The sequence below is a fragment of the Halarsenatibacter silvermanii genome (genome assembly GCF_900103135.1).
Lineage (GTDB): Bacteria > Bacillota > Halanaerobiia > Halanaerobiales > Halarsenatibacteraceae > Halarsenatibacter > Halarsenatibacter silvermanii.
In genome coordinates, this window is the sequence record NZ_FNGO01000009.1 from 57,672 (window position 1) to 104,997 (window position 47,326).

A 47,326-nucleotide genomic window follows, 5' to 3' on the forward strand; every position below is an offset into this window, starting at 1 on the left:
CTGCAGCTGGCTGGATATGCCGGCGGCGATGAAAAGCTTCTGGCGTGGGCGGCAGATATAGAGAAGATCCTGTTATGAGAAAGCAGGACAGAGCTCAAAAAGAAAAAGGAGGAGGGGAGGAAACCATGATCAAAAAGGCAGCGATTTTTATGCTAATTTTTGGTTTTATCTTTGCGATGACAGCCCTGACAGCGGTTGTGGAAGCGGAATCAAATCTTCTGGAGCTGGTTAAGGAAGAAACTCCCGAAAAGATAGAGGAAGCTTTAAAAGATGGGGCTGATGTGAATCAAACCGACGATAGGGGGAAAACTCCCCTGATTGTGGCAGCAGCCCACAACAGCCGGCCGGAAGTTATCGATCTGCTGCTCGATTACGGAGCCCGGATGGAAAGAAGGGACAAAAACGGTCAAACCGCTCTCTACCATGCTGCCCGGCATAATCCTTCTCCTGAGGTTATGAGAAAAATTATCTGGCGGGGAGCTGCCGTCAATGTAACCAGCGATGCCGGCTATACGCCGCTTTTGCGCGCCGCTGAGCTGGGAGCTGAGAATAAAGTGGAAATTCTGATCAGCAGAGGGGCGGAAATCGATCGCCGCGGACCAAAAGGGGAGACAGCCCTTATGCTGCTTATGGAAAATGACCCCTCCCCGGAGATTGTGCAAAGGCTTTTAAACGCGGGCGCTTCCCCCCGGCTCAGCGATGATCAGGGCAGGACTGCCCTGCACAGAGCCGCCGCCCGGGAACAGACAGATAATGCCAGGATGTTGATAGAGGCCGAAGCTTCCCCTGATCCCGGCGATCGGGAAGGGATTACACCCCTGATGCGGGCAGCAGCTAACAATGAGAGGACGGAGATGATCTCTCTTTTGCTGGCAGAAGGAGCAGAGCTGGAAAGCCGCTCTCGGACGGGCAAGACGCCTTTGATGAAAACAGCGGCCGAAAATGAATCGGTGCGGGTGATGGAATATCTGCTGGCGGAGGGAGCTGAAGTTAATACATCCGATGAAGAGGGGCGGTCAGTTTTACATCATCTCATCACCGGCCCGGCCGCCCGGCGAAAGCTGGCGGTGCTCATCGAAAAAAGCGATCCGGAGCTCAATGCGGCTGATAGAGAGGGAAATACTCCTCTGCATCTGGCCGTGGACAGAAAAGCTTCTGATTACGAGCTGATCGAAAAGCTTTTACAGGCGGGAGCCGATCCGAATATTCTGGACGGCAGGGGATACTCTCCTCTGATGATGCTGGCTGAGAGCAGCGACAGACCGGAACTATTTGAGCTTATGCTCAGGGCAGGGGCTGAACCCGACAAAACCGGATATCGCGACAAGACCGCCCTGATGCTGGCCGCTGAAAACACCTCCAGTCAGGAGGTAATATTTGCTCTGCTGGAGGCCGGAGCCGAGGTGCCCCGCCAGGATGCCCGGGGCCGGAAGGTCGTCGATTATTTAGAGGGCAACGAAGCGCTTTTCAACACAGAAGCCTACTGGGAGCTGCAGTATATGGAACCGGAGGAGCGAGAACTCGAACCGATGGAGTTCAAATCGAGAAGCTCGGCAACTTTGCGCGGACTGGCCCTGCCCTCGCTGGGCCATGCCTATGCTGACAGCTGGTGGCCTAAAGGAGCTCTTTTTCTGACCGGAGAGGCAGCAAGTCTGGGAATGGCGCTGACCCGGGATGACAGCAGCGATGCCCTGCCTTTTTATCTGGCTTTTGCGGCCTTAAAAGCCTGGGAAATTTACGATGTCAATCAGGAAGTTGGCGAACACAACCGGGAGGCGGAAGAGTACAACGAGCGGGTGGAGGAGTTTCACCAGCAATTTCAGGAATGAAAGATAGAGAAAACAGTATAAAAATAGGGGTTTCGGGCAGGAAAATGGCATAGAATCTCAAAATTAGATATTGAGAAAGTACTAAAGAAGAGTTAAAAAGCTTAAGACCCAAAAAAATAATATGCAAAAATTAATATGCAAAAGTGCATTCAAAATGCATTCAGGTGCCTCCGGTATAGCCGGAGGAGAATAGGGAATCAGGTTAAAAGCCTGAACGGGCCCGCCACTGTAACCGGTCAGGCCGGATTTTGTTCTGCCACTCGCTTTTAAAAGCGGGGAAGGCAAATCCGGATAAAGGCCGGAAGTCAGGAGACCTGCCTGATTGCTTTGCCTGCAGTTCCCCGATGGCAGGGAATGGTAGGTGAAGCCATTCAGAATTGACCGTGATTATTCGTGGTTATTCGTTGTTAAAAGGCGGGTCTGTCTGGTATTTTCACCTCATCACTCAACCTGTCGGGGTTGGGTTTTTTTATTTGCCCTGAGATTTTTACATAACTGCAGCAGATAAAATATTGCAAAACTTTAAAACCAACTTAAAAATGGGGGATTAAAAATGAAATGCAAAACGAGTATCTTTATGGTCTTTTTGCTGGTGTTTTCTCTGACGATTACGAGCTGTGCGGGCAGGGCAGCGGCTTCAGAAAATCCGCCGGAAAAGCCGGAAAAGCTCACCATCATCGGTGAATCCGGCATCGATGCCGAAGCCTATGAGGGAGTTTTGGCAGATTTTGCCGAGGAATACGGGATAGAAATCGAGTGGAGGGAGTATCCCTACGATGAACTCTGGGATCAGATAACCACCAGCATCATGGCGGGAGATACTGTAGATCTCGTCCGGCTCAGTTCCTCCTGGCATGCTGAGCTGGGCGAGCTGGGAATGCTGATTCCTCTGGAGGAAATTGCCGCCGAAACGGAGCTGGGAAAAGCTGCGGAGATTTATTTTGACAGCTCTCTAGAAGCTCTGCGCTCTCACGATCAATTGTGGGGGCTGCCCATAACGGCCGCCTCTTTGATGTTTATGTACAATGAGGATATGCTGCACGAACTCGGCTATGAATCCCCGCCGGCAACCTGGGAGGAGATGGTAGATATGTCCCAAAAGGCTATCGACGAAGGGCTGGCCGAGTACGGCTTTTTCCCCGGCTGGGTTTCCGCTCATGAAGACGGCATGGTCTGGTTTGATCTCATGCTCAAACTGCACGACGGCAGCTGGATGAACGAGGACAAAACTGAATGGACATTCAACGATGAGGCCGGTGTCAAAGCTTTAACCTTTATGAAGGAGATGCTGGAAAAGGAAATCGTGCCGCAGGCAGCTCTGGAGGTAAGCGACTGGGATAATTATCATCACTTCACCTCCGGAGAACAGCTTTTTGAGATCAACTGGGGATTTGTCTACGGGCCGGCGACCGATCCGGAGGCTTCGGAAATTTCTGACTCGGTGGGTATAGGTCTTATACCCGGCATAGAAAGAGAGAGCTATACTGTTTTAGGAGGAAATGGCTATGCTGTTGCCGGCACTTCCCGCTCACCCGAATGGGCCTTTGAGCTTTTGCAGTACATGGCGGGCAAAGAGGGGGCCGCGGAATATCTGACCCACCACGGCAGCGATGTTCCTGTGAAAAATTTTTACGAAGATCATCCCCAATTTCCCTCCGAAGAGTTTCCGCTGATGGAGCCTTACTCCGAACAGATTGAATATGCCGGGTTTCGTCCCAGCCGTTATCTGACCTGGTATTCCGAATTCAGAGATAATATCTTTACTCCTGTCATGCACGAAGCTCTGCTGGGAGAAAAGGAGATCGAAAAAGCTCTGGATGAGGCGCAAAAAGAAGCGCAAAAAAAGCTGGAAGCAGAAGGCTTATAAAAAAGCTTATAAATCGGATCAGTCCCTGTACTGCAGGAAATAAAGCCGGCGGTAAAAATCATCATAGGTTATATTTGTCCGTCCTTTTCGGGGCTTAAAGTTTTCCCGCTGAATATCGAAGGCGGTGAAATTGTCCCGGTTGAGAAGCTTTTTCCAGTTCTCAATGCTGCCGGCTTTATCTTCCAGCTCCAGCAGGGTGTAATCATCGTTTTTAAAAGCCCTTATCCCTGCGCTGTGCTCATTCAGACTTTTTTGAGAGCCGGTAAGCTCTGTCAGCAGCTTTTGCAATTCAGCGCCGTCTTTAAGGCCGAAGCCTTTATCGATAAAGGCGACGATCTCTGAGGCTTTTTCCTTGAGCTTATCGTCCCCGCCCAGCTGCCAGCTCTGCATTTTTCCGCCCGGACGCCCCAGGGCCAGATAGGTTATATCATCATCGGTCGGCTCGCCCCTGTTAAAATCGTCAAAATCCTGTCTCAGCGCCTCTCTTAAAAAGGGAGCGGGCAGATTCCTGCAGTCGTTTAAAACTTTTTCCAGCCGATCATCATAGTACATCTCTCCCTCCCGGTGCTGTTCCAGCAGACCGTCGGTGGTCAAAAGAAGAGTATCGTTTTTCTCCAGGGTGATCTGCTTTAAGGGCCGGACGTCTTTTTGCAGGCCGAGCCCGGTCGAGATGGGCAGGCCGCCCGTGGGTATCTCTTCTGTATTTTTCTGCGGACTGATACGGAAGACAGGAAAATGCAGGCCGCCTGTGGTGTAAGAAAGGGTATAATTGTTGAGATCCAGCCGACCCAAAAAAAGGCAGACTAGATAATCGTCCGGAAAGCCCTCTTCCTGATACCGATGATCGATGAAATTCATCAGCTCTGCTGTAGATACTTTTTCGCCGGGATTATGCCGCAGCCTGAAATAGCTTTCGATAGCATCGTTGACGAATATGGAAAGCAGGGTGCTGTCTATGCCGTGTCCGGAGACGTCGAAATAATAGATCAGATACTGGTTTAAGAGCGAGCTCATGGCCCCGTGATCGATTTGAAATACATTGTAATAATCGCCGCCGGTGTATTCAGCCGGGCGATAATAGGTATTGATAAATAGATCTTCGGGCTGAGGGATATTATCAGGCAGCAGCCTCTGGTGGATGCGGCGGGCTTTGGTCAGCTTATTGTCCAGCTCTTCTTCAAGCCCGGCTATTTCGTTATTCTGAGATTCAATCTGCTGCTGATGAGTTTTGACCTTCCTGTTTAGTCTATAAAACAATATCGCCAGCAAGATAGCTGCCGCGGTGAGCAGAGAATAAATCGCCACGAACTTCACTCTCTGCTTTCTTTCAGGGCTTCATAGCGGGAGCGGAGTATTTTCTCGTGCTGCTTTTCGTCCGAGATCAGCTGCTCATAAAGCTGTTGGGTTTCTTCGTCATCGGCCAGTTTTTTCAACTTCCTGTATTTCTGCTGGGCATCCCGTTCATCCTGAATGGCTTCCTCGATAGTCTCGAGCAGTTCTGACATGTATATACACCTCCTGCATGCTTTAAAGATGATATATTTTATCACAGCTTTTATAATTATTTTAGCTCAAAATTTGGCGATCAGATCGGCTCGATCATCTCCCCGGCAGCCCGAGAGTTTTCTATCATTGTATTATAAAAATCACTTATAATCAACATCGACGATCTTGCTGCTGCCATTTTTTTGTGCTATTATTAGAAGTGTCCAAAAATACGACCTATCTTATCGGGTTTAAACAGAAAAATTAATTTTTTAATTTTCAGTTTTTTGTTTTCCGCCTGATTCAGGAGATCATCTCATATTTATGGGCAGAGATCGAGGGGGGAGATCGTTGGAATATATCGAGACCGAGGTATTGGTTATAGGAGGCGGTGCTGCCGGAGCCAGAGCTGCTCGAGAGGCTTCCCGGCGCGGACTGGAAACTGCCCTGGTTTTAAAGGGCAAATTCCAGCGCTGCGGTAATACGATAATGGCTCCCGGGGCGATAGCTGCGGCCGGCAGCTGGGGCAGAGAAAATGACAGCAGGAGATTGCATACCGAGGATACTATAGCAGGGGGAGCGGAGCTGAATGACCGCAGGCTGGTAAAGATCATGACCGAAAAAGCTCCGGAGGAGATTCTGGAGATGGAAAGGATAGGGGCATTATGGCAGAGAGAGGATGACGGTGTTTCCTATTCTTTGAAGTCCGGAGGAGGTCACAGCTATCCCCGCAGCCCCTATCTCGAGGATCGCACCGGTCGAGAGCTGATGAGAGCTTTGGCGGGGGAGCTGCAGAAAAGAGATGTTTTAATAGCTGAGGATGTTTTTATCACCCGCCTGATAAAAAAATCCGGCCGCATAGTGGGAGCAGCGGGGCTGGACCGGGAAAGAGGAACTCCCGTCGTGTTCAGCAGCAGATCGGTAATTCTGGCGGCGGGAGGAGCCGGCAATCTCTATAAGAATACGAGCAATACGAATGATATAACCGGTGATAGCTATGCTCTGGCCTTTGAAGCCGGGGCAGAGCTTATAGATATGGAGTTTGTGCAGTTTTTCCCTATGGGCTTTCTTTTTCCCCGCTCGCTGCGGGGGGCTCTGGCGGCTCTCCCCTATTATTCGCACCTTTATAACAGCGAAAAGGAGCGCTTTTTGAAGAATTACGATCCTGAGAGGATGGAGCTTTCAACCCGGGATGTGGTCTCCAGAGCTATGTTCAAAGAGGTCCAGAAAGGACGCGGCACTCCCCGCGGGGGTGTGTGGTGTGATATGAGCCATAAAAAGCCCGGTTTTATCGCAAAAGAGCAGCCGGCCCTTTACAGCACCTATCAGGAGATAGGTTTTGATCCGGAAGAGGATCTTCTGGAGGTGGCCCCGACCTGTCATTTCTTTATGGGTGGGGTTAAGGTGGGAACGGACTGGTCTACCTCCCTTCCCGGTCTCTATGCTGCGGGGGAGGTCGTTGGAGGAATGCACGGAGCCAACCGCTTAAGCCAGAATGCTCTGGCCGAACTGCTGGTCAGCGGCGCTGAAGGAGGGAAGGCAGCCGCCCGCTTTGCCCGCGAAAATCGAAGGGCTGGAATTTCCGGGGAGGAAGAAGCTCAAAAGGTGAGAGATAAAGTCGGACGCCTTCTGGGTCCAGCTGAATCGGAGACATCTGCTGCTCCGCGCCGTCCCCGGGAATTCCGGGCTGAACTCAGGGAGATTATGTGGGAGAAAGCCGGAGTTTTTAGAACCGAATCCTCCCTGGAAAAAGCCCGCAGCAGAGCGGCGAAAATGCTTGCCGGCATCTTCTCCCGGCAGAGAATGGCGGGGGATTTCCCCGGAGAGAACAGGGATTTAATTACAGCCCTGGAGAATGAATTTCTTCTCAAAACCGGATTGTGCGTTGCCGAAGCCGCACTCCATAGAGAGGAGAGCAGGGGTGCTCATTATCGGGACGATTATCCTGAAAGGGATGACCAGAACTGGTTTAAAAATATACTGCTGACCTCTGCTGAAAGAGCAGAGGACGATAAAACGGCGTTGGATCTGGCAGCTATCCCTGTGCCGGGGTCTGATCTGGATGAAAAGAAGGGTGATAAATCATGAATGAAAAAGCTGAGGTTGAGGTTTATCGATATTTTCCTGCCCGCGATAAAATACCGGGTTATGATTTTTTTGAGGTCCCCTTTTCTGAAGGAATTAAAGTGCTCGATGTCGTCCAGCATATTTACAGAAATCTCGACGGTACTCTCGGTTTTGATTTTTGCTGCCGCAACAGCGGCTGCGGGCTCTGCGGGGTGACTGTCAATGGCGATCCTGCTTTGTTGTGCCGCAGGCCGGCCGAGAAGAAGATGACTATAAAGCCGCTGCAGAATTTTCCGGTCAAAAAAGATCTCAAAATCGACAGAGGTCGATTTAAAAACCAGCTCTCCCGGCTGCGGCTTTTTCTGGAGAGGAGAGAGAAGCCAGCCGAGGAACCCGAAAAGATCGATATGGCAGCTTTTGCTGATTTTAAGGAGGCCAGCAGATGTATCGGCTGTCTTAACTGCACGGCCGCCTGTCCGGCCTATGCCGAAAATTCTTCTCATTTTAAGGGGCCGGCAGTTTTTGTTCAGCTGGGCCGGCATTTTTTCGATCCCCGCGATGAAATATCCCGGGACCTTATGGCCCTGAGCGAAGGGGTCGAACACTGCTGGCACTGCGGGGCCTGCATAGAAGCCTGTCCTCATGACCTGCGTCCGCAGAGGATTATAGAGAAAATCGCATCGATAGAATAAAGAGGAGGGTTACTAAATTATGTCCGAAAAACGTTCGTCCGTCTGGTTGAATGAGCTCACCTGGCAGGAAGTGGAAAAATATCTGGAGGAGAAATCGATTATCGTTCTGCCTGTGGGCAGCACAGAACAGCACGGTCCGGCCGGACCGCTCGGGCTTGATACCTATGCCGCGATAGCCCTGGCAGAGGACACGGCCGAGAAAAAAGAGGTTTTGACCGTCCCCCCGCTCTGGTTTGGAGATTCTTCCCATCATCTGGGTTTTCCCGGCAGCATCTCGCTCAAAACTGAAACTCTAAATTCAGTGATTAAGGATGTGGTCAGCTCGCTGGCCCGGGGAGGATTTGACAAATTTCTCGTCATCAACGGCCATAAAGGGGCCAATCTGGCCGCAGTCTCATCCGCGCTGAAAACTCTTCATGAGGAGGAATTCCCCGAAAAAATAATGGCTCTGGCCGATCCTCTGCACCTATCAACCGGTATATCTCCGCAGATAAAGGAGACAAATGAACATCACGCGGGCGAGCTGGAGATCTCCCATATCTGGCACAAATATCCCCGGCTCATAAAGGAGGATAAACTGACCGAGACAGGTGTAGATCTGAAGGAAGTGCTTTCTCCCTTTGCCAGGGAGGATCTGATGGATCCGAGCGGAGACTATATAGAAGTTTTCTGGAACAGTGAAGAACAGAGAGAATTCGCCCCTGAAGGATCTTTTTCTCCGTCCGCAAAAGCCAGCAAAGAAAAAGGTCGGAAATATCATGAATATATGGTGGAGCGTCTGGGCGAATTCATCGACTGGATGCGGCAGGCCTGATTTATTCAATCCACTGGAGGGAGCTGATAACCATGGTGAGCAGCCGCTATCTTTCGCAGGAGCTATTTACAGGCTTCGGTCAGGAAGGTCAGCAGCAGCTGATCGACAGCAGGGTGTTATTGGTGGGTTGTGGAGCTTTGGGCAGCATGACGGCCGAGATGATGGCCCGGGCCGGCGTGGGCTTTCTGCGTCTGGTCGACTATGATCAGGTGGAGCTGGCCAATCTGCATCGGCAGATTTTGTTTGCAGAAGAAGATGCCAGCATGAGCAGATTAAAAGTTTACTGCGCCCGAGAAAGGCTTGAGAAGATAAATTCCGAAATCGAATACGAAATCTACGATCGCAAATTCCGTAAGGATAATGGAGAAAAACTGGCTGAAGATATCGATATAATCATGGATTGCACCGATAATCCGGAAGCACGGCGCGCCATCGATACCACCGCCCGCAGACTGGAAATCCCCTGGGTTTATGGAGGGGTGGCAGCGGCGGTAGGCATGGTCAAATTCACGCATAAAATGAATGGGGAGGAGTTAACTTGCAGCACAAAATAGAAAAGCTGATTGCTGATTATGTAAAAGATTATTCCCGCCGCGAATCGATAGAGACGGAATGGCGAGAGCCAGTAGTGGAGTTCGCTGCGGCAGATGATGAGCTATTTGCCCGGCTTTCCGAAGCTGTCAGTCCCAGTCATGCCCGGCCGGAGGATTTTCTGGAGGAAGCCGGGACCGTCATCGCCTACTTTCTTCCCTTCGCTGATTGGATTATGGAGTCCAATATCGCCGGCCGGGAATGTTCCCGGGAATGGGCGGCTGCCTATCTGGAGACCAATCAGCTGATCGCGGACTTAAATGAGCATCTTAAAAAAGAGCTGGAGAAAAGAGGACAGAGGGCGGCTGCTGTTCCCGCCACCCATAATTTTGACAAGAAGAAGCTGATCAGCGACTGGTCGCACCGTCATGTCGCCTATATTGCCGGCCTGGGTACTTTCGGGCTCAACAACATGCTCATTACCGAGCGGGGCTGCGGCGGCAGGGTGGGAACGCTGGTCGTCGACCTGGAGATGTCCCCCTCTCCCCGACCGGAGGTTGAATACTGCCTGCACAAAGAGAGGGGGCGTGCCAGAAATGCCTCGACCGCTGCGTCGAAGACGCTCTCAAGCTGGATTCTTTCGACCGGAGCAGCTGTTATAAGATGCTGCAGGAAAACGACAGACTGCATGCGGAGTTCGAGCAGATGACGGATGCCTGCGGCAAATGCTGTGTGGATCTGCCCTGTTCGAGGGTGAATCCGGGCACTGCTGATAACCAGAGAATTTTTGTCGAGGATTAAAGTCTCGAGCAGAATAACCTGATTCTTTTTTCGCTTTATATTGTTGAACATATAAAGAGAAATGTCAAGAATTGCGCGCATAGTCACGCGTAACCTGTTAGAATTACTTTACACTACTCCACTCCCAGGCAAACATTAGATTATATTGGAGCTGCTCAGGAAGAGATTGATAAATCTACGCAGGGGATGTACTTATAGCCTGTCTAAAAGATTTTTAGCTTCCTGCTAATTTTCGTGGTGAAAAAAGTGATTAAAATATATCTGCTTTGTTTAAGATGTTTGCTTTCGCAAAAAGAAACATGGTCTTCACCTGACTTCCTCCTGTAATTTATCGATCCGGCCGAGCACCCTGTACATGTCAGCTGCCGCCGCGTTAAGCTTAAGACTTTACAGATCGACTAAAATTGGTTATAATAAAATTGTACAATATGGAAACAGTACAGTCTTTGCGATTTTTTTCAGCCTTTGCTGACCACCTTCCATCTGCCCGTTCTATACGTTCTCACAATACATAGTTTCAGCAGATGGTCAGAGGTGGAAACCAGAGGTTTTATTTATTGACCATGAATTATGGTCAGGGTATTGCAATGACAGAAAATTAAAATATGGAGGAGGTATTAAAAAAAGAAAATCAAATTTTACAGTATGATTTTGCGGTAGAAATCAGCACAGCAAAAATTCTGGCTGCTTTTAGTCCTGAGAGAGAATAGCGAACAGTGAGCAAATATTTACAAAAACTCTATATAGGGGGTCAAATTAAATTATGATGAAGAGAGCAGCAGTAATAACCGCCCTGATTGTAGGTTTTGCCCTGGTATTTGCCGGTCCAGCAGCAGCTCATGATGTCGATTTTATGTCGATAGCTACGGGAGGAACCGGAGGAGTCTATTATCCTGTAGGTGGAGGCATGGCCGAGCTGATCAACGAACATACGGATATCGATGCTACTTCCGAGGTAACCGGTGCCTCAGTTGAAAATGTCCGTTTTATTCAGGACTTAGAGACTGAATGGGGACTGGCCCAGAACGATATTACCTATTATGCCAAGTATGGAGAAGAGATGTTTGAAGAGGATTCCATGGAGGATTTGAGAGGTATAGCCATGATGTATCCGGAGACCATCCAGATACTCACTCTGGAAGGATCAGGCGTCGAGAGCGTATCCGACTTTGAAGGCAAAGATGTGGCGGTGGGTGCTCCCGGCAGCGGCACCGAAGCCAACGCCCGTCAGATAATCGAGGCTCACGATTTGACCTATGATGACATGACTGTTGACTATCTTTCCTTCGTCGAAGCAGTCGACGCTCTGCGTGACGGTCATGTAGATGCCGCTTTCGTCACCGCCGGTACTCCCACGGGTTCGGTAGTGGACCTGGCAGCCACACATGATCCCAAAATAGTAGAAGTTGAAGATGAGGCCATGGAAGTCTTGATGGAGGAGTATCCTTACTACATCGACATCACAGTTCCCGGCGGCACCTATGAAGGCATCGAAGAAGATGCTGATACCGTCGCCGTTCTGGCCATGATCATCACCAATTCTGAACTTCCTGAAGAGTTCATCTATGAAACCACAGCCGCCGTCTTCGATAATTACGAGTATCTGGGCGAAATTCACGAGCGCGGCGCTGAGGTCACGCTGGAAACAGCTTTAGACGGTATGCCTATCGAACTGCATGAAGGTGCCCGCAGTTATTATGAAGATCAGGGTATAGATGTCGACGAATACGTAAACTAAACCAACAGCTGCGGCTTACAATATTAACAGGTCAAAGATAGGGAGCCGGGGCTTTCCGGCTCCTTCTTTTCTATGTATTCAGAGCAGTATTTTTGATGTTTTTATGAGCCTTTTGCTCCTTCACAAAGTTAAATCAGGTTAAGGAGGCAACTCATGGAAAGCGATAATCACGAAGGAACAGATAAAGAGAATCTGGAAGGCATTGAAATCGAGAGGGAAGAAGGAGTAGAAAAAGAAGTCGAGGAGAAAATAGGCAAAAAGAGAATATTGAGAGGAAAATGGGCCGTCATCGCGATGATAGTAGGGATTTTGGCCTCGATTTTTCATTTTTATACAGCCGGTTTCGGCATTCTGCTCACCTTCGAACAGAGGTCGGTGCATCTGGCCTTTTTGATGTTTTTAGCCTTTATAATGTTTCCTCTGACCTCAGGACAAAAGGATAAAGGTAAAGTGCCGTGGTACGATATAGTACTCGCCCTGCTGGCTGTGGCCAGCATGCTCTATATTTATTTCAATCACGAAGCGATAGTGAGAAGGGCCGGCCGACCGACAACAGAGGATCTGGTTATGGGCACTATAGCCATAATAATGGTGCTGGAGGCCACCAGGCGCACAATAAATATAGCTCTTCCCCTGATAGCTGTATTATTTCTTGGCTACGCCTTTTTGGGACCGCATATGCCGGGGCCGCTGGCTCATAGAGGCTATTCTTTGACCAGAGTTGTCGGCCATCAGTTTTTGACCACCGAGGGGATATTCGGAATACCGATCGGAGTCTCGGCTACCTTCGTATACCTTTTTGTGCTCTTTGGAACTGTGCTGGAACAGAGCGGTATCGGCAATTATCTCATCAAGGCTGTTTTTGCGGCTTTAGGACATCAGCGCGGAGGTCCGGCTAAAGCGGCTGTCGTTACAAGCGGCCTTATGGGCATGATATCGGGCAGTTCCATCGCCAATACGGTGACCACCGGCTCTTTCACCATACCTCTCATGAAGAAGATGGGCTTTTCCAGCGAGGTAGCCGGCGGTGTGGAATCGGCCGCCTCGACCAACGGCCAGTTTCTGCCGCCCATCATGGGAGCAGCTGCTTTTATCATGATAGAATTTACCGGCTATTCCTACGTGTATATTATTTCTGCTGCTTTTCTGCCGGCTATCCTGGCCTATGTGGCCATCTTCGGCATGGTCCATATAGAATCGATCAAGCAGGGGATTTCCGGACTTTCCCGCGAGGAAAAAGACCCGCTGATCCCAACGCTTTTGAGAGGGATATATTTTCTCATTCCCATAGCGGTGCTTATTTATCTGCTGGTTATTGTCAGATCAACCCCCTTCCGGGCTGCCTATGAGAGCATCTGGGTGGCGATCTTCGTAAGTCTGCTGGTTAAAATATTCCTCTATTACTGGTGCCGCCGCAAAAATTGGACGCCGGGCAGTGTCAAAGAAGAAGATCTGCCCATAGACCCGACCCGGGAGAGCAAAGGTGGATTATTTTCGATAGGAGAAGTCAATAAAGCCTTCTGGAAAGAGCTGGGAGAAGCCTTCGCCGACGGCGCTCACAAAATGGTCACCGTGGCTATGGCCTGTGCCTGTGCCGGCATAATTATCGGCGTGGTTTCCATGACCGGTCTGGGGCTCAGGATGAGCAGTCTGCTGGTGCGAATAGGGCGCGGAAGCTTATTTTTGACGCTGCTTTTGACTGTTTTTGCTTCCGTTTTGCTCGGCATGGGTATCCCCACCACTGCTAAATACGTCATGCTGGCTACCTTAGTAGCCCCGGCGCTGGTAGAACTGGGAGTTCCGCTTATCGCAGCTCATCTTTTTATCCTTTATTTTGGCGTTAAAGCCGATGTCACTCCACCGGTGGCCTTAGCCGCCTATGCTGCGGCAGGAGTATCGGGGGGAGATCCCTTTATGTCGGGAGTTCAGGGCTTTAAGTTTTCGCTGGCCGCGCTGCTTTTGCCCTTCATATTCGTCTACAATCCCGTTCTTTTGATGATCGATGCCACCATCCCCCAGGTTGTCTGGGCGGCAATTACAGCTTTGATAGGGATGTTCGCCTGGTCGGCCGGCATTGAAAATTTTCTCTTCACCAGAACTTCCTGGCTGGAGAGGATCGCTCTCTTCGGTTTTGGTCTGATAGTCGTCATAACGGGCCTGACAAATGATATCATCGGACTTGTCGGCCTGGCAGCCGTCTATGTCTGGCAGAGACGCAAAGCCGGGCTGCCCCTGCTGCCCAAACTTTTCAGATCGGATGAGGAAAGTTAAGCTGTGTTTTCCGGGCAAATTTTTACGGAGGAGCTGACATGAAGAAAACTGCCGCCGCCGGTGCGCTCCTCGCGGTTTTGATAATAATCGTTCTTATCCTATCCCGGTTATCCTTTTTGACGGTGTGCGCCGGGGAGGAAATCATCTATCTCACCCCCGTCCTGGATGAGAATAAAGAGGTGGTGTATCAGTATACCCATTCAGTTGAGAGAGGGCCCGTCAGAGAATATTTTGAGCTCACCCGCGGAGGCTTTATCCTCTACAAAACTACCTTCACCTCCCAGGGGGCGGGCCTGCCCCTGGACAGGGGAGATTTTGAACGAGAGAACGGCCTTTTTGTCCGCTCGGGTCTGCAGGAGGAAGTCGAAGTTTTGCAGTTTCGTCTGAGCGATCAATATCGGGAACAGTTTATAGAGATAGACGATGAAAGTTTGCAGATGTCTGAATGGGGAGAACCCGGACAGAAGATCAAAATGGGAATGTTTGATGTCAGAGAGCTTCTCACATTTTTCTTTTAGTTCTATTTCTCTTCACATTTGCCAGGAGATCTTTATATCTTTCTCCCGGATTACACCTGCCGAAATATGAATTTTACTCATCCCTCATATTTTCTTTCATCTCCAGCCGGATAAATTTTTTCGTTCCTTTCAATTCCCCGCAGATCAAAATAATCATTTATTATAAAATAATCATGATAAGCATTTTGGTTTGAAGAAGGAAAATATAAAAATATATGCAAAAATAATGTTAGGAGATTATCCAAAATTTTTGTTCGGAATAATCAACGTGAAAAACTACATAATCTCAAAAAGGGCGAGAAACTGAGAGAGCCTGTTAAAGTATAGAGGGGGATCTATGCTTTAACAGGGTTTTTTATTGTTATTTCAGATGTTTATAAATTTAAAAACATAAATAAAATATACAGAGGTGGGAATAACTTTATGAGTTCAATCATAAGTTCTCGCAGCCGAAGGATAGAGAGATCCGAAATATTCGAAATGCTGGCCCGGGCTCAGGATTATGATGATGTGATCAATTTTGGGGTGGGACAGCCGCATTTTAACACTCCGGAAGAGATAACAGATTATGCCTTTGATCAGGCCAAAAAGGGCTATACTCATTACACGGTTAACGCCGGGGATATAAAGGTCCGCAGAGCTATAGCGCAAAAACTTCAGAGTGAGAATGATATCGAGGCAGATCCCGTCTCAGAAATCATCATAACTGTAGGAGCCATCGAAGCTCTTTTTCTGGCACTCATGGTACTGGTAGAATCAGGGGATGAAGTTCTGCTTCAGGACCCTAGTTGGGTGAATTATGAAGCCCAGGTCAAGCTTATGGGGGCCGATCCGGTTCGCGTACCGGTAAAAGAGGAGAATAACTTTGCTCTTCGGGCCGAGGATATAGAGAGGAGAATAAGCGAAAACAGCCGAGTTTTGATGATAAACAGCCCCAACAATCCGACAGGAGGTGCTATCGAAAAGAGCGAACTTTTGAAAATAGCTGAGCTGGCCCATGAAAATGATTTGATGCTTTTGACGGACGAGACCTACGAGAAGTTTTGTTATGATATAGAGCATTTTAGCCCCGGCTCACTCCGGAAATATCGCGATAATATAATCAGCATTTTCAGTTTTTCCAAGGTTTATGCCATGACTGGCTGGCGGGTAGGGTTTGCCGCCGGACCGGCCGAAATAATCAAAGAGATGATAAAGGTTCACGACAGTGTGGGGCTTTGCACTCCCAGCGTTTCTCAGGCGGCTGCCTATAAGGCTTTGCAGGTTGATGATGAGGTCGTGGAAGAGATGGCCTCAACCTACAGAAAAAACAGGGAGCTTCTGGTCGAAGGAATAAATTCGATAGATGGATTTTCCTGTATATATCCGCGGGGAACTTTTTACGCCTTTGTTAATGTCAAAGATGTTTCCCAAAACTCTTTAGAGCTGGCCCGCGATATGCTTGATAGGGAGCAGGTTGTAACGGTGGCGGGCAGCTCATTTGGAGAAGCCGGCGAAGGCTTCCTTCGTTTTTCTTATGCCAATTCCCGGGAGAACATCGAAGAGGGACTGGAAAGAATCAAAAATTATTCCCGGAATTATCTCGATTAAATTATAACTTTGCTGATTTAGTCTGGCCAGAAGAAAAAACAGAAAAAACAGCTTACAGTGTTCAGGAGGAAAATAATCATGGTGAAATATGCTCTCAAAAGATTGTTGTGGTTGGTTCCCACTCTGCTGGGTGTGCTGTTTTTTTTATTCAGTATGACCTATATGCTGCCGGGGGATCCAGCCGACATTATTCTGGGCCCCAGAGCTACCCCGGAGATGGTAGCTCAGATGAATCAGAGACTGGGACTGGACCAGCCCTGGCCTATCAGTCTGGTGAGATATGTGGGGAATATTCTGCAGGGAGATCTGGGTACTTCTATCTTTAGAGACGTTCCAGTGGAACATCTGATAATGAGAGTCCTGCCCTATACAATCATGCTTACCCTGAGTGCCATGTTTTTAGCCGTAATTCTGGGTATAGGGCTGGGAATTATCTCATCGGCCTATGAGAATACCTGGCTCGATAAAATTATAACTTTCATGGTTTTGATATGGGCCTCTGTTCCCAACTTTATCTGGGCTGTATTGTTTGTATTGATCTTCTCTTTGAGATTGGGATGGCTGCCGGTTACCGGGGGAGGAGAACCCGGAAATCTGCTGGATCAGATCTATCATTTGATCGGACCTGCAATAGCTCTGTCTCTGACCTGGGCTGGCTATATAGCCCGTATTGTCAGGAGCTCTATGCTTGAAACTCTGCAGGAAGACTTTATTACCACGGAGAAATCTTTTGGCCTGCCTATGTCTCTAATTTTTTATAAATATGCTTTGAAAAGAGCCATCAAGCCGGCAATAGCAGTAATAGCACTGGGGCTTGGTCGGCTGCTGGGCGGGGCTGTATTTATCGAGGTGATATTTTCTCGTCCCGGTCTGGGCCAGCTGCTTGTCGATGCCATCGAGATGCGCAATTTGCCGGTGATACGAGGAGGCGTACTGGTCGCTGCTCTGCTCTTTGTTCTGGCCAATATGTTGGCAGATATTTCTTATGCCTATTTCGATCCCCGGATTAGATATGAATGAAATATACAATCAACTGTTTGAGGTGAATATTTATGCAGATATCTGCAAGAGGGCTTTCTCGCCTTCGCAGGAAGATAGCGAGATATTTGAGCATAATGAAATCAGATTACCGCACCTACTTCGGCGGTGCCCTGATTTTCATATTTTTGTTCACAGGTATACTTGCTCCTCTGCTTGCCCCTCACAATCCCTATGAACAGGATGTAACAAGAAGACTTCAATCACCCTCGCGACAGCATCTGGCAGGAACAGACGAGCTCGGCCGCGATATCTTCAGCCGGATTATTTATGCCTTTCGTATTTCTATTATGGTCTCTTTTGGAGGGGTTTTAATTTCAGTTACGATGGGAATCATGCTGGGCACGGCCGCAGCTTATTTTGGCGGTTTTATAGACAATGCCCTGCTTCTTTTATTTGACATTATCAGAGCTTTTCCGCCCATAATTCTCATCCTTTCTCTGGTCGCGGTGGTTGGGCCTTCGATTCGCAATATAATAATTATACTGGGAATCACTATTATGCCGCGTTACGGCCGGGTGGTAAGGGCCGAAACCCTTTCTGTCAAAGAAGAAGATTATGTAACCGCGGCGCGAACCATCGGAGCTAACTCCCCCCGCATACTCTTCAAAGAAATACTGCCCAATGTCTTTCCTTCGGTGCTGGTGCTGTCTGGTATGGATATGGCCTCAATGATAATGTGGGAAGCGGGATTATCATTTCTGGGTTTTGGGGTGCAGCCTCCTGCAACCAGCTGGGGACTGATGCTGAGACAGGGATATGACTTCATCCAGATTTTGCCTCACATGATATTGTTTCCTGCTTTCTGTATATCTCTGACCATGCTAGGATTTTCTACCTTCAGCGAATCAATCAGGAGAGCTTTAAATCCCAAAACGAGCTCTCCGGTAGAAGCCGAAACAGATGAGGGGATGTCATAAATGTCTGAAGACAGCACGATACTGCATATAGATGGATTGTCCGTGGAATACCATACCCGTCACGGCAGCGCCCGGGCCCTCAATAATATTACTTTTTCTCTGGCGGAACAGGAAATTTTCGGGCTGGTGGGGGAGAGCGGCAGCGGCAAATCTACCACCGCCAAAACTATTCTCCAGATACTGCCTGAGGCCGCTGAAATAGAGGGCGGCCGCATATTGTTCAAGGAGGAGGATCTGCTCACTCTGGACGAAAAAGAGATCAATCGTGATTATCGCGGCAACGAAATTTCCATGGTTATCCAGAACCCTCAAAACGCCCTCAATCCTGTTTTTACAGTAAAGGAACAGCTGCTGGATGTGATGAAACATAATAAAGGATATCAGGCTATGAATAAAAAGCAGATGACTGAGAGGGCTGTGGAGATGCTGGCCGAGATGGGAATAGCCGAAGCTGAATCGCGGATCGGAGAATATCCTCATCAGTTCAGCGGCGGTATGAAACAGAGAGTGATGCTGGCCATGGCTTTTATCTGTAATCCTTCCCTGCTGCTGGCCGACGAACCCACAACGGCTCTGGATGTAACCATAGAAGCTCAGATTTTGCAGCTTCTTAGGAATAGTGTCGATAAGTTTAATACTTCTGTGCTGTATATAACTCATGATCTAAGCGTCATCAAAGAAGTGACTGATCGAACTGCGGTCATGTACGCCGGTAATATAGTGGAAATCGCTCCCACTGAAGAGATTTTTTCCGAGCCCGGACATCCCTATACCCGGGGGCTTATCAGGTGTATCCCCGGAAGCAGCGAGCGCGATAAAATACTGCCCACCATTCCCGGCAGGGTGGCTTCGCTCACAGATCTTCCTCCCGGATGTAATTTTTACGACAGATGCGAACACGGGCAGAAAGTGTGTCAGAAAAAGCAACCGCAGCTGGAACAGGCCGATGATGGCCATTATGTCGCCTGCTTTCGATATGAATATTTGTCCTCCGAGGTGAAGCAGCAATGAATTTAGTGGAGATAAAAGATCTGCATGTTCATTTCACCAAAGAAGCAGGAGTTCTGGACAGAATACTGGGCAAAAGTTCTCAAAAAATCTATGCCGTTGATGGGGTGACTTTAAAGATACCTGCCAAAACTACATTCGGTCTTGTGGGAGAGAGCGGTTGCGGCAAAAGTACGGTTGCTAATTCTCTGCTGCAGCTGGTGGATCCTGAAGCAGGGGAGATAATCTTTGAGGGAGAGAATATAATTGAAGCTGACCGACAGAAAACAAAACAGCTGCGTCGGCGAATGCAGTTGATCTTTCAGGACCCAATTTCTTCGCTGAATCCCCGCAAGACGGCAGAAGAAATTCTGGAAGCACCTTTTAGAATTCATCCCGATCTAAAAAAATCGGTGGAGAGCCTGGATGAAGAGATCGATCGACTTTTTGAAATGGTAGATCTTTCGCGCCAGGCCAGGCATAAATTCCCCCATGAATTCAGCACAGGTCAGGCCCGGCGTATTGGAATTGCCCGGGCTTTAAGCCTGCGGCCTGATCTGCTGGTTTGCGATGAGCCCACAGCCGGCCTGGATGTTTCGATAAAAGCAGCGGTGATAAACCTTATGATCCGCCTGCAGGAAGAACTTGATTTGACCTACCTGTGGATTTCCCACGATCTGCACGTTGTCAAGCATATTAGTGATAGGCTGGGGGTTATGTATCTGGGTAAAATGATGGAGAAAGGCGATTCCGATGTCATATTCAGAGAACCACTGCATCCCTATACCAGTGCTCTTTTCCGGTCATCCCCCGGGGTCGAGAGCGACGAGAAAGAAAATTTTGTGCTGGAAGGGGAGGTGCCCAGCCCTATAAATCCTCCTCCGGGCTGCAGCTTTCATCCCCGCTGTCAACATGCCATGGATGTCTGCCGGCAGCAGGAACCTGACCTTCAAAAAATAGATGAACGGCTGGTTGCCTGTCACCTCTATGATTAGCCGCAAAATATTTTAGCTCCAGGATGAGCTACTTTAAGTTGATTTTTTGCCTGCTATTTTATTTTAAGATTTTAATATGAGAATTTCAATAATGTAAAAGACATGGGACAGGAGGTGATCAAAACGTTTTAAAGAGGAGATCAGAGATACTAGCCGGGATCAATTTACAGAGCAGTTGTTGAGAAATTTTGCCGGGAAATATATCAACTGGAGGTTTTTAATGATGAAAAATTTACGCTATGTTATTATTGCAATTTTGGTGCTGCTTCTGGCAGCCGGCGCTTTCGGCAGCGATGAAGCTGCAGCCATGGATAATTCCACCCTGCGTATAGCCACACTGGATCATACTCAGACACTCGATCCTCCCTATCTCAATACGCTCTGGAATGACGGCAACATCATGTTTGATATATTTGATGGGCTGGTCCAGTATAAACCGGGAACTTTCGAGATCGAGCCCGGACTGGCCACCGACTGGGAAATATCTGATGATAATCGTGAGATAACTTTCTATCTGCGTGAAGGAGTTCAATTTCACGGAGATTACGGTGAATTTACCGCTGAAGATGTAAAATTCAGCTTCGAAAGGATTGCTGAAGATGATACAGTTCCCGACCACGAACAGTTTCTATATTTAGAGGAAGTAGAGGTTGTCGACGATTACACGGCTGTACTGCATCTGGAAGAACCCATGGCTCAGCTTTTTACTACCAGCCTGCCCTACAATGCCGGGCTTATAGTCTCCTCAAAAGCAGTTGAGGAGATGGGCAGAGAAAACTTCGCTCAAAATCCGATAGGCACCGGCCCTTATAAATTTGAAAGCTGGGAAGAAGATATCGTTCTGAGCCGGAATGAGAATTACTGGGATCAGGAGGCTTTTGTCGAGGGATCGCCTGAAAGAGTCGTATACACTCCCATGAGCGACGCTTTCGCCCGGGGTTCTGCCGTTCAGACAGCCGAGATCGATATAGCAGAAACCAGTCTGGATATGAAAGATTCGCTGGAAGCAGAGACCGGTGTTGATGTCAAAATAACTGAAGGAAGAGGATACTGGTGGATAAACTTCACCGCCGATAAAGAGCCGATGGATGATATAAATCTCAGAAAAGCGCTGCGTTATATCATAAGCCCTGATGATATTATCGCCGGAGCCTTCGCCGGTCTGGCCGAGAGAGTCGACACCATGCTGGCTTCTGAATACGTCGGTTACTGGGAGGATGCGCCCGCTTATGACGTCGAAGATGTGGGGGAAAATCACATCTGGCAGCTTCTGGAAGAGGCCGGGTATCCGGAAGGAGAGGGTCTTGAGCTTTCAATGAGGACAGGAACCTCTGATGAGAGGCGGCTTACTGCCGAGATCGTTCAGGATCAGCTGGCAGACTGGAACATCGAAGCTTCTATAGAAACCATGGAGATGGGAGCGTTGATTGATTCCGCTCAGGAAGGAACTCATCACCTGGGTGTCGATGTATTCACTACCACTCCCGATCCTGTTTATAATACACAGTGGTTTCAAAGCGGTCATCACTGGAACTTTTTCCAGTGGGGAAGCGAAGAATATGACGAACTGTGGCAGGAACTTTCCCGCACCATTGCTGAAGAGAAACAGCAGGAAATAGCCGTCGAGATGCAAAAAATTCTCGACGAAGAGGTTTTGGCCACCTGGCTTACCTATGGAGCAAAAGTATGGGGATTGAGCGAAAATGTTGAAGAAATGACAATTCAGCCGGATAACATCATCATCATACCGCACCGAACCAGCATGACAGAATTTTAATCCGGACCATAACTTTCTAAACTATAAATTCCCGGGCGCCAGGCGGTGTCCGGGAATAATATTGAAGAAACTCATCTATACAAAATATTGAAGGGAGTTCAAGTTTATGATCAGGCCTGAAGATAAATTTGCTATAAATCCTTTGAACTATCTTTCCCGTGAGGATATGCAGACCATTCACTCTGCTGCGATGCAAGTTCTGGAAGAAGAAGGGGTTGAAGTCTATCACGAAAAAGCTGTAAAGATGCTTTCTGAAGCCGGGGCTTTCATTGAAAAAAATGACAGCGAGGAAGGGGCCAGAGTCTATATACCCACCCATCTGGCGGAATGGGCCCTGGATCAACCGCCTACCCGTGTTACCCTTTACGATCGCGAGGGAGAAGCTTCTCTTTATTTGGAAAGAAGAAATGCCTATTATGGAACCGGCTCGGACTGCCCCTATTTGCTGGACGGCTTCACCGGAGAGAGACGGGCCTTTGAATATGAAGATGTTGAAGATGCGGTCAGATTGGTCGACAGCCTGGACAATATTGATTTTGCAATGTCCATGGGGCTCATTTCTGATGTCGATAAACAGCTTTCCTATCAGCATGAGTTCGCTCTGATGCTGAGGCATACTACCAAACCTCATGTGATTACCGCTGGGGATAGAGCTTCTCTCAAAGATCAGGCGGAGATGGCGGCGGCTGTTCGGGGAGGCATGGAGGAGCTGAAAAGAAAGCCTATTTTTGCTCTTTATGATGAGCCGACCTCCCCTCTGATGCATTCCTTTGAAGCTGTAGATAAGCTGCTTTACATGGCCGAAAATAGCCTGCCCACCAATTATTCACCTGGGATGATGGCTGGGTCGACCGGCCCGATCACGATGGCGGGGGCAATGACTCAGGCGAATGCCGAAATTATCTCCGGTCTGGTAATTCATCAGCTGAAAAATCCCGGAGCACCTTTCATTTATGGAGCTGGGACCTCGCCGGTGGATATGAACAGCATGCAGCCTACCTATTCTGCTCCGGAAGCGGTGGTCAGTCAGGCGGGCCTGACCGAAATCGGTCGTGAGCTCTACGAGCTTCCCACCTGGGGTTTTGCAGGCTGCAGCTCTTCAAAACTGGCTGACAGTCAGGCTGTATATGAAGCTTCTAATTACATGATGATGGCTGGAGTTACGGGAACAAACTTAATTCACGATGTGGGTTATCTGGAATCCGGCATGACTTTCTCCTTTGATCTGCTGGTGATGTGTGATGAAATTATAGGTCAGATTAGAAGGATGATGGATGGAATCAGGATCGATGAAGAATATCTGGCCCTCGATGCTATAGGTCGGGTCGGGCCCGGAGGACATTATCTGGGGGATGAACACACATTTAACCACTTTAAAGAAAACTGGCAGCCTGAACTCACTGATAGAGATACCTTTGAAAACTGGCAGGAAAGAGGAAGCACTTCCATGCTGGACAGAACCAGGGGAAAAATCGAGGATATTCTGGAAAACCACGAGACCGAAAAACTCTCAGCAGAGGCGGATAAAAAGATAGATGCCATAATTGCAGAGGCAGCAAAAAGAGAGAAGGTGAGTTCTGATGAAAGAGCCAGAAAATAATGGGGAAGATGGTGATTTTGCTACCAGAGGAATTCACAGCGGGGAAAACACCTGCTCACGAACAGGCGCTTTAAAGGCTCCTGTATATTATGCCTCCAGTTTTGAATTTGAAGGGGTGGAAGATGGAGCCCAAAAATGCGAGGATTTCCATGCTGGTTATTGTTATACCAGGCAGAGCAATCCCAGCCAGACTGTATTTGAAGGCAAAATAGCGGAGCTGGAAGAGGCAGAGGCTGCACTGGCTTTTGCTACCGGGACCGGGGCTGTAAGCGGTCTGCTTTTGCATCATCTAACCCCGGGAGATCATGTCATCGCTGACAAAACAACCTATAGCTCGACGCATTATGTGCTGGAGAATTTGCTCGGAAAATTTGGAGTGAATACTTCTTTTATCGATACTGGTGATCTTGAGAAGGTGGAAGAGGCTATCAGAGAAGAAACAGAGCTTATTTATATAGAATCGCCCGCCAACCCCACCATAAAAATTATCGATATAGAGGGGATAGCAGATCTGGGAAGAAAGCACAGCATATTGACTGCTATAGACAGCACTTTTGCCACGCCCTATCTGCAGAGCCCTCTTAATCTGGGCATGGATGTCGTCATTCACAGCGCTACCAAGTATATAGGAGGGCATTCTGATGCCATGGGTGGTGTTCTGGCGGGAAGTCAAAAAATGATGGACAACATCCGCCATGACACCCTGAAAAACATCGGGGCGGTAATATCTCCCAGAAATGCCTATATATTTTCGCGCGGTCTGGAAACTCTTGAGGTCAGAATGAAAAAACACTGCCGGAGTGCCCGAAAAATAGCCGGATTTTTTAAAGAGCATGAAAAGATAAAAAATGTTAACTATCCCGGCCTGGAATCACATCCGGGGCATGAAAATGCCAGAAAACAGATGACGGATTACGGCGGCATGATAAGTTTTGAAGTAAAAGGTGGGCTGGAAGCCGGCAAAAAAGTTATGGAAAATGTCGAGCTCTGCACACTGGCCGTCGACCTGGGTCATGTAAAAACTTTGATAGAGCACCCCGCTTCGATGACCCACTGGTATGTGGATAGAGAACAGAGATTGGAATCGGGTATCACAGATGGCCTGGTGAGAATTTCGATCGGCCTGGAAGATGCTGAAAATATCCGGGAGGATCTGGAGCAGGCTTTAGCTTCTCTGTGACTTCAAAAACAAATATTATTTATGAGGAGAACTTCCCCTGAATAAGCGCAGCCAGCGCGCCAGCTGCTGCTATATTCAGGGGGGCTTCTAATGCCGAAAGACATTAGCCCCCACCTATATTCACCGGTCGGTTCAGCTTTTCAACCTTTGTATCAGCTCCTCCTCATCTGCGATCGGAGGCCGGCAGGTCCTGCCCTCACAGATATATGCAGTCCATTCTGTTTTTTCTTTCAGCTGACGCGAGGCGGCCTGCTCATTCACCTCTGCCAGCTTTTCCCGGGTGTGATCATTTATCAGCATAGGCGAGGTGAAGGGCAGATATTTGCGGTTTAGCCCCTCGAGCAGCCCTGACATTTTGTCTCCCTCTTTTTCTGTGACCAGATAAAGAAGGCGGCGGTCTGCAGTCAGACCGGCGGCAGCGGTGAGCAGCGCCGTAAAGCTCTGCGGATGTTTTTTCAGCTGACCGTAAACCGCTTCCAGGATTTTGACCGCCTTATCTGTCAGCTCAAAATCTCCTATCAGGCCGGAGAGTTCGATCCAGTTTTCGGCGGCTATAGAATTGGCCGAGGGAAGAGCCCCATCCTGAAAGTTTTTCCTGGTCAGCGGCAGATCATCGCTGTCGGAACGAGTTTGATTCAGGCCACCCTGTTCTTCATCCCAGAATTCCGTCAGAAGCTCGTCGTTCAGTGCGCGGGCCAGCTTGAGATGTTCCGGATTTTGATCTGCCCGATAAAGCTCGATAATCCCTCTGATCAAAAAAGCGTAATCCCGGGCATATCCCTGATAACGACTCTCGCCCCGGCAGTACCGGGCGTAAAGTTTAACTTCGTTTTCGTTCTCTTGCAGATACTCTTTGATAAATCCGAGATTTCTGCGGGCGATTTCCAGATATTTTTCCTCCTGAAGCACCCTGCCAGCCCGGGCGAAGGCGGCCAGAGCCAGACCGTTCCAGCCGGTGAGCACCTTTTCATCCCGGAAGGGCCGCTGACGCTTTTCCCTTTCCTGGAAAAGCCGGGTTAACTCCTCATTCCATTCCTGCCAGATCTTATCCCGGCCCCTGATATTTTCCGGACCCCTGCCCAGCAGATTGGGTATATTCTTGCCCTCAAAATTTCCCGATTTTGTTATAGCGAACTCACTGCAAAATTTCTCACCTTTTTCTTTGCCCAGAATATCGATGATTTCCTCTTTCTCCCATATATAATATTTGCCCTCTTCACCTTCGACATCGGCATCCTCGGCCGTGTAAAAACCGCCTTTTTCTCCCAGCAGATCGCGTTCGAGATAGGTGAGTATCTCGCGGGCGGTGCGGGCGTAACTCCCGGTTCCGGTCAGCTGATAGGCTTCCAGATAGGCCGAAGCGAGCAGGGCGTTATCATATAACATCTTTTCAAAGTGCGGTATAAGCCAGCGCCGATCGGTGGCATAGCGGGAAAAACCGAAGCCGATCTGGTCATATATACCTCCGGCTGCCATCGTGTCCAAAGTTTTTAAAGCCATTTTTTTCAAACTTTCATCGCCGGTGATGTGGTGATAGCGGAGCAAAAACAGCAGAGTATGGGGCTGGGGAAATTTGGGAGCGGAGCCGAAGCCGCCGAATTTTTCATCGAAACTCTCTCGCAGCCCGGAAACGGCGCCGTCGCAAAGCTTTTTCAGCTCTGTCCGTTCAGGGCTATCTTCGCCTCCTTTAAATTCTTCTCCCACAGATATCCGGGCCGGCTGAGTTTTTTTGTGCTTATCCGAGAGTGAATTGATGATTTTTTTGCCCCTTTCGATCAGGGAGTCCGGATTCTGCTGCCACTGCCGGCCGATCTCCTCCAGAATCTGGATGAGCTGAGATTTGGGCAGATAGGTCCGGGCGAAAAAAGGTTTTTTATCCGGGGTCATCACCACCGTCAGCGGCCAGCCGCCCCGGCCGGTGATGGCCTGGCAGACCTCCATATAAAGGCTGTCGACGTCGGGCTGCTCTTCCCGATCGACCTTGATGGGGATGAAGTTTTCGTTTAAAACCTCTCCCACCTCCTGATCCGAAAAGGATTCTTCCTCCATCACATGACACCAGTGACAGGTGGAATAACCGCTGGAAAGAAAGACGGGTCTTTTCTGCTGGCGGGCCAGCTGGAAGGCTTTTTCATCCCAGGGCTGCCAGGCGACAGGATTTTCAGCGTGCTGTCGTAGATAGGGGCTTTTTTCTTCATTCAGCCTGTTCTCGATTGTCATAATATCACCCTTTCAAAATCGAAATTGCTTATCAATTCAGGACAGCCTGCTGATCAGCTTTTCCAGATATCGAGATTTCAGCTGATCGCTGGCCAGAGCCTGAGCGGCAGGCGGCATCTTCAGAATGGCCGAGAGCACCGCGGCCATGGCGCGGTGGCTGGCAAAGGCCTGATTTTCGAAGATCAGATTGGGAAGCTGTCCTTTTTCGATGGCCATCATCACGGTGCGGTGTATTGAGTTGACAGGAGTTATAATTTCCCGCTCCCGCCGCTTTAGCTGCAGGCTGTCGTTCGGGCAGGCCCGCAGGCAGACGCCGCAGCCCAGGCAGATATCCCGATCGATCTCGATCCGCTTTTCGTCCCGGCGGCTTTCTCGGTCCGGGCTTTTGCCGGATTCTTCCTCTGTCTCCGGCGTTTTCATCGTTATAATATCTATATGGCAGGCCTCGATGCATTTGCCGCAGCCGGTGCAGCTTTCCCCGTCGACCTCCGGCAGATATGGGGAGGTTTCCACCGGATTGAGCGAGCCGAACTTGCGAACAGCCACAAGAGCTTCACAGCAGCAGCCGCAGCAGTTGCAGATGAAGGAAGGTTCCTCGCGCACGTTTTCTCCGAACTGTACCAGTCCCTCCTCGCGGGCTCGATTCAACAGCTCCAGCCCTTTTTCGGTGTCGACCCGTCGGGCGTGATCATGACGGATCAAAGAGTCGGCCGCGGTATTGAAGGTAAGACATATCTCCAGAGGATTATCACAGGCCTGATCGAGATGATGCATCTTATGCCGGCAGTAGCAGGTGCTTACCCCGATATGCTTGGCCGTCTCGATAATATGGCTGGCCCGTTCGTAATCCAGGGTGTGGATAAGGTTATCGCGGGAGAGCACCTCCTCCTGCACAAAGACCCGACCCGGGCGGGTCTCGGCGCTGAGAAAAAGCTCTTTGATGAAATCCTCCTCCACGTTTATATATTGATGGAGCAGTTCTGACAGCAGCTCCTGATCTAAATCTTCCCTCGTCCGCATCAGCGAAAATTCGAAGAAGCCAGCCATCGGCGGGGGCAGAATATATCTCTTATTGTCCTCATCATCCCGGGCATCGAGCAGTATCGCCCGGCTGGCCAGCTCATCGAGAATTTTCTCCGTCTCGGTTTCATCCCGGCCGAGAATGCGGCTGGCCTTAGCGACGGTGAAAGGCCGGATGGGAAGCTGGGCTACAATTTCTGCTTCCTCTTCGCTGAAAAGCATCTCCAGAATTTTATAGAGAGTCTCCGAGGGGGGAGCCCCCTGGGGGAATTGATTCAACCGCTCGATCAGATTTTTATAGGCGGAGCGGGCCGTTTTGTGCGCCATTTATTATCACCATCCATTATTTTGAAGTGAGTTTTTTTCGGCCGACTTATTTTAATGGTACTTAAGCTGACAGCACAAATCAAGCGCTGATAGTTATTAATTGCAAAATAGGAGCACTCAATGAAAAAATCTCTCGATTAAAGGCCTAAAAGGATGACATAAACCCCATCCTCATGTATAATGTTCTAGTGATGCGGCGTTTTAAACACATAATACATGATATTAAAAAGCAGGCAGACTGAAAAGAGGAGGAAAGGAAAACATGGGAAGATTGTGGGGGGATTTTGACAGGATCGAATCGGACTTTGAAAAATTGACGGAGGAAGTCAATGACTGTATGAGCTGTTCTTTTCAGGCCATGCTGGCCTATATCGAAGAAGGGGAGACCGACAGGGTGCGGGAGCTGAATAAAAACGTTCACACAAGCGAGAGTCAGGCTGATTCCATCCGCCGTGAAATATTGAATAATATCATAGAGGGGTCATTGATGCCCAGCACCCGGGTCGATATGTTAAATCTTTTGGAGGCCATAGACGATATAGCCGATCACACAGAGGATATGCTCGATGAGATAATCTTTCTCCATCTCGACTTCTGCTGTCTGGACGAGAAGAAGCTGGAGGAGATGACAGACCTCATAGAAGAGCAATACAGCAAAATGGCAAAGGGGATAGAAGTTCTCTTTGAGGACATGAACCAGTCGCTGGTGTATGCAGGCGAGCTCGAAGAGCTGGAGTCAAAAGTCGATGGCATAGAGGAGGAAATCACCCGCTCTGTGGGGCGGCTGGATCATATCTCTCCCGGAAAAAAACTGGCTCACCGCAGCCTGATAAAAAACGTATCGGACACTGCTGATCTAATCGAGGATGTCGGCGATAACATGGAGACCATAGTTTCGGTCAGAAAAGGGTGAATTACGGTTAAAAAAATGAAAAAATATATTCCTGGTCTGCTCCTTTTGCTCGTCATATCGATAATCGCTATCTTCATAGCCGGATTTCTGCCCGAATATGTCGGCAGTGTTTTTATAGCGATTTTAATAGGTATATTGATAAATAACACCGTCAATCTCAATAAAGCAATTTTTGGCCCGGGCATCAGTCTGGGGCTTAAAAAAATATTGAAGATAGCGATTGTGCTGCTGGGGGGCACGATCAGCCTGCAAAAACTGGCCACAGTTGGGGTCAGAGGTCTTTTCGTTATTCTGGTGATTATAGGGCTGGCTTTTATACTCACATTTATTCTGGGCAGGATATTGAATATCTCCCTGAAAAAAAAGATATTAATAGCAGCCGGACTTTCGATCTGTGGAAATACAGCAATAGTCACCACCGCCCCGCTGATCGAGGCTGAGGATAGAGATATTTTCACGGCCGTGAGTATAGTTACCCTGTTCGGTGTCCTGGCAGTCTTTGTATATCCATTTATGGGGATGGCCGCCGGCATATCCGATACTGTTTTCGGCGCCTGGGCCGGAACAGCGATAAATGACACTTCCCAGGTAGTCGCCGCCGGATTTATATTCAGTGAAGAAGCCGGCAGAATTGCCGCCATGATAAAACTGGCCCGCAATGTTCTCATGGCGCCGGTTATTCTAATTGTGGGTTATTTTTACGGCAAAAGACAGAAAGAGAAAAAGGGAAAGATAAATATACTCGAGATCTTTCCCGCCTTTATACTGGGATTTTTGTTTTTAATTATCCTGAACAGTCTGGGAATTATCACGGAAAATATGGAGCCCGTGTTTGATCAAACCTCTCAATTTTTGATCCTGCTCGCTTTAGCTGGAATAGGTCTTGAGGTTAAATTTAAGGATTTAAAAAAGGTCGGGGTTAAGCCCTTCATAGTCGGCTTCAGCGTGGCAATTTCCATGGCGGCGGTCAGTATATTGATCAGCGGTACGATATTTTGAAATTTGGAATCAGACTGCAGATTTTCTGCTGAAAAATGCATATCCTGTTAAAATTAATTATTTTGTTGGATTTGCTTTTTGCACGCTGAGAAAATACTATGAAAACCAGCCATATCGGGACCGGATTCTACATATCGAGGAGGGAAGATAATGCTGGATAATTTTTTCATTCAAAGTGCCCGGGGAAGTTAAATTCGCGAGCATTGAAATATTGCCCCGAATTATAGAGGAGAAGGATCTAAAAAAACCACTGCTGGTTTCGGATGAAGGCTTAAAAGAAGTGGGGCTGGTAAAAAGGGCAGAGGATATTTTAAACGATGAGGATATTGAGTTTAGAACATTTTTAGATGTGCAGCCGAACCCTTCGATCGAAAACGTCGAGGATGGATACAGCCGGTTTGAGGAATATGACTGTGATTCAGTTATCTGTCTGGGAGGAGGAAGTCCGATAGATGCTGCCAAATCAATTGCGATTCTCGCCGCCAATGATGGTGATATAATCGATTATGAAGGCGTGCACGCGGTTGAGAACTCACCGGTTCCGATAATAGCGGCTCCCACAACAGCAGGGACCGGCAGCGAGGTCACCCCGGTTTCTGTTATAACCGATGAGGAGAATAATTTTAAATTCACAATATACAGCCATAAAATAATCCCGGAAGTTTCGCTGCTCGATCCGGATTTAATCACCAGCCTGCCGGCCGATATAGCTGCCTCTACCGGCATGGATGCGCTGACTCATGCCGTCGAGGCCTATCTATCAAAAGTTACAAATCCATTTGCCGACGCTTTAGCGGAAAAAGCGATGGAACTGATAGGAAAAAATGTGAGGAAGTTTGTCGCGGACAGGAAAGATAATGAAGCAGCCTCCAGTATGCTGCTGGGGAGCATGTTCGCAGGTCTGGCCTTTTCCTGGGGCAGGCTGGGTAATGTCCATGCCATGGCTGAACCCCTGGGAGTATATTTTGATATTCCTCACGGAACAGCAAACGCTGTGCTGCTGCCGGTCGTGCTGGATTATAACGCCCTGGCAGATAAGGGAAAATACAGGAGAATATATAATTATATCAGCAGAAAAGAGGCGGAGGGATTTTCACCCGGGCTTTTAGCAGAAAAAGTATATGAGCTAAATGAGAAACTGGGAAATCCCGGCTCTTTATCGGAGCTGGATGTTGACCCTGATTGTATTCCCGAGATGGCAGAAGATGCCATGAAAAGCGGGAACGTGAAGATCAATCCCCGGCAGACAGACTTTGATGATATATGTCGGTTATATCAAAAGGCACTTTGAAAAATTCCTCCCGGGAAGCATCGCAGACAAATAGCTGGAGATTGTGACGGGTCTGTACCTCCTGAGCCGGGGACACTATTTTTTGGCCCTGGACTTAACCTGAATTTCGAAAAATTTCGAGTATCACTTTGCTTTATATCTTCCAGCCATTATTGTCATGATAGTGATCTTTTACGATATCCATCTCCGGCGGCAGACCTGCATAAAAAAAGGGCAGGCTTTAAATATATCCCTTTTTTTCAAGATGGCTGCGAGCTGCCTTTTGGTCCTCCCTGGCTACCATGACCACCGGGCCCGAACAGCCCATGCCGGTCTCGGCATAGATATCCTCCTGCCAGAGAGACTGGCGGGCCTTTTCTATATCGAGAACATCGAGGCCGGCGATCTCGGCATCCGTGTTCTTTTCGGGCGGCGCGGAGATATCTTCATCGCCGGCGGTTTTTTCATCCCTGTCTTCAGCTAAAATATCTTCCAGGCCGGCCGTGCGAGCTTCCTGCAGCACTTTTTCATATTTCTCAAGCAAATTTCCCCGTTTTGCTTCTGCTATATATTTTATGGCGCCGGAGATAACCGCAGCTCCGGAAGCGCGGGAGATGATACCGATTATCCCGTCCTGACCTTCGCCTATGCCCGGACCGTAGCCAAAGCCGACTACTTCGCGGTTTCCTCCGCCCTCCCGCGCGGAGAAAAGCTTCATCAATAGATTGCCGGTCAGAGTATCGCAGACCATGACATCGCAGCTGCCCAGCAGCAGATCGTTGCCCCGCATAACGCGGCCGCCGTCGCCGCGCGCCGATTCTGCAAATTTTATCCCCAGGCCGTTTTCCTGCAACTCGAGCAGTTTCTGCTCGGTCTTCCGGGCTCCTTCCACATTCAAAATACCCAGTTCAGGCTCATCTATGCCTAAAGCCCCGGCGGAGGCCAGCCCTGCCAGAGCATTTTTAACCATGGCTTCAACCCGGTCGGAGGCGCTGGAACCGGTGGTGGTGGCGATGAGCATCTCCTGACCGCTGCAGGGAGCGATCACCCGGCCCACTGTGGCCGTGCCCAGGGGGAAACTGTAATGGAGGGTGACAGCACAGTCTATCTCGCCGGTTTCTAAAAGCTTCTCCATCCTGGTGTGGGCGCTTTCTAAATCCTGACAGCTGTGGTGTTCTATCCCTGCCGGTTTCTCCCGCCCTATTAAAACCGGCTCTATATAATCAACTTTCTGATCGGCCAGTCGGGCCCCTTTGAGCAGTTCTTTTTCCCCGTGTTCGCTGCCGGGGGTTGTCAGCCCGACCCGTATTTTCTCTTTGCAGTCGCCCTTTTCCAGTCCATCAGCTATTTCCAGCAGTGCCTCTGCCACTTTTTCCTTATTTTCCATCATTACCACCTCTTCCCTGAGAAAAATTCATTTTATCACTCGCTCTCCTGGCGGAGCCGCTCGCCTATATCTCTCATAGATTGAGCTATTATATTTTTGATCTCCTCTTTATCGATCTCACCTCCGGCTTCAGGTCCTCCATCATCGTCGATCTCGCCGGAGTTTCTCTCCAGCAGAAAGGAAATCCCGTCGAATTGATTGGTTATTCGGCCCAAAAAGAGGCTGCCCTTGCCGATGATCAGCGCTCTTTCCAGCTCTCCTTTCTCCATCATCTCTGCCGCCGGACCGATAAAGGGAACCCCGGAGGGAATATGACCCTGAGTGGGAGCAAATCCCGGCATTCCGTGTTCATCGACGAAATTCATCATCTCCTGCTTTTCGAGATCGCCGCGCTTTACGCCCAGAGCGGCTATCATTTTGTAGTTCGACTCGGGCACGTTGCCGGCGCCGGCAGGCTCGGTTACCTCAGGGTTTTGCATCTCGACAGAATATTTATCGACGTCGGTAAGGGAGAGGTCGGCCCGATCGAGAGCATCGGTGACCAGCGCGCTGATGACAGCCTGAGGAGAGGAACCTCTGCCGACTGTGTGCCTGCCGGTTATATCGGTACGCAGCACCGGGCTTTCACCGTCATCGCTGCTTACGGAAAAGGCAAAACCGCCCAGAGTATCTTCCAGTACGGGCATATCTTCCTCCAGGTGTGCTTCTCCGTTCATGCCCAGCTTGGCCACAGCTCCTCCTGCCACCACGGCCACCCTATCATAGATATCGGCTTCTACCAGAGCGGCTGCCTGCATCAGAGCATGAGCAGGAGCAGCACAGAAACCGCGCACATCGCTGCCGCTGGCGTTCATGCAGCCGGCTTTTTCGGCTATCGCCTTGGCGAAGTTGCCGCCGCCGCGCTGATTCATGTCTCCGCAGGCTTCCTCCGAACATTCGATGACATAATCTATCCCGTCCAAATCCAGGCCGCCGGCAGCCAGGTGTTTCATGGCCAGAACTCCGCTGGCCTTGGCGGCGATGTTTTCCAGCATGACATGGGCGGAAAGATTTTTATCCTCGCCGTGAGCCTCTTTCACACAGCCGATCAGCTCCCCCTGCCAGCGAAGCGGTTCAGCCCTGCCATCCTCGATAAGCTCTTCGATCTCTGCCAGTCCGGAGCTCTCAGGCTCGAAATCCATATTCTTGAGGACGGGATGGTCCTCGATTTTAGACTCGATTTTGCGGCAGAAATTCTCGGCCAGCAAAACCAGATCAAAAACATCGACCGCCTGCATGAGAGCGTAAAATTCGTCTTCGGGCATTATCTCTCCCCGGGAGCTGAATCGGCCGCCCTGCTCACCGGTAAGCAGATTATCCTGCTCGTACCAGGGAGTCTCGATCTCCTCCAGCTCCTCCGGCAGAATGCCGCCGATATAGGCCTGGTTGGGTGCGTAACGTCTGCACTCCTCAAAATCGCGCAGATAGTTATCGAGCTTATCGAGATAATCCTGTCTGCCGTTCTTGCGGGCTTCAGTCTGAGTTGTTCCGCCTGCCTTAAGAATATTCGGCGTATGGGCCAGCACATAGCTGCTGCCGTCTATCACAGCTTTGCTCATTTACAATCACCTCCCCGATCACAGATATTTCTGCAGCGCATCTTCAACCTCATCTATGGTCAGATCATCTCCGGTCAAATGTTCTTTTTTCTCGCCATCCTCGTAAATTACAATAGAGGGCAGGCCCATGACCTGCTGACCCAGGGCCAGCCTTCTGTTCCCCTGGATATCGAGCGTGGCGAACCTGGCTTCCTCCTCATATTTCTCGGCCAGTTCTTCAAAATCAGGGGCCAGCTCCTTGCAGGGCTCACAGCTTTCGCTCCAAAAATCCACCACGGCCAAACCTTCAGCTTCTAAAATTTCAGTTTCGAAATTGTCTCCATCCAGTTCCAGCATCTTTTTATACCTCCCTATCCTCATAAGATAACAGGAAAAACCTAAAAATTTTACAGTTCCAGTGTTTTCCTTTCACCTTTTGCTTTTTAGCAGATCGCCTCTCAGGCCAGAAGACCTTCCAGATCCTTCGCTGTGGGACGTATAATTCTTTCTTTTTCTTCTCCACCAGCTATGGTTATCACTGTCGGGATCTCTTCCACGCCATAACGGTCGGGGATGAAATCGTTGCCGTAGGCATCTATCCTGACCAGCTCTTTATCTGTTTTTTCCTCGATTTCCAGCTCTTCCAGCAGCCGCATCGCTTCCAGACTGTCGTCATCGGTGGGGCTCCAGAAGAAAACGATCACCTCAGATTCGGTATCCAGCACGTTTTCACGCCAGTGTTCTGTCGCCTCCAGATATTTCTGGCACTCGACTGCGGCTGTGGCCCCGTCTCCGGCAGCGGTGATAACCTGGCGTACGGGCTTCTGGCGGACATCCCCGGCAGCATAGACTCCCGGCACATTTGTCCGCATACCCTCATCGGTGACTATATAACCGGATTGATCGAGTTCTACGCCGGTATCCTCCAGAATTTCGGTGCTCGGTTCCCGGCCTACAAAGATAAAAATACCGTCATAATCGAGTTTTTGCAGCTCTCCGGTTCTGATATTTTCCACCACAGCCTTATCCACCATCTGATCGCCCTCTATGCGTTTGAGGGTGGAATTCCAGACGAAGTCGATTTTATCGTTTTCATAGGCTCTTTCCTGAAACAGACTGTCGGCATCCATTTTTCCTTCCTCGTGGATAACAACAAGAGTCACCCGGCGGGCGAAATTGGTCAGATAAATAGCCTCTTCCACGGCCGAGTTGCCGTTGCCGACAACCATCACATCGAGATCGACAAAAAATTCGGCATCGCAGGTGGCGCAGTAGGAGACACCGCGTCCCTGCAGCTCTTTCTCGCCCGGTATGTCCAGTTTTCTGGGTTCTGCGCCGGTGGCGATTAATATGCTGCGGGTATGATAGGTTTTGCCGTCTTTGGTCATCACTTTTTTAGGAGAACTCTCCAGATCCAGCCTCTGAACTTCACCATCGGCGGTCAAAGCGCCAAATTTTCGGGCGTGTTCTTTGAAATTTTTGGCCAGTTCCGGGGCCGTGATATCCGTAAAACCCGGATAATTTTCCATCTCCTCATAATCGGTCAGCTGTCCGCCGGCGCTGTCGCTTTCTAAAACCAGCGTCTTTAACTTCGAGCGCGCGGCATACACCGCCGCGGAAAGCCCGGCCGGACCGCCGCCTGCTATCACCAGATCATAAATTTTATCCAAGGCAGCCAGCTCCTTTCCTGATCGACCATTATTTTTTTAATTGTATTTAAGAAAGTGATTTAGTGCACAACTTTATCTATATTAAAACAGAATTTTTGACCGCTGTCAAACACTCAATCCCGGCTAAAATGCCCTTTTTTCTCCTTTTCAGCAGCAATATCGCCCAATATCGACTCGAAAGCGGCCTATTTATAGTTTTATCAGGGCAAAAGTTCTACTTGACAGACTTAAATTTTTTATTTATAATTAAACACGAAATGACTTTGTGAGAAATTTATTAAACCGAGGTGGTCCCGAAGTATACTGCGGGAAACAGAAAAATGGATAATGCGGATGGTTGAAGGAGATGGGAGAGTGCCGCCTCTGGCGGCCGCCGAAGGGGTAAGCCGGCTGTTTTTCTCGACGGTCGGTGAAACTCTCAGGCAGCAGGACCATTTCCGGACATCTCTCTGGAGAAGAAAATTTCCGAAGGGGCAGCCCGCCGGACAGCTAATTTTGCCGTATCAAGCCGACCGGCCGGGTAATCTCTCAGGTGATCTGACAGAGCAGCGATGAGGGTGAATTTCTCTCATTGCTGCTTTTTTTATCTCACAGCTTAAGCCATGTCCGAAGCTTTCAATAACGAGGGGGGATTGCAGATATGAAGCTGGAACTGGGAAGAATAAAGATAGAAGAGGTCGAGCTGGGTTCAGAAAACGGAATCGAGGACGGCAAACTTTCTATCGATGAGGATGAGCTGGTTCAGCTCATCTGTGAGGACAGCCGGATAAAATCGGTCGAGCTGACCCTGGCCAGACCGGGAGAGAGCACCAGAATCATTCCGGTCAAAGACGTCATCGAGCCTCGCTGCAAGGTAGAGGGCGGCGAAGTATTTCCCGGCTTTGTCGGTGAAAATCAGGTGATGGGCAGCGGCCGCACGCTGGTTTTGGAAAATACCGCGGTGGTGACGACCGGCGATATCGTCGGCTATCAGGAGGGCACGATCGAGATGAGCGGACCGGGGGCGGAGTACACACCTTTTTCGGAGACGCTCAATATCGTGATCGACTGCGAGGTCGAGGATGATATAGAGGATCATAGACACGAGGAAGTTCTGCGGATCATGGGGCTGAAAGCGGCCCAACATATCGGCAGGATAGCCCGCGGAACCGAGCCTGACACCATCGAAGAGTACGAGCAGCCGGCCCTGAATGAAGCTGCAGGCGGCGGCGATTATCTGCCCCGGGTCGGTTATATTTACATGCTGCAAAGCCAGGGGCTTTTACACGATACCTACGTTTATTCGGTCGATGCCAAGGAAATTTTGCCCACCATCATCTCACCGACCGAGGTTATGGATGGAGCCATAGTCAGCGGCAACTGCGTATCGGCCTGCGATAAAAATACCACCTATTTTCATCAGAACAACCCGGTGATCGAAGAACTCTATCGCGAGGACGGCCGGACTTTGAATTTTGTTGGCACGATCATTACCAACGAAAACGTTACTCTTGATGACAAGGAGAGGTCCTCCGATTTCACCGCCCGGCTGGCCGAACAGCTCGATTTAGATGCGGCCATCGTCAGCGAAGAGGGTTTCGGCAATCCCGACGCCGATCTGATCATGAACTGCCGCAAGCTGGAAGGACGAGATATAAAGACAGTTCTGCTCACCGATGAATTTGCCGGCAGCGATGGAGCCTCCCAATCACTGGCCGATTCGACACCGGAAGGGGATGCAGTCGTCTCCACCGGCAATGCCAATGAGATAATAAGGCTGCCCGCCATGGAAAGGGTGATCGGTCAGGATAAATTTGCCGACAGCATGGCAGGCGGTTTCGAGGGAAGTTTAAAAGAGGACGGCAGCATCGAAGTTGAGATACAGGCTATCATAGGGGCTACCAATGAACTCGGATTCGGTTATCTGACCGCCCGGGAATATTGAGAGCGGGCGGCAGCTAAATTACTCGCTTTGAAATCACGAGGAGGGATGAAAGTGGCTGAAAGAAAAGCGGTTCATTATCTAAATCAGTTTTTTGGCGGCATCGGCGGCGAAGAGGCAGCCGATACGCCTCCGCGCCTAAAATCAGAGCCTGTGGGTCCGGCGGGGGCGCTCAATGCGCAGCTCGATGACTGCTGCGAGGTGGTGAGCACGATTATCTGCGGTGATGATTACTTCAGCGAAAACGAGGGGGAGGCCCTGGCTGCCATAGAGGATATGCTCACCGATATAAATCCCGACATAATAATAGCAGGACCGGCTTTTAATGCCGGCAGATACGGGATGGCCTGCGGGGCTGTGGCTCAAAAAGCAGACGAGCTCGGACTGCCCGTGGTATCGGGCATTTATCCGGAGAATCCCGGTTATGAGATGTACAGAAACCACGCCTATTTCGTGGAGACACCCGACAGCGCGGCCGGCATGAGAGATGCCCTGCCGGATATGGCCAGTCTGGTAAAGCGATATTTCGAAACCGACGGCAATCCGGGCGGTCCGGAAGAGGCCGATTATCTGCCGCGGGGGCTCAGAAAGAATATCTTTGTCGAAACAAGAGGGGCCCGGCGGGCTGTCGATATGCTGCTAAATAAAATAAAAGAAGAGGACTATAAGTCGGAATATCCCATGCCGGCCTTCGATACGGTCAAGCCAGCTGAACCTCTGACCGATCTCAGCCAGGCCAAAATAGCCCTGGTTACTTCAGGCGGCATAGTTCCGGACGGAAACCCGGACAGTATAGAGGCTTCGAGCGCGTCAAAATACGGCAAATACAGCCTGAAAGAATTTGATGATCTCAGCGAAGATAGTCATGATACCGCTCACGGAGGTTATGATCCTGTTTACGCCAGCGAGGATGCCGATCGCGTGCTGCCGCTTGATGTCATGCGGGAGCTGGAAGAGGAAGGCGAGATAGGCGAGCTGCACGACTATTTTTACACTACCGTGGGCAACGGTACCGCCGTGGCCAGCGCCAGAGAATTTGCTCAAGATATAGCCAGCGATCTGGAAGCAGCCGACGTCGAGGGCGTGGTGCTCACCTCCACCTGAGGAACCTGCACTCGTTGCGGTGCAACGATGGTGAAAGAGCTGGAGAAGGCCGGATTTACCGTGGTCCATATAGCTTCTATCGTGCCCATTTCCAAAACGGTGGGAGCCAACCGAATAGTGCCGGCGGTGGCTATTCCTCATCCCCTGGGGGATCCCGATCTCGGCGGCGAGGAGGAAAAAGCCCGGCGGCGTGAGCTGACGGAAAAGGCTTTAAATGCACTCACCATAGATGTGGAAAATCAGGCCGTTTTTGAGTGAGAGCGATCATCAAAAAATTAATTCAGGAGGTGCAAAACATGCTAAAGGACAAAAAAGCAGCCATTCTCGGCGATAGAGATGGAATTCCGGGGCCGGCTATCGAACAAGCCATGGAAACCACCGAAGCGGAGGTGGTCTTCACCACCACAGAATGCTTCGTCTGAACAAGTGCTGGTGCCATGGACCAGGAAAATCAGCAGCGGATCAAGGATCTGGCCGAAGAACACGGCCGGGAAAATCTGCTGGTGATTCTGGGTGGGGCCGAAGCAGAAGCTTCCGGTCTGGCCTGTGAGACAGTTGCCAACGGCGATCCCACCTTTGCTGGTCCACTGGCGGGAGTCCAGCTCGGGCTCGCGTGTTATCATGTGATGGAACCGGAGATCAAAAAATCTATCGATGAGGATGTCTATGAAGAGCAGATCAGCATGATGGAAATGGTGCTCGACAAAGAGGATATCATCGCAGAGGTTAAAAAGTACAGGGAAGAATACAGCGATTACGATCTCATGTCGGTAGGCGGCTGATAGAAGTCGAAAAAATAGACATTTCTCTCATAGGGGTGATCGTCAAAAAGCTGCAGATGGCGATCACCTCAATTTATTTTTTCCTGCATTCTATCTCTGTATATCGCCAGTAATAATGCAGGCTTTTTAATATATTCATTCCATGTTATTATATATATAATAATGTAGAGACTGAAATAATGATATTTCCATCCGCATATCTATCGACAAATTCAGGAGGTAAAATCGATGAGCATATTCGATATCGTGGGACCAGAAATGATAGGTCCGTCGAGTTCGCATACCGCCGGGGCAGTAAATCTGGGCAGATTGGCCAGAGTTATTGCCGGCGGTGAATTAAAAAAAGTCGTGATCAAACCTCACGGTTCCTTCGGCAAAACTCTGCAGGGTCACGGGACCGATAAGGCCCTGGTGGGCGGGCTGCTGGGCTTTGAGCCGAACGATTCCCGGCTGCGCAGTGCTTTTGCGGAGGCTAAAAAGCGCGGCCTCGAGTTTGAATTTCAGAAGGTCGAGGGTAGATCTGTCCATCCCAACACCGTCATCTTCAATTTTTATAATGACGGTGAGGACCGTGAAAAGGATGGGATAAAAATCCAGGGAGCTTCAATCGGCGGTGGTGCTGTCAAAATTACCAGAATAGACGATTTTGAGCTCGAGGTTACGGGCAATAACGACTCTATTTGGTGCGTGCACAAAAATGTGCCCGGAGTCTTCGCACATATAACTTCCATGCTGGGGGAAAATGACATCAACATAATCACTATGAAGGCCGTGCAGCTGCGGGAAAAAGATCTGGGATCCTGCATTCTGGAGCTCAACCAGCCGGTTTCGCAGGAGACCGCAGCCGAGCTGGAGAAGACCGATTTTATAAACTTTGTGCGCAGAATCCCTAAACTTTAGAAATTGATCATATCAGGAGGGATTAGCATGATTTATTCGACCTTTTCTCAGTTCCTGGCTGCAGCCGAAAACGAGAATAAAGAACTCTGGGAAGTGGTACTGGCCAGGGAGATAGAAGAGGAGGATACCGATCGCGAAAAAGTTTTTGAAAAACTCGAGAGCAGGCTGAATGTTATGGAACAGGCCATCGAAACGGGTATTGAAAACACGCTGGATTCACAGGGAGGATTGGTCGATGGAGAGGCGGCCAGACTGGCCGCTTCTGGTGACGAATTGGGCATGGAGCTTTTTAAAAACGTCAATATTTATGCTCTGGCCACTGCCGAGGTAAATGCCAGCATGGGAAAGATAATCGCCGCTCCCACCGCCGGAGCGAGCGGGGTGGTGCCGGCGGTGATATTGGCTCTCGCCGGGGAGAAGGATATCGCCAGAGATCGCCAGCAAAAAGCCCTGCTGACGGCGGCCGGTCTGGGCGAGATAGCAGCGCGTAAGGCCACTGTTTCAGGGGCTGCCGGCGGCTGTCAGGCAGAATGCGGAGTGGCCGCCGGGATGGCAGCCGGGGCCGGGTCAGAGATGCTGGGAGGCAGACCGAAAGTCGCGCTCAATGCCTTCACACTGGCGCTTAAAAATCTTCTGGGGCTGGCCTGCGACCCGGTGGGCGGTCTGGTGGAGGTTCCCTGCGTCAAGAGGAATGCCACCTCGGCCAGCTGTGCTCTTTCGGCTATTTTGCTGGCCATGTCCGGCATAGAGAGCACCATCCCCGCTGACGAGGTCGTAAAAGCCATGCGCGAAATCGGTGATCTGATGCCTTCCTGCCTGAAGGAAACAGCCGAAGGAGGACTGGCCAACACCGAGACCGCCCGTAAGTTCGAAAAATCTCTGGAGTCGAACAAATGAGAGGGAAAAAGGTAAAAATATCAGAATATTGAATTATAAAATAAGGTTCTTCCTGTCCTCAGCCGGTAAATAGGTGTGTAAAAAACCTCATTTAGTTGCACTGGAAGATATAAAGCTTAGTTCACAATGAAATTTTTACCCGGCATAAGTTTGGTCTTCGGCCAAAAAACGCTAATTTTTTGCTGAATAATTTACAGCAAAACCTGAAGCCAGGGAGGTGAAGATGTGAAAACAGTAAAGATCAGAACAGAGAGATGTGTCGGCTGTCGTCACTGTGAGCTGGCCTGTTCGCTCGAGCATTCTCCCCGCGGAAAAATTCACGCACTTTTTCAGGATAGTCCGCCCCTGCCCGCTCGAATCAGCGTTAGAACCGGCATAGACCTCCTCAATTTTCCCCTCCGCTGTCAGCACTGCGAACCCGCACCCTGCCGGGGAGTCTGTCCCAGCGGCGCTATTTTTCGCGACAGAACGACAGAAAAAGTCCAGGTAAATGAAGATGATTGTATCTCCTGTGGGATGTGTGCCATGGTCTGTCCTTACAGCGCTATAACTTTTCCCGTCGCCGGCCGGGAAACCCCGGCTGAAAAAGAAAAGGCCCCTGCCTATAAATGTGATGACTGCCTTGATCGACGTCAGCAGGACGAGATTCCCGCCTGCGCGGAGGCCTGCCGCACCGGAGCATTGGAGTTTGGCGAGATCGATGAGATGGTTTCTGCTGAAAGAGATGAGCTGGCAGTTTTGCTGACCGCTGACGCTTCCGGCAAAAAGAGCGATCGCCGGCCTGAAAACATGGAGAAATATCGCGAGTTAAAGCAAAAGATGGCAGAACTTGGACCCTTTCCTGCCAGCCGAAAGGAGGAATAACAGATGAAAGAAGAGGATAAATATTCCGATCTAACCGAGGACGAACTGGCCCAAAAATCGCTGGCCGAGGCCGAAAAAGCAGGGATGGAGACCGCCTGGGATAGGCTGCAGGATCAAAAGCCGCAGTGCGGTTTCGGCGAGACAGGTGTATGCTGCAATCGCTGTGCTATGGGTCCCTGTCAGGCCGACCCCTTTGAAGAAGGACCGGAGCGGGGAGTTTGTGGAGCCGACGCCGATCTGATAGTCGCCCGCAATCTGCTGGCCGATATAACTGCCGGAGCCGCTGCTCATTCCGATCACGGCCGGGAAGTAGCGGAGATTTTCCAGGCAGCAGCGCAGGACGAGACCGGAGGAAGTTACGGGATCAAAGATGAGGACAGGCTGGCTGAGCTGGCCGATATCTTCGATCTCGGTGGAAAGGACCTCACCCGGGAGGAGACGGCCAAAAAACTGGCCCAGAGAATACTGTCCGAGTTCGGTACCCACCGCGATGGGCTGGCACTGACAGAGAGAGCTCCGGCCGAAACCAGAGAGATATGGGATGAGCTGGGTATTACCCCGGACAGCATCGGGGGCGATCTGGTAGAAGCCATGCACAGAACCCATATGGGTGTGGGAGCAGAACCTGCCAATATGCTCCTGCACGGTCTGAAAATAGCTCTGGGTGATGGCTGGGGAGGCTCGATGATAGCAACCGAGCTGGGAGATGTCATGTTCGGCACCCCGGAGATCAATCAAAGCAGCATGAATCTGGGCGTGATCGACGAGGATAAAGTTAATGTTATCGTACACGGTCATAACTCGGTCCTCTCGGAGATGGTCGTCCAGGCAGCCGAGAGCGAAGGACTGCAAAACATGGCTGAAGAGCGGGGAGCAGAAGGTATAAAGGTGGTCGGTCTTTGCTGTACCGGCAACGAAATTCTGATGCGCAGGGGCATTCCCATGGCTGGCAATATGCTCAATCAGGAGCTGGTGCTGGCCACAGGCGCGGTGGAGGCTGCCGTCATAGATTATCAGTGCATATTTCCCTCGCTGGTCGAGAGCGCCGATTGTTACCATACGGAGATTATAACCACCAGCCATAAATCCAAAATACCGGGAGCGGTTCATCTCGAGTTCGCGCCTGAGAGTGCGGAGAGCACAGCCCGGGAGATAGTAAAAAGAGCTATAGAGAATTTCTCCGAACGCAGCTCAAATCGTGTCAACATACCGGGGGAACCTCAGCCTGTGACGGCCGGCTTTTCGCTGCAGTCGATAACTGAAGCCCTCGGGGGCAGTCTGGATCCTCTGATCGAAGCCATAAAAACCGGCGATATCAGGGGAGCGGTCGGGATAGTGGGCTGCAACAATCCCAAAATCAAGCAGGATAAGGGGCATATCGAGCTGGCCAAAGAGCTTTTGCAGGAGGATATTTTGCTGGTGGAGACCGGCTGCGCTGCCGTGGCCTCCGGCAAAGAAGGGCTTCTCAGTCCAAAAGCCAGCGAGCTGGCAGGTCCGGGACTGCGGCCGGTGCTGGAAAGCCTTGAGATGCCGCCGGTGCTGCACATGGGAGCCTGTGTCGACTGTTCCCGCATCCTCAAGCTGGCTGCGGCCCTGGCCAGAGAGATCGGAGTGGGAATCCATCAGCTGCCGCTGGCAGGGGCTGCTCCTGAATGGTATGCTCAGAAAGCTGTAGCCATAGGCAGCTATTTCGTCGCTTCGGGCGTGTATACCGTTCTCGGTCCTCCGCCCAAAATCTTCGGAAGCAGCGAGGTTGTCGATCTGCTCAGCAGCGGGCTGGAAGAAGCTGTTGGAGCTAATTTTGCCGTCGAGCCCGAACCGAAAGCGGCAGCAAAGCTTATAATCGACCATATAGAAAGTCAGCGGGAAGAGCTGGGAATATGACCGAAAAAATAGCCATTATCGGCGCCGGACCTGCCGGCCTTAGCGCCGCCAGAACGCTCAGGTCCCGGGGGTGCGGCGCCCGGATTCGAATGTTTTCAGCTGAAAAAGCCCCGCCCTATGCCCCCGCTTCTCTGGGCAGATATTTGATAGAGGATAGAGAGGATATCCTCTACTGGCAGGGCCGGGATATCTGCAAGCGGCTGGAAATAGACGAACACCGGGGAGAAAAGGTGGTTAAAGTCGAGTCCGAAGAAAAAGCTCTGACCACTGCGGCCGGCAGAGAGTATGCTTTCGATAAGCTTCTCATAGCCTCCGGGAGTTCCCTTAAGATCTCCGAGGTAATAGAGGGACATGATAAGGAAGGGCTTTTGAACTTCAAAGATCTCTCAGCCACCAGAAAAATAAAGAAGCTGGCAGCTTCCGGCCGCGGCACAGCAGTGATAATCGGGGGAGGATTTATCGGAGTCGAGATCGCCCTCTGCCTGGCCGAGATAGGCATAAAACCCTCTGTCCTCAACCGGCGGTCCTGGATTATGCCCAGGCTTTTGGACAGGGAAACCGCCGGCCGGGTGGTCGCGGATCTCGAAGAAAAAGGAGTAGATGTTCGATTGAATACCGAGGGCAAATATCTGCACGGAGAGGAGAGGGTCGAGGCTGTGGAAACCACCTCCGGAGATATCCTGAAAGCGGATATCTATATAGCAGCCACCGGCGTCTCCCCCAATACCGATTTCCTCCAAAATAGCGGTGTAGAATATGAAGATTGGGGGATTCCTGTCGATGGTAAGCTGCGCACGAATCATCCCCATATATTTGCCTGCGGCGATGCAGCTCTTACCCGCGATTTCTTAAGCGGAGAGCTCACATCTCACGGCCTTCATCCGGTTGCTGTCAGACATGGCAGGACAGCTGCTGTCAATATTATGGGAGCCGAAAAGGAATACGAGCGCATGTTCAGCATGAACTCCCTGAAAGAGCTCAGCTATAAGCTCATAGTGGTGGGAGAGCTAAAAGGAGAGATCATTCGGGACGAGAGCGAAGAATATCTGCGCAAAATATATCTGAAGGATGATAAAATTAACGGATTTGTCCTGCTGGGAAATATCGTCAATGCAGGAATATATAGATCTCTTTTGAAAAATCGCCGTGAGGTCAGCGGATACAGAAACTGGCTTATCTCACCTCAGTTCAATCCGCAGGACCGGATTTACCGGTCAATTTGATCGGCGAGAGATAATTGCTGGCGGTGGAGAAGTCGGTTCTTATCTGCTGGAATCTATTCATTTCTCATTGATATAATGGAGCTGAAAAGGGCAATTCAGATCGATATAAAGAAATTCAGAGAGAAATTTGAAAAAGCCGGACAATCCGATCGGCCGCTTAGATGCTAAAATGAAACAAACGTATTTATCCAGAGGAGGAGTAATTTTTGGCGGCAAAAGGGAGCAATAAAAAAATTGATATCGATAAATTAAAGCCTGGAATGACCATAGCCGAAGATATTGGCAGCGAATTTGGAGCGGTGCTGATCCCTTCGGGAACTGTCCTGACAGAAGAGGTGATCAACCGGCTTGAAGATAGAGGGAGATCTGAAGTTGAGATTTTCACCGAGGCTGAAGAAGAAAGAAAAAGTAATTTAGAAAAGGTCAAAGAAAAAGAACGCGATTACAGAAAAAGCGTGATAAAGTTCGCTGAGAAATTTGAGAAGTTTATGTACAAACGCAGAGTGGAATATGACGATGTTCTGGAGCTCACAGAAAAAACCAGTAAATTATCCGAAGAGATGGACCTTGTCGATGTTCTGACCGCTATTAGAAGAGTTGATGAATACACCTATACTCATTCTCTCAATGTCGGCATTCTGGCGGGCATGTTCGCCGAATGGATCAACCTTTCCTCCGAAAGAAAAAATAATCTCGTTCAGGCCGGTATTTTTCACGATATCGGCAAAGCAAAAATCCCCGAATCAATTCTAAAAAAGCCCGATGCTCTGACAAAAAAAGAATTCGAATTTATGAAGCAGCATTCAGTCTTTGGTTTTAGAATGGTCAAAGAGAGTCAGCAGATAGAGGATGAAGTCGCCGCGGGAATACTGACTCACCATGAAAGATATGATGGATCCGGCTATCCCCGTCAGTATGAGGGGGAAAAGATACCGCTCTTTGGGCGTGTTCTGGCAATAGTCGATGCCTTCGATGCGATGACGGCGGATAGAGTTTACCAGAGAGCCCGCCCGCTTTTTTATGCTATCAAAGTTGTTGAGGAGGAGTCCTTCGGTCATTTTGATTATAAATTGAAAGAAGTCTTTTTAAGGAAGATACCCAACTATTTGGTCGATGAAAGGGTTAAACTGAATAACAAAAAAGAAGCCCGGATAATTTTTATTCCTCCCTCTCATCCCTATCATCCGATAATCAAAGTCGATGACCTGTATCTCGATCTGAAAAAGAACCCCGGCCTGGAAATCGTCGAAATCATCAAAGAATAACGGGCAGCTGTCAGGAATATTCATATTTAACCTCGACATTTATTTCCTGCGATCGCTGAGCTGCTGTTTAAATTATATTTGTTTTCAGCACCCAGCAATATATGCTGGGATATTATTATGGCTTTAAGGCAGCATTTATCCTGTAGGATCTTCTTTTTATCAGCTGATAGATATCGTATAAGATCACTATCATGACAATAATGGCTGGAAGATATAAAGCAAAGTGATACTCGAATTTTTTCGAAACTCAGGTTAAGTCCATGGCCAAAAAATAGCGTCCCCGGCTCAGGATCTGCCGGGCTGAGCGTGAGCTCAGGGATAAGCTTTTGCGAAGGAAGCGCAATTTTTTGGCCGAAAACTAAACTTATGCCGGGGAAAAATTTCATTGTGAACGCAGCTTTAT

At 49.7% G+C, this 47,326-nt stretch carries 39 protein-coding genes and 2 riboswitches (1 of these 41 running past the window's edge); of the genes, 31 read left to right on the forward strand and 8 right to left on the reverse strand.

The window, feature by feature from the left end:
- The 3 genes from BLT15_RS06285 to BLT15_RS06295 all read left to right on the forward strand — a co-directional run.
- Positions 1-78: the 3' portion of an amidase gene (locus BLT15_RS06285; RefSeq protein WP_089759815.1), read on the forward strand. The gene continues 1,248 nt to the left of window position 1, outside the view; only the last 78 of its 1,326 coding nucleotides appear in the window; the start codon falls outside the window, past its left edge; it ends in the stop codon at positions 76-78.
- Positions 45-1,829, forward strand: coding sequence for an ankyrin repeat domain-containing protein (locus BLT15_RS06290; RefSeq protein WP_159429842.1), 1,785 nt, complete (start codon positions 45-47; stop codon positions 1,827-1,829). The genes BLT15_RS06285 and BLT15_RS06290 overlap by 34 nt, the downstream gene beginning before the upstream one ends.
- A 145-nt stretch (positions 1,830-1,974) precedes the next feature.
- Positions 1,975-2,165, forward strand: a riboswitch (cobalamin riboswitch).
- Positions 2,166-2,382: 217 nt separating this feature from the next.
- Entirely contained in the window at positions 2,383-3,696 is a 1,314-nt protein-coding gene (locus BLT15_RS06295; protein ID WP_089759819.1) for an ABC transporter substrate-binding protein, read from the forward strand.
- Positions 3,697-3,714: 18 nt separating this feature from the next.
- Here BLT15_RS06295 and BLT15_RS06300 read toward each other — a convergent pair whose 3' ends face one another.
- Together BLT15_RS06300 and BLT15_RS06305 are read right to left on the reverse strand one after the other, a co-directional pair.
- Positions 3,715-5,001, reverse strand: coding sequence for a PP2C family protein-serine/threonine phosphatase (locus BLT15_RS06300; protein WP_089759821.1), 1,287 nt, complete (start codon positions 4,999-5,001; stop codon positions 3,715-3,717).
- A 5-nt stretch (positions 5,002-5,006) separates the two neighbouring features.
- Positions 5,007-5,201 (reverse strand): ferritin family protein, encoded by a 195-nt coding sequence (locus tag BLT15_RS06305; protein WP_089759823.1) that lies wholly within the window; start codon positions 5,199-5,201, stop codon positions 5,007-5,009.
- A gap of 331 nt (positions 5,202-5,532) precedes the next feature.
- Here BLT15_RS06305 and BLT15_RS06310 point away from each other — a divergent pair, with 331 nt between their 5' ends.
- From BLT15_RS06310 to BLT15_RS06385, 16 genes are all read left to right on the forward strand, one after another.
- On the forward strand, positions 5,533-7,269 hold the full coding sequence (locus BLT15_RS06310) for an FAD-dependent oxidoreductase (protein ID WP_159429843.1): 1,737 nt from the start codon (positions 5,533-5,535) through the stop codon (positions 7,267-7,269).
- Positions 7,266-7,940, forward strand: a complete 675-nt coding sequence (locus BLT15_RS06315; protein WP_089759827.1) for a succinate dehydrogenase/fumarate reductase iron-sulfur subunit — start codon at positions 7,266-7,268, stop codon at positions 7,938-7,940. The genes BLT15_RS06310 and BLT15_RS06315 overlap by 4 nt, the downstream gene beginning before the upstream one ends.
- Positions 7,941-7,959: 19 nt before the next feature.
- A complete protein-coding gene (locus BLT15_RS06320) occupies positions 7,960-8,754 on the forward strand; it encodes a creatininase family protein (RefSeq protein ID WP_089759829.1) in 795 nt (264 codons plus the stop codon).
- A 32-nt stretch (positions 8,755-8,786) separates the two neighbouring features.
- Positions 8,787-9,308, forward strand: coding sequence for a HesA/MoeB/ThiF family protein (locus BLT15_RS06325; protein WP_089759831.1), 522 nt, complete (start codon positions 8,787-8,789; stop codon positions 9,306-9,308).
- Entirely contained in the window at positions 9,293-9,994 is a 702-nt protein-coding gene (locus BLT15_RS06330; protein WP_234985528.1) for an epoxyqueuosine reductase, read from the forward strand. The genes BLT15_RS06325 and BLT15_RS06330 overlap by 16 nt, the downstream gene beginning before the upstream one ends.
- 855 nt (positions 9,995-10,849) lie before the next feature.
- A complete protein-coding gene (locus BLT15_RS06335; protein ID WP_089759833.1) occupies positions 10,850-11,824 on the forward strand; it encodes a TAXI family TRAP transporter solute-binding subunit in 975 nt (324 codons plus the stop codon).
- A gap of 153 nt (positions 11,825-11,977) precedes the next feature.
- Positions 11,978-14,095, forward strand: coding sequence for a TRAP transporter permease (locus tag BLT15_RS06340; RefSeq protein WP_089759835.1), 2,118 nt, complete (start codon positions 11,978-11,980; stop codon positions 14,093-14,095).
- A 38-nt stretch (positions 14,096-14,133) separates the two neighbouring features.
- Complete coding sequence (locus BLT15_RS06345) at positions 14,134-14,613, forward strand: DUF1850 domain-containing protein (protein WP_089759837.1); 480 nt, start codon at positions 14,134-14,136, stop codon at positions 14,611-14,613.
- Between the two features lie 423 nt (positions 14,614-15,036).
- Positions 15,037-16,203 carry a pyridoxal phosphate-dependent aminotransferase gene (locus BLT15_RS06350; RefSeq protein WP_089759839.1) on the forward strand — a complete coding sequence of 389 codons (1,167 nt, stop codon included), beginning with the start codon at positions 15,037-15,039 and terminating at the stop codon, positions 16,201-16,203.
- Between the two features lie 78 nt (positions 16,204-16,281).
- On the forward strand, positions 16,282-17,223 hold the full coding sequence (locus BLT15_RS06355) for an ABC transporter permease (RefSeq protein WP_089759841.1): 942 nt from the start codon (positions 16,282-16,284) through the stop codon (positions 17,221-17,223).
- 95 nt (positions 17,224-17,318) lie between these two features.
- Complete coding sequence (locus BLT15_RS06360) at positions 17,319-18,161, forward strand: ABC transporter permease (RefSeq protein ID WP_159429844.1); 843 nt, start codon at positions 17,319-17,321, stop codon at positions 18,159-18,161.
- Positions 18,162-19,172 (forward strand): ABC transporter ATP-binding protein, encoded by a 1,011-nt coding sequence (locus tag BLT15_RS06365; protein WP_089759846.1) that lies wholly within the window; start codon positions 18,162-18,164, stop codon positions 19,170-19,172.
- Positions 19,169-20,143 carry an ABC transporter ATP-binding protein gene (locus BLT15_RS06370; RefSeq protein WP_089759848.1) on the forward strand — a complete coding sequence of 325 codons (975 nt, stop codon included), beginning with the start codon at positions 19,169-19,171 and terminating at the stop codon, positions 20,141-20,143. Before BLT15_RS06365 ends, BLT15_RS06370 begins: the two co-directional genes overlap by 4 nt.
- 220 nt (positions 20,144-20,363) lie before the next feature.
- A complete protein-coding gene (locus BLT15_RS06375) occupies positions 20,364-21,920 on the forward strand; it encodes an ABC transporter substrate-binding protein (RefSeq protein ID WP_089759850.1) in 1,557 nt (518 codons plus the stop codon).
- Between the two features lie 106 nt (positions 21,921-22,026).
- A complete protein-coding gene (locus BLT15_RS06380; protein WP_089759852.1) occupies positions 22,027-23,520 on the forward strand; it encodes a trimethylamine methyltransferase family protein in 1,494 nt (497 codons plus the stop codon).
- Positions 23,501-24,700 carry a trans-sulfuration enzyme family protein gene (locus BLT15_RS06385; protein WP_089759854.1) on the forward strand — a complete coding sequence of 400 codons (1,200 nt, stop codon included), beginning with the start codon at positions 23,501-23,503 and terminating at the stop codon, positions 24,698-24,700. Before BLT15_RS06380 ends, BLT15_RS06385 begins: the two co-directional genes overlap by 20 nt.
- A gap of 132 nt (positions 24,701-24,832) precedes the next feature.
- On the opposite strand, the gene BLT15_RS06390 is transcribed toward BLT15_RS06385, so the two are convergent.
- Together BLT15_RS06390 and BLT15_RS06395 are read right to left on the reverse strand one after the other, a co-directional pair.
- Positions 24,833-26,920, reverse strand: coding sequence for a thioredoxin domain-containing protein (locus tag BLT15_RS06390; protein WP_089759856.1), 2,088 nt, complete (start codon positions 26,918-26,920; stop codon positions 24,833-24,835).
- 36 nt (positions 26,921-26,956) lie between these two features.
- Positions 26,957-28,267 (reverse strand): 4Fe-4S dicluster domain-containing protein, encoded by a 1,311-nt coding sequence (locus BLT15_RS06395; RefSeq protein ID WP_089759858.1) that lies wholly within the window; start codon positions 28,265-28,267, stop codon positions 26,957-26,959.
- Positions 28,268-28,529: 262 nt separating this feature from the next.
- Between BLT15_RS06395 and BLT15_RS06400 the strand changes: the two genes are divergently transcribed.
- The 3 genes from BLT15_RS06400 (at position 28,530) to BLT15_RS06410 (ending at position 31,470) form a co-directional block, all read left to right on the forward strand.
- Positions 28,530-29,180, forward strand: a complete 651-nt coding sequence (locus BLT15_RS06400) for a DUF47 domain-containing protein (protein ID WP_089759860.1) — start codon at positions 28,530-28,532, stop codon at positions 29,178-29,180.
- Positions 29,181-29,195: 15 nt separating this feature from the next.
- Positions 29,196-30,179, forward strand: a complete 984-nt coding sequence (locus tag BLT15_RS06405; protein ID WP_089759862.1) for a YeiH family protein — start codon at positions 29,196-29,198, stop codon at positions 30,177-30,179.
- 175 nt (positions 30,180-30,354) lie between these two features.
- Positions 30,355-31,470 (forward strand): iron-containing alcohol dehydrogenase, encoded by a 1,116-nt coding sequence (locus tag BLT15_RS06410; protein ID WP_200769711.1) that lies wholly within the window; start codon positions 30,355-30,357, stop codon positions 31,468-31,470.
- A 220-nt stretch (positions 31,471-31,690) separates the two neighbouring features.
- Here BLT15_RS06410 and grdD read toward each other — a convergent pair whose 3' ends face one another.
- From grdD to trxB, 4 genes are all read right to left on the reverse strand, one after another.
- Positions 31,691-32,836, reverse strand: a complete 1,146-nt coding sequence (gene grdD / locus BLT15_RS06415) for a glycine/sarcosine/betaine reductase complex component C subunit alpha (RefSeq protein WP_234985529.1) — start codon at positions 32,834-32,836, stop codon at positions 31,691-31,693.
- 35 nt (positions 32,837-32,871) lie between these two features.
- Positions 32,872-34,434, reverse strand: coding sequence for a glycine/sarcosine/betaine reductase complex component C subunit beta (gene grdC / locus BLT15_RS06420; protein WP_089759868.1), 1,563 nt, complete (start codon positions 34,432-34,434; stop codon positions 32,872-32,874).
- An 18-nt stretch (positions 34,435-34,452) separates the two neighbouring features.
- A complete protein-coding gene (gene trxA, locus BLT15_RS06425; protein WP_089759869.1) occupies positions 34,453-34,770 on the reverse strand; it encodes a thioredoxin TrxA in 318 nt (105 codons plus the stop codon).
- Between the two features lie 101 nt (positions 34,771-34,871).
- Positions 34,872-36,083, reverse strand: coding sequence for a thioredoxin-disulfide reductase (gene trxB / locus BLT15_RS06430; RefSeq protein ID WP_089759871.1), 1,212 nt, complete (start codon positions 36,081-36,083; stop codon positions 34,872-34,874).
- 337 nt (positions 36,084-36,420) lie between these two features.
- Positions 36,421-36,527: riboswitch (glycine riboswitch) on the forward strand.
- A 196-nt stretch (positions 36,528-36,723) separates the two neighbouring features.
- Between trxB and BLT15_RS06435 the strand changes: the two genes are divergently transcribed.
- The 9 genes from BLT15_RS06435 to BLT15_RS06475 all read left to right on the forward strand — a co-directional run bounded on the left by BLT15_RS06435 (position 36,724) and on the right by BLT15_RS06475 (position 46,923).
- Positions 36,724-38,007, forward strand: a complete 1,284-nt coding sequence (locus BLT15_RS06435; RefSeq protein WP_089759872.1) for a glycine/sarcosine/betaine reductase component B subunit — start codon at positions 36,724-36,726, stop codon at positions 38,005-38,007.
- A 45-nt stretch (positions 38,008-38,052) separates the two neighbouring features.
- Positions 38,053-39,366 (forward strand): glycine reductase complex selenoprotein B, encoded by a 1,314-nt coding sequence (grdB, locus tag BLT15_RS06440; protein WP_089759874.1) that lies wholly within the window; start codon positions 38,053-38,055, stop codon positions 39,364-39,366.
- Positions 39,367-39,404: 38 nt separating this feature from the next.
- Positions 39,405-39,890 carry a glycine/sarcosine/betaine reductase complex selenoprotein A gene (gene grdA, locus BLT15_RS06445; RefSeq protein ID WP_089759876.1) on the forward strand — a complete coding sequence of 162 codons (486 nt, stop codon included), beginning with the start codon at positions 39,405-39,407 and terminating at the stop codon, positions 39,888-39,890.
- 228 nt (positions 39,891-40,118) lie between these two features.
- Positions 40,119-40,790, forward strand: coding sequence for an L-serine ammonia-lyase, iron-sulfur-dependent subunit beta (gene sdaAB / locus BLT15_RS06450; protein ID WP_089759878.1), 672 nt, complete (start codon positions 40,119-40,121; stop codon positions 40,788-40,790).
- A gap of 27 nt (positions 40,791-40,817) precedes the next feature.
- A complete protein-coding gene (gene sdaAA / locus BLT15_RS06455; RefSeq protein WP_089759880.1) occupies positions 40,818-41,687 on the forward strand; it encodes an L-serine ammonia-lyase, iron-sulfur-dependent, subunit alpha in 870 nt (289 codons plus the stop codon).
- Between the two features lie 225 nt (positions 41,688-41,912).
- A complete protein-coding gene (locus tag BLT15_RS06460) occupies positions 41,913-42,551 on the forward strand; it encodes a 4Fe-4S dicluster domain-containing protein (RefSeq protein ID WP_089759883.1) in 639 nt (212 codons plus the stop codon).
- 3 nt (positions 42,552-42,554) lie between these two features.
- Positions 42,555-44,435 (forward strand): anaerobic carbon-monoxide dehydrogenase catalytic subunit, encoded by a 1,881-nt coding sequence (gene cooS / locus BLT15_RS06465; protein ID WP_089759885.1) that lies wholly within the window; start codon positions 42,555-42,557, stop codon positions 44,433-44,435.
- Positions 44,432-45,658, forward strand: a complete 1,227-nt coding sequence (locus tag BLT15_RS06470; RefSeq protein ID WP_089759887.1) for an NAD(P)/FAD-dependent oxidoreductase — start codon at positions 44,432-44,434, stop codon at positions 45,656-45,658. The genes cooS and BLT15_RS06470 overlap by 4 nt, the downstream gene beginning before the upstream one ends.
- 206 nt (positions 45,659-45,864) lie before the next feature.
- Positions 45,865-46,923 (forward strand): HD-GYP domain-containing protein, encoded by a 1,059-nt coding sequence (locus BLT15_RS06475; RefSeq protein ID WP_089759888.1) that lies wholly within the window; start codon positions 45,865-45,867, stop codon positions 46,921-46,923.
- Positions 46,924-47,326: the final 403 nt, after the last annotated feature.

What these genes read in the sequence shown, in the direction of transcription:
- BLT15_RS06295 (WP_089759819.1), top strand. Translation starts at nt 2,383, where the DNA reads ATGAAATGCAAAACGAGTATCTTTATGGTCTTTTTGCTGGTGTTTTCT.
- BLT15_RS06305 (WP_089759823.1), bottom strand. Translation starts at nt 5,201, where the DNA reads ATGTCAGAACTGCTCGAGACTATCGAGGAAGCCATTCAGGATGAACGG.
- BLT15_RS06405 (WP_089759862.1), top strand. Translation starts at nt 29,196, where the DNA reads ATGAAAAAATATATTCCTGGTCTGCTCCTTTTGCTCGTCATATCGATA.
- grdC (WP_089759868.1), bottom strand. Translation starts at nt 34,434, where the DNA reads ATGAGCAAAGCTGTGATAGACGGCAGCAGCTATGTGCTGGCCCATACG.
- sdaAA (WP_089759880.1), top strand. Translation starts at nt 40,818, where the DNA reads ATGATTTATTCGACCTTTTCTCAGTTCCTGGCTGCAGCCGAAAACGAG.
- BLT15_RS06400 (WP_089759860.1), top strand. Translation starts at nt 28,530, where the DNA reads ATGGGAAGATTGTGGGGGGATTTTGACAGGATCGAATCGGACTTTGAA.
- BLT15_RS06360 (WP_159429844.1), top strand. Translation starts at nt 17,319, where the DNA reads ATGAAATCAGATTACCGCACCTACTTCGGCGGTGCCCTGATTTTCATA.
- BLT15_RS06375 (WP_089759850.1), top strand. Translation starts at nt 20,364, where the DNA reads ATGATGAAAAATTTACGCTATGTTATTATTGCAATTTTGGTGCTGCTT.
- BLT15_RS06315 (WP_089759827.1), top strand. Translation starts at nt 7,266, where the DNA reads ATGAATGAAAAAGCTGAGGTTGAGGTTTATCGATATTTTCCTGCCCGC.
- BLT15_RS06320 (WP_089759829.1), top strand. Translation starts at nt 7,960, where the DNA reads ATGTCCGAAAAACGTTCGTCCGTCTGGTTGAATGAGCTCACCTGGCAG.
- BLT15_RS06345 (WP_089759837.1), top strand. Translation starts at nt 14,134, where the DNA reads ATGAAGAAAACTGCCGCCGCCGGTGCGCTCCTCGCGGTTTTGATAATA.
- trxA (WP_089759869.1), bottom strand. Translation starts at nt 34,770, where the DNA reads ATGCTGGAACTGGATGGAGACAATTTCGAAACTGAAATTTTAGAAGCT.
- BLT15_RS06335 (WP_089759833.1), top strand. Translation starts at nt 10,850, where the DNA reads ATGATGAAGAGAGCAGCAGTAATAACCGCCCTGATTGTAGGTTTTGCC.
- BLT15_RS06395 (WP_089759858.1), bottom strand. Translation starts at nt 28,267, where the DNA reads ATGGCGCACAAAACGGCCCGCTCCGCCTATAAAAATCTGATCGAGCGG.
- cooS (WP_089759885.1), top strand. Translation starts at nt 42,555, where the DNA reads ATGAAAGAAGAGGATAAATATTCCGATCTAACCGAGGACGAACTGGCC.
- BLT15_RS06470 (WP_089759887.1), top strand. Translation starts at nt 44,432, where the DNA reads ATGACCGAAAAAATAGCCATTATCGGCGCCGGACCTGCCGGCCTTAGC.
- BLT15_RS06355 (WP_089759841.1), top strand. Translation starts at nt 16,282, where the DNA reads ATGGTGAAATATGCTCTCAAAAGATTGTTGTGGTTGGTTCCCACTCTG.
- BLT15_RS06340 (WP_089759835.1), top strand. Translation starts at nt 11,978, where the DNA reads ATGGAAAGCGATAATCACGAAGGAACAGATAAAGAGAATCTGGAAGGC.
- BLT15_RS06325 (WP_089759831.1), top strand. Translation starts at nt 8,787, where the DNA reads ATGGTGAGCAGCCGCTATCTTTCGCAGGAGCTATTTACAGGCTTCGGT.
- BLT15_RS06370 (WP_089759848.1), top strand. Translation starts at nt 19,169, where the DNA reads ATGAATTTAGTGGAGATAAAAGATCTGCATGTTCATTTCACCAAAGAA.
- BLT15_RS06385 (WP_089759854.1), top strand. Translation starts at nt 23,501, where the DNA reads ATGAAAGAGCCAGAAAATAATGGGGAAGATGGTGATTTTGCTACCAGA.
- BLT15_RS06380 (WP_089759852.1), top strand. Translation starts at nt 22,027, where the DNA reads ATGATCAGGCCTGAAGATAAATTTGCTATAAATCCTTTGAACTATCTT.
- sdaAB (WP_089759878.1), top strand. Translation starts at nt 40,119, where the DNA reads ATGAGCATATTCGATATCGTGGGACCAGAAATGATAGGTCCGTCGAGT.
- BLT15_RS06435 (WP_089759872.1), top strand. Translation starts at nt 36,724, where the DNA reads ATGAAGCTGGAACTGGGAAGAATAAAGATAGAAGAGGTCGAGCTGGGT.
- BLT15_RS06365 (WP_089759846.1), top strand. Translation starts at nt 18,162, where the DNA reads ATGTCTGAAGACAGCACGATACTGCATATAGATGGATTGTCCGTGGAA.
- BLT15_RS06350 (WP_089759839.1), top strand. Translation starts at nt 15,037, where the DNA reads ATGAGTTCAATCATAAGTTCTCGCAGCCGAAGGATAGAGAGATCCGAA.
- grdD (WP_234985529.1), bottom strand. Translation starts at nt 32,836, where the DNA reads ATGGAAAATAAGGAAAAAGTGGCAGAGGCACTGCTGGAAATAGCTGAT.
- BLT15_RS06390 (WP_089759856.1), bottom strand. Translation starts at nt 26,920, where the DNA reads ATGACAATCGAGAACAGGCTGAATGAAGAAAAAAGCCCCTATCTACGA.